We start from the raw sequence: 57449 nt of genomic DNA, 5'->3' as shown, positions 1-57449 counted from the left end.
CTGCAACGCCTGGCCACCACCGACGTGCTGACCCAGAGCAGCAACCGTCGGCACTTCTTCGAATGCGCCAACCGCGAGTTTGAAGAAGCCCGCCGGCAGGGTGCGCCACTGGCGTTTCTGCTGCTGGACATCGATGACTTCAAAGTGATCAACGATACCTACGGCCACCCGGAAGGCGACAACGTGCTGCAACGAATCGCCGAAAGTGGCCGCGCCTCGTTGCGTCGGGGAGACCTGTTCGGACGGATTGGCGGTGAGGAATTTGCTGCGGTTTTTCCGGGCTGCGCACCGGACATGGCCATGCAAGTGGCCGAACGGTTGCAGCAGGAAATCCAGCGCCTGAGCTTCAGCCATGGTGAACAGACGTTCGGCATCACCGTCAGCCAGGGCCTGACCAGCCTCACCCCGGAAGACGAAAGCCTCGACAACCTGTTCGCCCGGGCCGATGCGGCGATGTACGAGGCCAAGCGTCAGGGCAAGAACCGGATCATTTCCGCCTGAGCACCGCGCTGATGCGGGGCAAGCGCTATTTGCGCATCCGCATCAGCTCCGGCAAGCCGATCTTGAGCAAACGCGCCGTGCGGCTCTTCGCCAGCTCCTCGATGCCCTCGTGCTCGGTCAGCCGCGCCATCTGCGCCGCCATGTTCATCACCAGCGCTTCGCGGGAATACACTCCACCTCCGAGCTGATAGGCCGAGGCAATCAACTCGCGCAACTCCAGCGGCAGGCGCCAGCGGGTCCGCAACGCCGAGCCGTAGGCCGCGCCGAATTCCGCCAGCGCATCGCCGACTTCCTCCAGTTCATCCAGCTCGCCGCCGGCCTGCTTCCACTCTTGCAAACAACGCAGTAACGCCAGATCGCCAAGACGATGGAGCATCCCGGCGCAGTAGCAGCGCTCCTGATCCAGATCGAGCAGGCGCGCCAGGGTTCGCGCGTATTCGGCGGTGTGCAGTGACAGGCCCCAATAGCGCTCCGCGTAGTCCGCCAGGCATGGATCGCTGAGTCTGGCGCTGCGCTTGAGGGCCAGGCCGAGGATCAGGTTCATGCTTTGCCCGGTGCCCAACCGGTGTAGCGCCTGAGCCAAGGTCTGCACCGCTGCACCGTGATGCTGAGCGGCGCTGTTGGCTGCGGCGATCAACACGGCGGTGATCTGCGGATCGGTGCGGATTTCCTCTTCCAGCAGCTTCAGATCAAGCCCGTTGGGATTAAGGCTGCGTTTGACCGCCACTTGCACGTCGGTCATCAACGGCGCGCCGTCGGCCTGCTCGCGGCGACGCTCGAGGAACACCGACAGGGTCATGCCCGGCGCCAGTGCAGGCACTTCGCAGAACACTTCCTCGCCGGCATTGAGCAGCAACCCCTGCAAACGCTCGGTCAGGCTTTCCATGTTCAGGGGTTTGGTCAGATAGGCCGTCGGCGCCAGCGGCAGCGCTTCGCGCACGCTGGCGCTGTCATTGCGGCTGCTCATCAGAATGAACGGCAACGGCGGGTTGCGTTTGCGCTGGCGGACACTGCGCAATACGTTCAAGCCATCAACGCCAGGCAGTTCCCAGTCGACAATCGCCAGGTCATAGGGGACTTCGCTGAGCAGAGACATCGCCTCTTGGCCATCGGCGCACAGATCCAGCCGTGCATCGCAGCGCACGTTGAGCAAAACCTGTTTGAGCAGGTCACGAGACCATGGGTCAGCCTCGGCAATCAGAACTCGGGGTACAGCGGGTAAATCGACGGCAGTCATGCTCGCCCTCCCTTGCAATGCTTGAACCTTAGCCAATGCTGGCGTTTCGATACAGCTCGAATGCGTGGTATGTGTTTCAGCAAGCGTAAAAAAACCCGCCGAAGCGGGTTTTTTTGTCGATCCGATCACACAGTGCCCGGGCTTACAGCCCCGAGAAGCACTCTTCGATGATCGCCAGGCCTTTGTCCAGTTGCTCGTCCGGCGAGGTCAGCGGTACCAGGACGCGCAGAACGTTGCCGTAGGTGCCGCAGGACAGCAGGATCAGGCCCTTGTCACGCGCCTTGGCCACGACAGCAGCGACTGCGGTCGGGTTTGGCTTGTGGCTGTCGCCGTTTTCGAACAGTTCGACCGCGATCATTGCGCCCAGGGCACGGACTTCGCCGATCACCGGGTACTTGGCCTGGATGGCTTTCAGGCCGGTTACCAGACGCTCGCCAACAGCCTTGCAGCGATCCAGCAGTTTTTCTTCTTCAAACACTTCCATCACGGCCAGGGCCGCGGCGCAAGCGATCGGGCTACCGGCGTAGGTGCCGCCCAGGCCGCCTGGAGCGATGGCGTCCATATATTCGGCCTTGCCGCAGACACCGGCCAGCGGGAAGCCGCCAGCGATGGATTTGGCGAAAGTGGTCAGGTCAGCAGCAACGCCCATCTGTTCCATGGCGAAGAACGTACCGGTACGGCCAGCGCCGGTCTGCACTTCGTCAGCGATCAGCAGGATGCCGTGCTGGTCGCACAGGGCACGCAGACGCTTCATGAATTCTTTCGGCGCGACGTAGAAACCACCTTCACCCTGTACAGGCTCGATGATGATCGCGGCGATGTCTTTCGGCTCGGCATCGTTCTTGAAGATGCGTTCGATGGAAGCGATCGAGTCGTCGATGCTCACGCCGTGCAGTTCGTTCGGGTACAGCGCGCGGAAGATGCCGCCTGGCATCAGGCCCATGCCGGCCGAGTAAGGCACGACTTTACCGGTCAGGCCCAGGGTCATCATGGTGCGACCGTGGTAAGCGCCGGTGAAAGCGATCACGCCAGCACGGCCGGTAGCGGCGCGAGCGATTTTCACGGCGTTTTCAACGGCTTCGGAACCGGTGGTCACCAGCAGGGTTTTCTTGGCGAAGTCGCCCGGTACGCGAGCGTTGATTTTTTCGCACAGCTCGACGTACGGCTCGTAGGCCAGAACCTGGAAGCAGGTGTGGGTCAGCTTGTTCAACTGCTCGGTCACGGCGGCGATGATTTTCGGGTGCACGTGGCCGGTGTTCAGCACGGCGATACCGCCGGCGAAGTCGATGAATTCGCGACCTTCAACGTCGGTCACGGTCGCGTTCTTCGCGGACTCGGCGAAAATCGGGTGGATCTGGCCAACACCACGTGGAACAGCTGCGGTACGACGGGCCATCAGTTCAGCGTTAGTCTTGCTCATTACAGTCCTCATTCACCGCTCATCGGGCGGCGTGGTTCAAGGATTAAGCGGGAGGAATCGGCGGTGGCAGCATGCGATGATCGACTGCCACGGCGTTCCCGGCCGCAGAGAAAATTCCGGTTTGAAACGACGCAAAGGGACAGCGCTCTCGTGCCCTTTGCGTTTGCAGCGATCCTTGTCCGAGCTTAGATGCCCAGGCAGAGGTATTTGATTTCCAGGTAATCTTCGATGCCGTACTTGGAGCCTTCACGGCCCAGGCCCGAGGCCTTGATGCCGCCGAACGGCGCGACTTCGTTGGAGATCAGCCCGGTGTTGACGCCGACCATGCCGTACTCCAGGGCTTCAGCCACACGGAACACACGGCCCAGGTCGCGAGCGTAGAAGTAGGAAGCCAGACCGAACTCGGTGTCGTTCGACATCGCGATCACTTCAGCTTCGTCTTTGAAGCGGAACAGTGGCGCCAGCGGACCGAAGGTTTCTTCCTTGGCCACTGCAGCGTTTTTCGGCACGTTGGTCAGAATGGTCGGCTCGAAGAAGTTGCCTTCCATCTGCTTGCCACCGGCCAGCACGGTTGCTCCTTTGGCAACGGCGTCAGCGATGTGCTCTTGCACCTTGGCTACAGCTTTCTCGTCGATCAGCGGGCCAGTGGTGGTGCCGTCTTCCAGACCGTTACCGATCTTCAGTTTGGCGACAGCCACTTTCAGCTTCTCGGCGAAGGCGTCGTAGACCGAATCCTGAATGTACAGGCGGTTGGCGCAGACGCAGGTCTGGCCGTTGTTGCGGTACTTGGAAATGATCGCGCCTTCGACGGCCTTATCCAGGTCCGCGTCGTCGAACACGATGAACGGCGCATTGCCGCCCAGTTCCAACGAGACTTTTTTGATGTCCTTGGCGCATTCCGACATCAGCTGACGACCGATTTCAGTCGAGCCGGTGAAGGACAGTTTGCGCACGATCGGGTTGCTGGTCAGCTCGCTGCCGATGTCGCCGGCGCTGCCGGACACCACGCTGAACACACCTTTAGGGATGCCGGCGCGCTGTGCCAGTTCGGCCAGGGCGAAAGCGGAGAACGGGGTTTGCGAAGCCGGCTTGAGCACCATGGTGCAACCGGCGGCCAGCGCAGGGCCGGCTTTACGGGTGATCATCGCCGCCGGGAAGTTCCACGGGGTGATGGCGGCGGTCACGCCGATCGGCTGCTTGATCACGATCAGGCGCTTGTCAGGCTGGTGGCCCGGAATCACGTCGCCGTAGATGCGCTTGGCTTCTTCGGCGAACCACTCGATGAACGAAGCGGCGTAGACGATCTCGCCCTTGGCTTCGGCCAATGGCTTGCCCTGCTCGAGGGTCATCAGGCGAGCCAGGTCTTCCTGGTTCTCGATGATCAGCTCGAACCAGCGACGCAATTTGCCTGCACGCTCCTTGGCGGTCAGCGCACGCCAGGCCGGCAGCGCCTTGTCGGCGGCTTCGATGGCACGGCGGGTTTCGGCAGCGCCCATCTTCGGCACGGTGCCCAGGATTTCGCCGGTGGCCGGGTTGTTGACCTTGATCGTCTGACCGTTGTCCGCGTCGACCCAAGCGCCATCGATAAAGGCTTGCTGGCGGAACAACTGGGTGTCTTTAAGCTGCATGTCGGCTTTCCTTAACAGCACCGCGGCCAGCGCGGAGCAAAATTATGATTGTAGAAAGGCGCCTCGCAAGGCTGCCGTCAGGGAAATCATTCACCGGGCTGAAGCACCTGAACAGTGCACGGTCGTAAACACGTGCGGCTCGGCACCCGATCAAAGAGCGTTTGAAATCTCAAACGGATCCTAGGATCAAAGGGGGTAAAGGACAATAGGTCGTTCGAAAAAAAGAACAAAAACGCCGCTTTTGCCGGATTTTTCAGATCAACGAGCAACAAGCCTGCGCCGCAACGAAACCTTAGTTCAGTCCCGCCAAAGCGCCAAGCGAGCCTTTTGCAGGACGTTACAGCTTTATGGAATACAGCGTTTTCAACCGACACGCGCACTGACAATAAGGGCCAAAACCCGGCATGGACGCCCCGAGCCGACCTAGGTATGATGTCGCCCGCTGCACCAGTAGCTCAGCTGGATAGAGTACTGCCCTCCGAAGGCAGGGGTCGTGGGTTCGAATCCCGCCTGGTGCGCCATGAACAGAAACGAAAAAGCCTCAGGCCGTAAGGTCTGGGGCTTTTTTGTGGGTGCTGTCTGACGACTCACTCCGTCGTCCAGTCAAACTCGTCATATTCATCATCGTCTTCTTCGTCCTCGATCAACTCATCATCAAGAACGTCTTCCTCCAGATCTTCTTCTGCCTGCTTGGCCAGAAGAAACTCCTTGCGACTCTCGGTCACAGCTCGCCGCAGTTCTTCACCCTTCACCGGGCAGTTGAGCATTTGGGCGATGCGGTCGATTTTTTGGGCCACGGCATCCTCCAGCGCATCGGCAATGCCCCGATAGTGCGCGTTTTTGCGGGGCAATGCCAAATGGCTGAAAGATCATTCGGTCAGTTCTGACGGATTTGTTCGAGGCGCAGGTCCAGATTCACGCTCGGGTAACGCTTGTGCAGATTGTTGTACAGGGTATCGGCAGCCTGTGATTGACCGGATTCGCGCAGGCGCAGGACTTCGCGCAGTTGCTCGTCGAGGCCATTGGCAGGAGCGGCGGCGCGCTTGCTGACTTTGGCTTCGTCCGCTCTGTCGGCACTGATCGCTTCGCTTTGCATCGGCGCAGCCATTTCCGCCATCGGCGCAGGCGCAGGCGCAGGCGCAGGAGCGGATAGTGCGCCAGCGGGTGCTGATAATGTCCGGGATTCGATGGCCTCTTTACGAACCAGTGGCGCAGCAGGTTTGGCGGCTGGGGCGAAATCGTAATGGGCCACGGGCTCCGGGGCGCGATGCACCAGCGACAGCATCAGCGCAATGCCGACCAGACTGGCGAAAGCCACCTGATAGCGCGGTGTCTGGCAGGCCTTGAGCCAGCGTTGCCACAGGCTCGGTTTCGGTGCCGATATCTGGCGATGCGCGGCGTTGATAATCAGTGCGTCGAGATTTGCGGGCGGTTCGCCGTGCTGTTGCTCGCGGTAATGCTTGAGCAGTTGCTCTTCGGGTGTCTGGCGGGCGTCCGTCATGTCAGTACCTCCTCGGCCAGCAGCCGACGCAGTTTTTGCTGGGCGTAGCGCAAGCGGCTCTTGACGGTTTCCAGCGGTGTTTCGGTGAGGCTGGCGATTTGCGCCAGGTCGAGATCGCCGTGGGCGCGCAGCAGGAACACTTCGCGCTGATCGGCAGGCAGGGCTTGCAACGCGCTGTCCAGGCGTTGGCTGTCGCGGCTGAGGCTCAGCAGTTGTTCGGGGTCGCTCGCTTCGTCACTGACAGCATGGGTCTGTTCGTCGTAACTGTCATGCAGCGGTTGATGGGCGCCATGCTTGCGCCAGTGATCGATCAGACGATTGCGGGCAATCTGGAACAGCCAGGTACGAAAAATCGCCCGGCCTTGTGGCTGACTGTTGCTGCGGATCAGGCTCAGCCACGTTTCCTGATACACCTCTTCGGCCAGTTCCGGTTTGCCGCTCAACCCGAGCAGAAACCGGTAAAGGCTCTGGCGATGACGGGCGTACAGGATCTCGAACGCCTTGCCATCGCCCTCGCGATAACGGGCCAGCAGCGATTCGTCGCTGCTGGCCTCCAGGCTGTCGGCGGTGGCAAACAGCTGGCTGATAAACCCCGTCAGGCGGCTCATTTATTCAATCCGTCGCTCAGTCGGCATCGCGTTGGAGGCGGTCGAAGTTCGCAGGCTCTGCGCCAGTTCCACCAGTTGCACGAACTCGTTGCGCAGGCCGAAGCGGTCATCGCCACGGGCGCCTCGGGCCAACGCTTCGGTGTCCTTGAGGCTGAAATCACCGGTGTAGCGACCGTCCTTGAGTTGCTGGGAAAACGCCGCGACGGCAGCGGCAAAACGCAGGTCTTCACCGGCGGGCGCAACCTGACTGGCAATCGGCCGCTCGATCAGCAGACTTTTCCCACCTTCAGGCTTTTGATATCGCACACGCAGCATCGCCAATTCTCCTTTCTTCTCGGAAACCACCGCATCGGTTTTTCCGTAACGCAGCGGTTCCAACCAGCCCTTCTCGCCTGTCGGGACAATTTCATACAGCGCCGTCACCGTATGACCTGCACCGATTTCACCGGCATCGACCTTGTCATTGCTGAAATCCTCACGCTTGAGCGCGCGATTTTCGTAGCCGAGCAACCGATATTCGCTGACCTGTGCCGGATTGAATTCCACCTGCAATTTGACGTTTTTCGCCACCACGGCGAGGGTCGAACCGAGCTGATCCACCAACACCTTGCGCGCCTCGCGCAGGTTATCGATATAGGCGTAATTACCATCACCGGCATCCGCGAGTTGTTCCATCAGGTGTTCATTGTAGTTATCCACACCGAAACCCAGGGTGGTCAGGGAAATCCCGGTCTTGCGCTTATCCACAGCCATTTGCTTGAGGCTGTCGAAGTCGCTGACGCCGACGTTGAAGTCACCGTCGGTGGCCAACAGGATGCGGTTGATACCTTTGGGGATGAAGGCCTGTTGCGCCATTTGGTAGGCCAGTTCGATGCCAGAGGCGCCGGCGGTCGAGCCGCCAGCGGTCAATTGCTCGATGGCTGTGCGGATTTTCGCTTTTTCCCGTCCGGAAGTAGGCTCCAGTACGACTCGCGATTCGCCGGCATACACCACCAGCGACACGCGATCCTGCTCGCGCAGCTGATCGACCAGGAGTTTCAGGGTGCTTTTGACCAGCGGCAGCCCTTCACGACGATCCATCGAGCCGGACACGTCCACCAGAAACACCAGATTGGCCGGGGCCAGTTCTGCGACCGCACGGTCGGAAGCCTTGATGCCGATGCGCAGCAGGCGGGTATGCGGGTTCCACGGCGAAGCGGCCAGTTCGGTGGTCACGCCGAACGGCGATCCGTCAGTGGGCAACGCATAGTCGTAGGGAAAGTAATTGACCATCTCCTCCAGGCGTACCGCGCCTTCCGGCGGCAGGCGTCCCTGATTGAGCAGACGGCGGACGTTGGCGTAGGCGCCGGTATCCACGTCGGCACTGAAAGTCGAGACCGGCGTCTCGGCAACGCTGCGGATCGGATTATCCGCCAGGGTTTCGTATTGCTCACGCGGCTCGGCGCGATAGTCCTGTGGATAACTTTCCCCGGCCGGCATCGATGCAAAACTGGCCATCGGCGCCGCCAGCGCGCTGCGCTTGGCCAAAGAGTGATCGGCCATGACCACTTCTTGTTGCGCCACCGGTTTTGAGGGGGGCTGTGCCGGTGGCGGCACGACGGCGGATTCCGGACTGGAGGAAATGCCGCACCCGGCGACGGCCAACAGCACACCGGCAGCGAGGGGTCGCAGAAGCGTCGATGGAAGAGACATGGGGGCTGACCTCGAGGAAGAATTGATCCATTCAACCTCTGAGACGGACAGCCCTTTCAGTTCGGGTTAAACGCCGCCGAAAATTTTTTCAGCGGTGATAACGCCGCACTGCACTGCTGTTGCGCAGCACATGGCCTTTGATTTTTTCCAGCAGTTGGGCGCGGGTCAGACCGGCCGGCAAGGCGTCGGGGGCCAGGTCCAGGGCATAGATCTGAATAATGTAGTGGTGCGCGCTGTCGCCGGTCGGCGGGCACGGGCCGACATAGGTAGTCGTGCCTTTGCTGTTGGTGCCGCCCAGGCCTTCGAAAGTCGGTTTGGTGCCAATGCCGGCGGGGATCTGCCGGGTCGTGGCCTTGATGCCGTAGTGAACCCAGTGATCGACGCCCAGCCCCTTCTGGCCGTCCGGATCATGCATCACGATGGCGTAGCTCTGGGTCGCGGCCGGGCCGGCGTTCCAGCTCAGCGCCGGCGACTGGTTCTTGCCGCCGCAACCGGCGGCGTCACTGGCTGCCGCCGCGGTGAACAGACGGTTGTCCGAAACACCGGGAATGCTGAGGGTGAAGCGCTCCTGGGCCTGCGCCGGAAACTGCACGCAAAGGGCGACGGCAACGGCCGCCAGCCAAGGGTTGAGAGAGGTCAATCGGGTCATTCCGGGAGCACCTTGTGCAGTTGGGCCTTCGTCGGCCTGCAGACTATAGCTGTACCGTTCGTGCCGTGGCAGTGCCAATTGATGCCCTTTGGTACCGCCGCGCTTACAGACGGTTCACCGGCTCACGGTTATCGTCGTCCTCGGCATGCAGAAAGATCACCCGCGGATGCTCCAGCGGCGCCAGCGGTGGCGGCAGTTCGGCCGGTTCGACTGGCCACAGGTGCGGCACCACATGGCTGACATCGCCGTCCTGATTGTTGTGGATGGTGATGACCCCAAGACTGCGAAGCTTCTGCAAGCGGTCATCGCACAGCTTGAAACTTTTGCTCAGGCCATCATCGTCGACCACAGGAGCCGCCAGACGACGCTGGGCGAAACTGCGACTTTTGCGCTGTTGATAACGAGCCCAGGAAATCAGGATGACGGCGTTGACCAGTGCCACCCACAGGTAGACCTGCAAGGTCCCTAGGGCTTCGAACGCCGAGTTGTCGATGCGCGGCCCGCCGGCGTGGGTTTCGATCAGCGGCCACAGCCCTCGCACCAGCAGATACAGCAGGCCAACCCAGGCCAGCACCGTGAGGATCACGTCGATCACCACCAGGAATGGTCGCTGGCGGGTCCGGATGATTTTCATTTGATGACCTCCTCTTCGTCGTCCCCGACCGGTTTGATACCCCGGTCAGGGCTGACCCAACGCGCACGCTTCTGATGCTGGCCGAACAGCACCTTGGGAAAACTGACCAGCGTGGTCAGCAGGCTGATGAACCAGAACACCAACGGATACCAGACCACCCAGAACATGGTTCTGCCCAGACCAGGCTCGTAACGCCGGTCGATGATGATGCTGACCGCGAACTGCACCAGGCAGACAAAGGCCAGCAGCAGCCCGGTAAACGCCGGCGGCATCAGGTGATGCACGGCGATGGCCTCGGGCATGACCATGAATTTGCCCATGCCCCAGAAAATCACCGACAGCAGGAAAGTGAAGGCCCAACCGGTCGATAGGCAGTATTCGAACAGCAACGGCCACAGATAACGGTGACGGTACTGCCAGATCCCGCGAATGTTCTTGAACAGCACTTCAGCACCACCCTGGGCCCAGCGCAGGCGCTGCTTCCAGAGCCCGCCCAGGGTTTCCGGCATCAGGATCCAGCACAGGGCACGGGGCTCGTAGAAGATGCTCCAGTGGTCCAGTTGCAGTTTCCAGCTGATGTCGATGTCTTCAGTGATCATGTCCGGGCTCCAGTAGCCGACCCGGTTCAGCGCCGTGCGACGGAACGCGACGATCACACCCGATACAGTGAAGATTCGCCCGAACACCCGCTGGGTGCGCTTGATCAGCCCGATGATCGACGAGAACTCGCCGACCTGAACCCGCCCGACCAACGTCGAACGCGTACGAATCCGCGGGTTACCGGTCACCGCGCCAAGTCGCGCGTTGTCGAGCATCGGCGCCACGAGATAGGCGGCAGTGTTCGGCGCCAGCAGCGCATCACCGTCGATGCACACCAGATATTCACTGCGTGCAGCGATGGCGCCCATGCGCAAGGCCACGGCCTTGCCCTGGTTTTCCGCCAGGTGCAGCACGCGCAGCCGTGGGTCTTCCTTGGCCAAAGCGTCGAGCACCTGCGCGGTGTTGTCCTTGGAACCGTCGTTGATCGCGATGACTTCGATGTTCGGGTAATGCTGGGCCAGCGCCGCGTGGATGGTGTCGGCGGCGTTGTCGCCTTCGTTGTAGCAAGGGATCAGGATCGAAATCAGCGGTTCGCCTGCCAGTGGTGGCGGCAGCGTGTCGTCCTTCCACGGCCAGTGCCGCTCCCAGTGCAGCCAGAAATACAGGCCTCCAGCAATCCACAGCCCGGACATGAACAGAGGGTAGAAGAACACGAAGTCCATCAGGAATTGCCCGGTGACCAGGAAGATCAGCCCCAGCGGTACACCGAGGACAATCGCCAGAACAAGCAGGGCCAGCAGTCTATCCAGCATGTCATGGGTTCCATTTATTGGAGAGCGCAGGTCGCACCGTTTTCAGGTCCGGCAGGTTCTCGAGAAAGTTGTCCGGGTAGTAGCCGAAACTCGTCGCGCCCTGACGCTTGAGGCGGCCCATCCAGTCGGCCAGTTGTGCACCGTCGATGTCGGCCTGATCCTTTTTCGTCCAGTCCCGGGCCTGCAATTCGAACACCGTGCGATCCAGCGCACCGGGGCGCTGTTTGATTTTCGCCACCAGTTCTTCCAGCCACGGTCCTGATTGCGCCTGGGTCTGTTTTTCCATGAACGGCATGGCCATCGGCGCCGTCCAGTCGTAGCTCACGAGGAAGTCGTCGAGGTTCTGCGCAAACCACGCTTCGCTTTGCGGATTGAGTACCGGCTCGGCAAAGATGTTGCGTGCAGTGAGCACTTGCGGGCCACGAATCGCGCGCACCTTGGCGGTCAGCTGGTTGGTGAAGTCGATCAGGTAGCGGCTCTTGAATCGCGTCCAGCGCTGCATGGCCGCTGGATCATCGCGCAGAGCGGCAATCGAACCCGGCAGGCCGTGGGCGGCATAGGCCTTGAGGGCCTCGGGGCCGGCGTCCTCGAAATCCGACAGTACGGCGTCGTCGTGATAGAGGATGCCGTCGACCGAGGTCAGGCGCGCCACGTCTTCGTAGATTTCACCGATGATCCGCCGTACCTCGGGGTCGAACGGCGACAACCGCTTGTACTGATCCGGGTCGACCGACGTGGTACCGGTCTTCGGATCCCAGCGCGTGACACGCGGCAATTTCGAATCCAGCGCAAAACTCAGCACCGGCATCCAGGCGAACACTTTCACGTGAGCCCGGGTACGCAACTGCCAGGCGACACGGTCAAAAATATCGGCACGCACCGGCAAGTGGCGGTTGGGGAAGTACAGCGAATGCACCAGGCCATCGCCTTTCGGATCGGCGAAGGCTTGCAGGAATACGGTGTTGGCGCCCATGTCGGCCATGCGCTGGATCAGCTTGCCGAGGTTGACTTCCTGTTGCGCCGGGTCCGGGTCGTAGACGTTGTCCAGATCCACGTGCACCACGCGCATGGCGAAGTCGGACTGCACCGCCACGATGCTGTTGGCGAAATGCTCGCCGTCCGGGTCGGACGCGACGAGGAATCGTGGGCTGCTCATCAGGTTGTCCAAGGCATCGAGACCATCGTCGAGGGTCAGGGCCATCTCGTAGCCCTGCTCGCTCACCACGGTCAGCGAAGTGCCGTCCGCCGTTCCGTATGGCCAGACCCAGATGCGCGGTTTCTTGCCGGTGGCCTTGCGGATTTTCTCCGAAATGGTCGCCACGTCGGTGCGGATCCGCGCCTGGAAATCCGCCTCGGATTCATAGCGTTTGGTCACTGGATCGTAACGACGGGTCGCGGCAGCGGGCTGCATGTTGCCTTGCGGGTTGGCGAGGATGCCTTTGTGGCTGGCGTCGGTGTGAGCGGCAATTTCCACCAGGCCGGATTGTGAGATTTCCCGCACCTGATCCCAGGTCAGAAAGTCGGAACGCTGACGCGGAGTACCGGCGAAATCCACCGGCTGATTCAGCGGTGTGTCGATCCAGACGCCGACCGGTGCCAGCAGCGCATGCCAGTTATAGGCGCGCAGCACCGGCAGCACGCGGGTGTAGAAGCTCGCATAACCGTCGTCGAAGCTGAGCAGGATTGCTTTGGGCGGCAGTTCCGGCCCGCCCTTGCGCGCGGCCATGATCTGATCGACCGTCACCGGCTTGTAGTTGTTTTCCCGCAGCCACGCCAGTTGCTCGATCATGCGCTCGGTGCGCACCGCCACCACGGCCTGATCGGGATCACGGTCTTCGATGTCGTGGTAGGCGATGCCCAGCACGTGGTTTTTCGGCCATGGTTTTTCATTGGCCGCCACCGGGCGCTCGGACGGCGGCGCGAAGGCCGGAGCTTGCTGGGCGCAGGCGCTGACCAGCAGCACTCCCAGCAGAAGGATGAAACGCGAAATAAAAGGCATCTTCAAACTCTTCTAGAAGCGGAAAGTGAGGTCGACGAGCAGACGCAGATCGGTTTCCCGATCACCGTCGTAGGGCCGGTTGATCACACTGAACAAGCCGCCCACCTCGAACACGTCGTTCCAGGCATAACGCTGGCCGTAGCCCAGCATCGCCATACCGCCGGTGCCGTGGTCACGCTGGCTGTACGTACCCGCACCAGCCTGGAACTGCTGGCTCCAGGAGGTTTCGTAGCGGTGGTAAAGCACGTGGTTGACGTTGACCGTCGGCATCACGCTGAGGTCCGCCTTCGGGTTGAAGTACGGCACGTCTTCGGAATTGGAGTTGTGGCTGGTGGCGACTTCCAGACCGGCGTCGACCTGCACATGGGTGGTGCTGTAGACGCCTTCGCGCCCGGTCAGCAAGGCTTCGACGCGGTTGTTGCCGTCGCTGAAGTGCGACGGGCTGACCGACAGTTTCCACTCGCGGCTTTCATTCGCGCGCCAGCGGATGAAACCGCTGCCGCCGTTGGCCTTGATATCGCTGTTCAACGCGCGCAACGGGGTGTCGGCCGACAGGTATTCAAGGCTGCCGCCGTACTGCCAGTTGTCATTGATGTCCCGGGCAATCGCCAGACGGGCGCCCTGCTTGTCGCCGTAACCGTAGGAATGGTTGGAGACTTCCGCTTCAAGGGTCATGTCGCGGGTGCGACGCTCCAGACCGACACGCTGGAACCGGTGGTTGCCGGTGCCTTCGGCGAAGTCGCCGGTGGCATAACCGACCCCGGCGAACACGCGCCAGTCTTCATCGATTGGCGGGCTGTACAGCGTGCTCTGGATGCCGAAGTCTCGGCTGCCGCTGACCGCGCCGGCGTTGCCACCGCTGCCGCCATTGGCCTTGCCGCCGTAGGCTTCAACGCGCAACTCGGACATGTCATGCACTTCCCGCTCGCGTGCGGCTCGCTGCACCTGGCGGTTGTCCGGGAAGCGCTCGACGACATCATCGGTCAGCGCATCCATCTGCCGCCATTCCTGCAGCGTCATGGCCGTGCGGGCCTGAGCGACCTCCAGGCCCATGTCCCGCGGCACCATGCTCTCGACTTCCTTGAGCTGACTCTCGGCGCGGCGCGGCCACTGGCGGGCCAGGTACAGATCGGCCTGAGACAGACGCAAGCCGACGTTACCCGGCGCCTGATCGACCAGCGTCTGCAAGCGATCCTCGCCGTGAGGCAAGTCCGCTCCGTAAGTACCGGCGGCCTGTGCCGAGAGCAATTGGGCGTCCATCCAGTCGTCGCTGGGATTGCCTATCGGCAAGCCCTTGAGTTCGACTCGCGGCTTCTCGTTTTTGGCCAGGTCTTCGGCGACTTTGCGTGCATCCTCGGCCCGGTCGCTTTCCAGCAACGAGTAATACAGCGCGGTGGTGTCTTCGAGGCGATCGCCGGCATCGGCGTCCGGCGCCGAGAGCACCTGACGATAGAGATCGGTGGAGACTTCCGGTTGCCGCTGATCCAGATAGGACGCCGCTACCCAGCGCAGGGAGTAGGTCGGAATCTTCACGCCTTCGGCTTGCAGCTTCTGGTATTCGGTGATGACGTCGGCGGTGCGCGCCCGGGCCTTGAGGGCGCCCATGCGGTCGATGCGCCAGCGGGTCACGTCATCGTGGGCGCTGGCATCGGGGGTCCAGGTGGCGAGCAATTTGTCGTAGTCGGCCAGTGCGCGGTCGGCGATCACGTAGCGTTCTTTTTCGCTGCGGGTGGCGAATTCGGCGAGGCGCACGCGTTCGGCAGCCAGATCACCTTCGAGGCGCCGCAGGGTCACCGGATCGATCAGCCCCGGACGCTGGTTGGCCAGGCGCAGTGCAGGCTCAGGCAGACGGGCCTTTTGCAGGGCGACCACGTATTCACGGGCAACTTCCGGTTTGTTGCCGGCGCGAACGAAGGCCTGATCGTATTCGAACAGTGCGTCGTATTGTTTACCGGCGCGGGTCAGGGCATAGCCCAGGGCGAGGCGGCGGGAAGGATCGTCAGGCTTGGCTGCCACCAGCGCCTTGGCGCGAGTGACTGCCTCGTCGGGTTTACCGGAGTCGGCCTGGGTCAACGCCAGACCGAGTTGCAGGTCGGCATTGTTCGGTTCCAGCGCCAGGGCCTTGTTGTAGACCTCGGTGGCCTGATCCCAGCGTTTGAGATTGCGATAGGCACGTGCGGTGGCGGTCAGTGCCTGGATCGGCAATGCACGGCCGCGCCCCTGGGTCTCGTAGACCTGCACCACTTCGGCATCGAGCCCGGCCCAACTGGCGATTTGCAGGTGATCACTGATCTGCCCGGTTGAAGCCTGGGCCGGCGGCACTTGACGCAAAGCGGTGAGCGCAGGGGTGTAATGCCCTGCCCGGGCATCGAGCACCATTTGATCGTAGGCCGTATCGGCCAACGCAAGCATCGGCCAGAGCAACTGGCTGCACAGCGCGACTCGAAACAAAGGGCGTAAACCACGATGTAATACAGGACCATCAATACGCGGCATTCGTCAGCATCCTTACATGGCCAGCCGGGTAGCAATGCCCCCCCTTGCCCAATTCGTAACGGAGGCCAAGTCGGAATCACTTGGCCAAGCTTATCCAAGCAGTCTTGCACGCAAGCGTAGATCAATATTCAGAACACAATATTTGTTCAGATTCGTGACCGGAAACGCTGGCGCGCGCCGCAAACGCAGAGTCCAGACAGCAAAACGCCCGGCGTCTGCAAGAAGCAAAGGCCGGGCGCCGAGGGTGTTGCGCGGGGTTTTACTGTTCCTGGCTCACGCTGACACCAGCAAACTTGCTCATCAGGAAACCGACGAACTGCTCGACGGTCATCTTCTGGCCGTTGAACTCCACCTGATTGGCAGCGTAATGCAACTTGGTCGTCACATTGGTGCCATCCAGCGTTGCCAACTGCGAACCCACGGCCATGCCGGAGAACATGTCAGCGGCGGCGCTGGCCTGATCGACAATGGCTTTGGCATCGGTCTGGCCATCGACTTGCGCCTGCACGCTGAGCAGGTCCACCAGCATCGGCTTGGACACCAGCACGTTGAGGTCGAGCAGGGCGATCAGCTGTTTGCCCAGCTGGTCCGGCGGCAGATCCATCGAGGCCGGTTTGGTCAGGTCGAGCACCAGATTGGCACGGCTTTCACCGTTGGCGGTTTTCAGCGACAGATCTTCCAGCGCCAGTTGCGGGCCGGCCGCCAGCAGTTTCTGCAGGTCAGCCTTGACCTGGGCGGACTCGGCTTCGGTCAGGTTCAGCTCGGGCGCCGGCAGGCCGGCGGCAGAGGCTTCGGCGGCGGCTTTTTCGTACGGCTGCAGCTTGGTCTGATAGATCTGCATCAGCGACAGGGCCGACGGGATGTCGAGGTTTTTCAGACTCATGGCCAGATTGGCCGAGCCGATTTTCTTGTCGTTGAGGGTCACTTCACCGATTTTGTAGTCGGCGCGACCGGAAGCATTGGTGCCGTTTTCTTCGGTGAGGTTCTTCATTTCGAAGTTCTTCACGCCCAGCACGGATTGCTTGGCGCCGAAGGTGGTCTTGCTGCTGGTCAGTTCCAGGGTGTTCTCGCCGGTGTAGTAGCCGTAGCTGCTCTTGGCGAGGTTGCTGGCCAGGGTCAGGCCGTTGAGCTCGACCTGCACTGGCGCCTGGTCTTCAGCTACGGTGGTCAGGTGCAGACTGTCCATGTAGCCGTTGGCCTTGACCTTCTGCGCCTGGGCGCTGGCGGAGATGTCCATGTTCAGGCCGGAGAACTTCAGGCTCGACTGCTCGTCCAGCGCGGTTTCCAGTGGCAACAGTTCGATATTGCCGGTGGTGGACTGGTCGTAACCGATGTTGACCACACCCTTCAGTGGCGCGGCGCCCTTGGTGGCGGCGAACCATTTTTCGGTGATCGGGGTCTTTTCCAGCTCGTAGTGACTGGTGGCCATGACCGGCAGCCATTTCAGCGAGACCAGACGCGAGAACGGCAGCGGGCCGTGTTCGATGTGGTCGACGAACAGCAGCTCGACCGGCGCTTCGCCGAACATCTCGCCTTCGCCCTTGAGGCGATAGTGCGCGGTGCTGCTGAAGGTGTGGCGTTCCAGCGACACCAGCTCCAGCGACGCACTGCCATTGGAGCCGGCCATGGCGGTCTGCAACTCTTTGTTGGCGTCGACGACGGCGTTGTTGAGCACGCCTTCGATCTTGGTGCCGGTGTACCAGGCCCCGCCGACGCTGATGGCGCCGATGGCAACAACAATTCCGAGAAGCACGCCTGCTGATTTATTCATGAATGACCTGATCGATTTCCGTGGCTGAAGGTGTGGTCGTCTTCCGTGAACCCGTGACCGGGCCGTGGCACGACTCCGCTGAATTTAGCGGTGGAGATTAGCACTGGCAGCACGGAGCGGCCCAATGTTTAAAGGTTAAAGAGTGTCCATGGGGCATGGACAAACAAAAAGATCGCCGGGTTCGGCGATCTTTCGGGTGGTCAGGAATACTGGACCTCGATCTCATCGAGCTGATGATCGAAGCTTTTCAGCCGCGCGGTCCAGGTGTACACGAGCACCTCGAAATCCCGGTCGATCACCGCCCCGCCCGGCCCGTCGCCGCGCGGGTCGCAGAAATCCAGCTGATAGCGTTCGCGGGCCATGGCCGTGGCGACGTCGGACAATTCACGGGCATTGTTCAACCAGTGCCAGCCGTCATCGGCGACTTGTCTGTCGAGTGCCAGGCATTGTTTTTTCAGGGCTTCGAGGCTTTTTTCCAGCGGGGTGCCGGTGAGTTCGCCCATGACTTCGGCGAAGGTGCGCCCCGGTTGCCAGTAGCTGCCCCAGAAGTAGCGGTCGAACACGGTTTCGACTTTGCGCAGCGCGACTTTGGTGTCCCAGATCAGCAGCAGCGTCTTGCTTTGCTCAAGCTGTCTTTTCTTGAGCTTTTGCACTTGCACCAGCGACCAGGCCACCACCACGATCGCCATCACTGCGATCAACGCGGTCGCGCTGTCGAGGAAGACCATCGCCTTGTCGATCTGATGGGCCAGCATGATGCCGTAGAAATAGGTGGCGGACAGCAGCACCAGTGCGACCAGGGCGCACCAGAAGCCGAGAGCGTAAGGGTTTTTCATTATTGGTTTCCCCTAGACCTGCGCTAGCAATGTGCACTGAAAAGGCGCCTTGCTCAGGGCGCCCTTCCAACACTTCAAAGCATAGCAACGGCCTCAGGGTTTGCTGGCGCTCGAGGCTTGCGTTCGTCCGCTTTCCCAACCGCCACCGAGGGCGAGGAACAAATCGATCTGGCTCATGGCAACCTGGGTGTTGGCGGCGGCCAGTTGCGCGGTGACATCGGTGTAGGTGCGAGTGGCTTGCAGATCGGCAAGGAACGACTCGCGGCCCGCCTGGAAGAAGCGGTGAGTCTGGTCAGCGGCCAGCTTCGCCGACTGCTCGGCATCGGCCAGCGCATCGCGGCGTTGCAGCAGCGCGGTGTACTGGGCCAGACCGGTCTGGGTTTCGCGGATGGCGTTCAGCACCACGCCGTCGAAATGCGCCAGAGCGCCCTGGGTCGAGGCCTCGGCTTCACGAATCCGCGCCCGTGCGCCGTTGGTCGGCACCTTCCAGCTCAGCGACGGGCCAAAGCCCCAGCGGTTGGTCGACGGGTCGCCGAGGTCGGAGACAATGCCGACGGTGCCGATGGTCGCGCCGATGCTGATGTCCGGGTACAACTCGCCGGTGGCAATGCCTATACCGGCGGTCGCGGCTGCCAGTCGACGTTCGGCCTGGCGGATGTCAGGACGACGCTTGAGCAGCGCAGCACCATCGCCGACCGGCACCAGTTGAGCGATTTTCGGCAGTTCGGCGCAAGTCGCGGTGCCAGCCGGCAATTGCTCGACCGGTTTGGCCAGCAGCATCGACAGACGGAACAACCCGGCCTGACGCGCCGCTTCATAGCGCGGCATGTCGGCGCGCAAGGACTTGAATTGGGTCTGCGAGCGGGTGACCTGGGTTTCGTCCCCGCGCCCGGCATCGCGCAGACGCTGGATCAGCGTGGTGCTCTGGGATTGCAGGTCGAGGGAGTGCTGGGCGATTTCCCGCTCTTCGTTGGCCGCGCAGACCTGGGTGTAGGCCCGAACCACGTCGGCCACCAAAGTGATGCGTGCGGTGTCGGCAGCTGCCTGGGTAGCGTCGGCATTGGCTTTCGCCGCTTCGATCCCGCGCTGCAGGACACCCCACAGGTCGAACTGGTAGGACGCGCTGATGCCGATGTCGGCGACGTTGGCCACCGGGACTTTCTCCGGCAGCAAAAACGCCTGACCGGATTCCTGCAAGCGCTGCGCACCCATTTTCACGCCGCCGCTCCAGCCGCCGGCCGCCTCGGCCTCATCGACCTGAGCGCGGGCCCGCGACAGGTTCGCCGCCGCCACCCGCAGATCGGTGTTGGACGCCATGGCCTGCTGCACCAGTTGATCCAGTCGCGGATCGCGATACAACCGCCACCAGTCCGCCGGCACCGGCGACGAGACAACCGGCTTGCCGGCCACCGCCAGATCGCCCTGAAAATCCTTGCGCTGAATGGCCGCGTCACCCGGCAGGTGATAGTCCGGCCCGACCATGGAACACGCCGACAACATCACGCCCAGCCCGGCGATCATCAGGGCCCTGCTCATTTCGCGGGCTCCTGCGGCTGATCGTCGATGATCGACACCGTGGCGGTACGCCCGGCGATCATGCGGAAGTCGTCCGGCACGTCGTCGAAGGCGATCCGCACCGGAATCCGCTGCGCCAGCCGCACCCAGCTGAAGGCCGGGTTGACGTTGGGCAACAGGTTGCTGCCGCTCGAACGGTCACGGTCTTCGATGCCGGCGACGATGCTTTCTACATGCCCGCGCAAGCGTGCGCGATCGCCGATCACGCGGATATCCACCGACTGACCGACGTGGATGCCGTCGAGTTTGGTTTCTTCGAAATAGCCGTCGATGTGGAACGAATTGCTGTCCACAACCGAGAGCACTGGACGCCCGGCGGTGACGAATTCCTGCGCGCGCGGCGCACGGTCGTTGACGTAGCCGTCGACCGGGCTGCGGATCACCGAGCGGTCGAGGTTAAGCTGGGCACTGTCCACCGTCACCAGTGCTTCGGCCAGCGCCGATTGCGCACGGGCGACTTTTGACTGGCTCTCTTCCAGCTGTTCGGCTGGCACCAGATTACCCAGACCACGATTACGCTTGGCTTCACGCTGGGCCTGGGCCAGGGTTTCTTCGCGGTCGGCAACCGCTGCCTTGGCCTGACGCAACGCCAGTTTGAAACGGTCCTGATCGATGCTGAACAGCACCTGGCCACGTTTCACCAACTGGTTGTCCTTGACCTCGACCTGCTGGATCAGCCCGGACACGTCCGGGGCGATCTGCACGATGTCGGCGCGAATGTGGCCGTCACGGGTCCAGGGCGCGAACATGTAATACATCACCATGCGCCAGACCACGACGACGGCGAAAGTCACGATCAGCAAGGTCAGCATTACGCGACCGATGGTCAAAAACGGTTTTTTCATGTCATCAGGTATCGACTGAGTGAGTCCACGCCGTACAGCATCACGGCGTAGAGGGCCACGTTGAACAATGCCCGGTGCCAGACCAGACGGTAAAAATGCAGGCGTACGAGTACGCCATGTACCAGTACAAACAACACATACGTGATGCCCATCAGCACCAGCAGGGTCGGCAGGAAAATGCCGCTGATGTCCAGATCACCGATCATAGGGGCGCTCCTTCGGGCAGCGGTTCTTCGGGCTCGACGCTGGAAACGAATTCAACGCCGGGCAACAGCGCCAGACGCAAACCGCTCAAGGCGTGCAACAGGTGTAGTCGCGTTTCTTCATCGCCGTGGCCGTTGAGCGCGCGCCGGGTGCGGTCCATGGTCATCAGCAACGGGCTCGGTGCCGGCAAGCGTTCGCCGGCCTTGAGGCAGGCGCGGAAATATTCGCCGACCTCGGCCACCACCTGCTGCAACAGCGCATTCGGTACGCCGGTCACACGCGGTGTGTAGGCCAGCAGGTCGAGCAGGTTCAGGCCCACGCGCACTTCGCGCATGGCGATGCCGGTGTCCTGCCCAGTCAGCGCAAGCCTCGGCAGGTGCTGCATCAGGCGGTCGAGCAGTTGTACGCCCAATTGCCGGTGTTCGGCGAGGTTCGCCGGTTCAGTCATGTTGACGATGTCTTTCCAGCTGAAACGGGTCAGGCGCTTGGCTGCCAGTTCGGCGCCGAACGGCCGCGCAATCAACGTCCAGATGAAGGCGAACAACAAGCCCAGCGGACCCGCCAGGTTGGAGTTCGCGAAGGCGAAGAAGTCCGCGTCGTAGGCACCCTGAATACTGATGAACGACGAGGTGTTCACCAACGTCAGCAGCATGCCGAGGTAAAAGCGCGGCTGTACCGTCAGGGTGCCGACGCAGATGAACGGGATCGCAAACGCCAGCACCAGCATCGGGAAGTCATGCAGGTTCGGCAACACCAGAAACAGATACAGGCTGGCGAACAGTACCGACATCCCGGTCCAGAAAAAGAACCGGTAAATCTGCGGCGCCGGGTCGTCCATCGAAGCGAAGAAGCTGCACGACACCGCCGCCAGAATCACCGCGCTGCCGCCGTCGGTCCAGCCCAGCAGAATCCACAGTGTCGAGGCGACGATGATTGCCAGAATGGTCGAGGCCACCGAATACAGCATCAGCCCACGGTCGAGAAACGGCGTCAGGCGACCGAGGCGCCAGTGACGATAGACCGCGCGCCAGCTGTCCTGGCGTTCACACAGAATCGCGTCCTGCAGACTGCGACAGTCCTGCCACAGATCGATGAATTCACCGAGGCGGTACAGCGCGTTGGAAAACAGCAACTGTTTGCGATCTTCCAGGGCTTCGGCGCTGGGTTGCAAGGCTTCAAGCTGATCCCGCAGGGCTTGCCAGCGGTCGAGATCCGCGTCTTTGTACCCAAGCCATTCACGGGTGGCGATGAGCAGCGGCGCGAATTTTTCCACCAGTTCAGGCGTACGCCGCTCGAGGGCGTAAAGCGAGTCTTCCAGGGCGTCGATCACCGGCAGCAGGTGGATCATCCGCCCGCGCAGCTCCTTGGTGTTACGCACCGTCTGCGGCCGCGCGCCTTCGTGGGGTAGCTGGCCAATCATCAATTCGAGGCTGTTGAAACTGCCGACCATGGCCATGCGCAGGGCAGTGACTTCTTCGGGCTGCACGTCGCGGCTGAGGAATTTCAGGCTGTAGCTCGTCGCATCGGCGAACCACTTGCCCACGGCATCGTTGAACACGGGTGCCAGGCGCCGTGGCCAGAACATCGCGCCGACCACCGCCGCCACCGCGATGCCGAGGAAGATCTCTTCGGTACGCGCTTCCGCAACGTCCCACACTGCCAGCGGGTTATCCACTACCGGCAGGGCGATCAGCGGCAAGGTGTAGCCGGCGAGCATCAACGCGTAGTTGTTGGCGGTACGCAGATGCAGGGACAAAAACAGCAGAATCCCGGTCCACAGCGCAATGACCACAACCAGCACATACGGGCTCTGGACGAACATCGGCACGAACAACACCGCTGCGGCGGCCCCCAGAAAGGTTCCGATCGCCCGGTACAACGCCTTGGAACTGGTCGGCCCGAGGAACGGGCTGGAAACGATGTACACCGTGGCCATCGCCCAGTACGGACGCGGCATCTGCATCAGCAAGGCGATGTACAGCGCAATCATCGAGGCTGCAAACGTACGGATCCCGTAGAACCAGTCCCGGGCCGGAGGAATGCCGGAAAAAAAGCCGTTCACGGATAGATCACCGCTGGCGGGCTGGCCGCCTCAAAAGCTCTCAGTACTCGAAGCGTAGCCTCCAGATCACTCTGGTCGATGCCTTCGAGCACCTCATTACGCAGACGCACCAGCTCGACTTCCACCGCCTGCACCAGCTCACGGCCGGTATCGGTCAGGCTCAGGCATTTGGCCCGGCGATCCTGCGGGTCTTCAGTGCGGCAGACATAGCCGGCGTGACACAACTGATCGAGCAGCCGCACCAGCGAAGGGCTCTCGATCCCTGCTGCCTGCGCCACCTGAACCTGATGCACGCTCTCCCCCAGACGCCCGATCATCAAGAGCGGGACGGCGCAGGCTTCGGAGATTCCATAGTTGACCAGCGTGGTCTGGCAGATCTTCCGCCAATGCCTGGCGGCCACCACCATGGCACTGCTGATGTTCATCTGGAGGGCGTCGAGGGTATTCGGCACGAGGGAATGCACACACTGTTAGTTTGCTAACTATCAATATGGCATTGGAGGGGAAATTCAGTCAAGTTTTGAAACAAATTGGCAGACACGCCTTAACTCAACGTCGCTTGGCGCTCTCGTAAACATCTCCACGCTCACGCTTACCGACCGCGACTACCGAGACAACCACCCGCTCGTCGATCACTTGGTAAACCAGACGATAACCGGATGCCTTGAGCTTGATCTTGTAGCAATCAGGCATCCCATGCAGAGAGTCAGCTGGAATGCGAGGACGCTCCAGGCGCTCAGCCAGTTTCTTTTTGAATTGATCGCGCAGCGTATGACCCAATTTGTTCCACTCTTTGTGAGCGGAAGGCAGGAACTCGAGCTTATAGGTCATCCAGGCTTACCGGTATGGGAGCCTCATGACTGCGAGAACGAACAATTTCGGCCAGCTCGAGATCATCGAGCCGCTCCATCATCGCTTCGTAAACGTCAGCCGGCACCATGTAGCCCATGACCCGGTTGTGATTCAGGACAGCTACCGCTCCTCCGTGCGCGCCGTTGAGCACCGCAGAAGGATTCTTTTTCAGTTCAGAAACACTGACGGCCATATCGGCCAGCACACTTTGCATAATAAAAGACCTCAATTGAGGTCGTGATTCTGGTCTAAATTGTCATCACAGGCAACCGCATGAGTCGACCCAAGTTACGAACGGCAGACGGACCATTACCCCGCCCGCCCCTTCCTCAACATCACATCCAACTGATCCACCACCTCCGCCCAATCCGCATCATCGAGAATCTCGTCCCGCAGGAAATCCGCCTGGCTCTTGGTCCAGAAAAACGCATCGCACAGGTGCAGTTCGGGTTTGAGCGGGGAATGGGTGGCGATGAACTGGTCGATGCTGACCGGGTCGTTGGGCAAGCCAAGTTGTTTGAACAGGGATGGGAGGCTGTGTGTCGGATTTTCCATTGTTCTACTCCTTCGAAGACTCAGTGGATGAAAACATTTCGCGAGCAAGCCACATTGCCACAGGTTCATTGCAGAACCTGTGGGAGCGGGCCTGCTCGCGATTGGCGTCGGCACAGACGCCGCAAATCTACTGACTCAACTCCCGCACCTGGGCATGCGGCACCATTTTCAGGAACTCGGGCATGCTCATGTGCAGCAGGTTGTTGTGGTTGCCGGCCTCCAGGTAAATATCTTTTTGCCGGGTTACCAAGGGGTCGATGACCATGTCCAGCCCATACGAATCGCCCAGCGGCGGCACCGCGCCGCGTTCGCAGTCATCGAACAGGTGTGCCAGGGTACTTTCGCGGGTGATCTGCCACTCGCCACTGGCGCGCACTTTGCTCAGGTCCAGATGGCGGCTGGCGGGCAGCACGGCCATCAGGTAATGCCCGTGGTGGTCGTCGAGGATCACCGATTTGGCCACCCTGTCCGCCGGAATCCCCGAAACCCGCGCCGTTTCCAGGCTGCTGCTCGAGTGCGGATGGGAGAGGACGTCATATTCGCATTGCGCCCGGGTCAGGCTGCTTTGCACTTTTCTTGCCATACGCATGATGCACCTCGGTGCTCGCCGACGCTGCGCGGCGGGCGATGATGAACGTTGTTCCTGTCCTTGAAAGTCTAGTCGGGCACGCTGCGAGCGAAGGGAATTCCGCCCACTGGCGGCACGGGCAAGTTGATCAAAATTCATCCAGCCCCAGGCTCAACTAGACTGTAAAGAGAACCCCTGACTCTCCCGGAGGGTCGCGTGAACACCCGTCGCTGTGCGTTTGTCCTGTTGATGCTGCTGAGCGGATCGGCCGTGGCTGCGGAAACCCCGTTGCACGCCGTCGACCCCATCGGCCTGTGGCTGATCACCCTGGGTATCGCGTTCCTGATCGCCGAAGCCGCGCTGCCCAACTATGGCGTGATCGGCCTGGGCGGGATCGTCATGTTCGTGATCGGTGCGCTGATCCTGAGCAACGCCGAGCTGCCGGTGCCGATGATGATCGGCCTCGGGTTGGTCAGCGCCCTGCTGTTGATTGCGCTGCTGATCCGCGCCTTGAAGACTCGACCGCGCCGTCCAGTCAGCGGCGACGCCGGCCTGCTCGGCAGCGTGACGGCCGTGACGGTGGTGCAGCCACAGGATGCCCGCAACGGCTGGGTGCAATTGCAAGGAGAACGCTGGCAAGTTTTGAGCGCCACACCGCTGCATGCCGGGCAACCGGTGCGGGTAGTCGGGCGCAAGGGCTTGTTGCTGCAAGTGGCCGCGGCTGACGCGGCACCGCTCGGAGAGTGATCATGGGTCTGCAAATCGGTTTTGTCGCGCTGCTGCTGTTGCTCATTGCCCTGGCCGGCTCGACGTTCCGCATCCTGCGTGAATACGAACGTGGCGTGGTGTTCCAGCTCGGGCGCTTCTGGCAGGTCAAGGGACCGGGGCTGATCCTGTTGATTCCGGTGGTGCAGCAAATGGTCCGGGTCGATCTGCGCACCATCGTCCTCGATGTGCCGCCGCAGGATGTGATCACCCGCGACAACGTCTCGGTCAAGGTCAACGCGGTGCTGTACTTCCGGGTGCTCGACCCGCAAAAAGCGATCATCCAGGTCGAGGACTTCCTCATGGCCACCAGCCAATTGGCCCAGACCACCCTGCGTGCGGTGCTCGGTAAACATGAGCTGGACGAACTGCTGGCCGAACGCGAACGCCTGAATATCGACATCCAGCAAGTGCTCGATGCCCAGACCGACGTCTGGGGCATCAAGGTCGCCAACGTCGAGATCAAACACGTCGACCTCAACGAATCGATGGTGCGCGCCATCGCCAAACAGGCCGAAGCCGAACGGGAACGGCGAGCCAAAGTGATCCACGCCGAAGGCGAATTGCAGGCTTCGGAGAAACTCATGCAGGCCGCCGAAATGCTCGGCCGCCAACCGGGCGCCATGCAGCTGCGCTACATGCAGACTTTGAGCTCGATTGCCGGCGACAAGAGTTCGACCATCGTCTTTCCGTTACCGATCGAATTGCTCAAGGGGATGGCGGATCTGTCGGCCAAGTCGTAAAAGCTCCAGCTCTTCGTAAGGTGCTCGCGCACAACGTTCCACTTGTGTCTGCAACAGCGTGGAAGCCTCACGGCGTTTGCTTTCGCCATCGGCGACAAACGCCTGTGAGGGCTGTTTCGCATGCTGCGCCGAGCCTGCCAGCGCTTGTTCAAACTGCTCGGGGCTCAATTGAAAAAACCTCGCCAACCGCCCCGCCATCGCCCCAGGCAACTCGCTGTAATTCACCGCCAGCCCATCGAAATCAGCGCAGTGCAAGCGCCCCGCTTCCAGCAGACGTCCCAGCCTCCGGGCGATGAAATCCTCACGCCCTTCAAATGGCAGGTCGTCATCCAGCACACATTCGCCGAGCATCCCCGGCACCATGTGCATGCCCGGACGACGCAGATGCGAAACGGCGATTTCCAGCGGATCGCGATAGACAAACAACCATGGTGTATCGGGGAAGCAGTCGCGCAGCACGGGCCATTCGCCGATGTTCCACGCGTCGAGCTTGATCACCAGTCGTTGCTCCATCCCGCGTCGGCGCTGACCGTAGGCCGAGAGCAAACCCATGATCGCCGCACGACGCTCGTCGGCCGGCAGATCGCTGCGCAGCAAGGCATCGAGGGGCGGCGGTTCGGAGATCACGATGTGATCGTCGAGTCGGGCGAGCATCTGGCTGATCAGCGTCGAACCGCAACGAGAGGCGTGGAGAATGAAAGCGCTCGGCGCCAGGCCAGGACTGAGCGCCTGCCAATCCGCGAGCGCCGACAAGGGTGTTTGCCGGCGAAACGCCTGATTGAACGGCAGCCTCAGCGCTTCTTCCACCGCATCGCGGAAAAAAGGCTGATGCAGTGGCGTATCGCCAAACCAGCACCAGTCCACCTGCCATTGGCCGGCGCTTTTCCAGATCCGGATCGGCAGCCAGCCGTCGAAATTCAGGCTCGCCATTGTTCATTCCATGACCGGCGCCCGTTGCGCATCGCCGCGTGCAGTTCTTCCCGGGAGAATGACAAGCCGCGCTCGGCGGCCAGCGCCAGTGTCTGGCTGATGAACGATTCGGGATCGCGCAGTCCCTGCAAAGCAGCCGACAACGAAGGATCCCCGGCCAGCAGACGCTGAAAGCGCTGCAACGCCGAATCCTCGGCGTCAGGCTGCGGCGTACTCGACAAACCGTCGGCAATCATCTGCTCCAGCCAGGCGCCGGGACGGCAATCGAGAACCAGATGAATGCGTGCTGTACTGTCGCGATTGTCGACCCGATGCGGCCGAGCGAGGTCGAGAAACCAGCACTCGCCCGCTGACATCGGCATGCGCAGACCGTCGAGCCAGAAGTCCACGGCGGGCGGGCTGAGCAGCGGGATATGCAGGCGCAAGTCGGCGTTCTCACCGTCGAGATCGTAGTCACGATGTTCGTGAATCTGTCCGCCGGGGCCAAGTCGCAGCAGTCGCGCACTGACGATTTCCAGCGGCAGATCCTGCAGCGCTTGCTGCCAGCGAGGGTCATTCAACCAAGGAGCGCGTTGCACGGGATCGGCGGTGCCGGGCGACAGTTCGGTCAGCGCATCGGATGCGGAAATCAGCGCGACGCCGCTCCAGTCGCCCGCGAAATAGGCCGTGTTGAAATGGCCGCGCCAGGCATCGTGTTCAATCGCCGCCAACGCCTGCAACAGCAGCGGCAGATCCACCGCTATCGGCAACCGAGAAAACGCCGGACGGCTCATGTCCTGGGCAACACCGCGGATTCGCCGAGCCAGGTCAGCAAACGATCAAGGCAAGCCTCGACCGTCAGTGTTCCGGTATCGAGCACCAATGAAGCCTGAGCCGGAGGCTCGTAAGGTGCCGACACACCGGTAAACCCGGCCAGCTCGCCCCGTCGCGCCCGAGCGTAATGCCCTTTCGGGTCGCGCTGTTCGCACACCGCCAGCGCCGCACTGCACCAGACTTCGCGATAGTCATAACCCAGGCGCTGCGCGAACACTTCGCGCAACTCCACCAGCGGCGCGATCATCGCCAGAATCACGATCTGCCCGTTCTCCACCAGCAGCGCTGCCAGCTCACTGGCCCGGCGGATGTTTTCCAGCCGGTCGGCATCGGTGAATCCCAGATCGCGATTGAGTCCGACGCGCAGGCCATCGCCGTCGAGCACCAGACTTTGCAGGCCTCGCTCGAAGAGTTCGGCATGCAGCGCCTGAGCCAGGGTCGATTTGCCCGCCGCCGGCAAACCGGTCAGCAACACGGCCGTGCCGCGATGGCCATTGCGGGCCTCGCGCTGTGCACGGCTGATGCTGGCGGTCGGCGCCAGCACATCACTTCGCGGAGGCATGGGCCACCGGCACCGAAATATCCCCCGACGCCCACGCTGCTTCACGGTTGGCCAGCGCCGTGGCGATCGACTGCACTTCGGTCGACTGCACCTGATCCGGCAACGGATCGAGCCCGGCACTGGCAAAGATCTGACCATAGGCATTACGCAGATCGGCGTAGGACAGGTCGCGACGCAAGTCCGCTTGCAGGTTGTTCAGTTCGCCCTGGATCAGATCCAGTTCGCCGATGCCCGCCGCCTGATGGCGATTGCGCAACTGACCGACGATTTGCCCGTCGATGTCCGACAGTTGCTGGTTGGTCTTGAACTGACGCAGCGCCTCCTGATAGTTGGCGTTGGCCACGTACAACTGCGCCAGTACCGCAATCGACATGGCCTGACGGCGCGCGGTGGCAACTTCTTCACCGGCCTTGGCTACGTCGATGGCCGCCGGGGCGGAGATCACGTTGAACAGGTTCCAGGTCACTTTCACGCCATAGTCGGCCCAGCGGTCGTTCACCAGGAACGAGTTGCTGTCGTAGTGCCCGCCGGCGGAAAACTCCAGGCCCGGCAGCATTCGCAACATGGCCTTGCGGGTTTCGGCGGCGCTGATTCGGGTCTGATAATCCTGCTCACGCAGTTCCGGACGGCTGGTCAGGGCTTCCTGTTCCAGTTTGGCGATATCGACTTTGAGTTCCGGGATCTGATAACCGTCGTCGGTGGCCAGCGTCAGGTTGGTGCCCATCGGCAGGTTGATCAGGGTCGCCAGTTCGGTTTTCGCCAGCGACAACGCGCGGCGCTGCTCTTCCAGCTGCCGGGTGGCTTCGATCAGCGAACGCTGGTAACCGAGGGACTGCACCGGATCACCGATGCGCTGCTCGCTCATGCTTTCGCTGTTGCGTCGGGCAGCGTCGACCCGCGCCATCAGGCTGTCGATCTGCTTGAGCAGACGTTCGGCCGCCATCGCTCGCCAATAGGCCGAGCGCACGTCCTGAACGATGGTGTTGATCACCTTGCGCCGGCGCTCCTGAACGATCAGACGCTGGTCGCCCTGTTGTTTGGCGTTGATGTAGCTGACACCGAAGTCGAGGACGTTCCAGACCATGGTCAGGTCGGCGACGTTGCGGTCGCGGTCCTGGGAAGTCGACGGTTCCAGGGACTGGGTGCCGGTGCGCACGCTCTGGCTGCTGGAGGCGCTGACGTTGTTGCGCCCGACGTAACCGGCGTCCAGCGCCATGCGCGGCAGCATGTCGAAACTGGCGAGGTCGAGCTGCCGCTTGGCCAGCGCTTCCTCCATGATCTTCAAGCGACCTTCGAGGTTGTATTTCACGGCACGGGCCATGGCCTGGTGCAGCGTCAGCGGACCGCGCAGCGGTTCCTGGCCCTTGTACATGGTTTGCAGGTCGGCTCGGGCCCGTTGCTCACTGACGCTGCGTTCGATCGGTTCACTGGTGACTGCACATCCGCTGATCGCCAGCGCCAGCAGGCTGGCGCCGAACAACTTCTGACTTTTCTTCATCCCTGGATCGCCCCTAGGTCCCGCACATTGTTGAATTGTTATGGTTTATCAGGCCGATATTTCGCTGATGCCGACCTGTTGCAGAGCTGCGGCCAGGTTGTCGACCCGGTGCTGCTCGCTGTCCTTGATCTGTTGCAGTTGCTGACCGAGGGTCGGCGCACCGAAGACACCGCGCAGGCCTTGGGACACATCCCCACCCCGGATCGAGTGGCTGTCGAAAGCGTTCAGCGAATCCCGCTCGGCGCCGCTGTCCTGATTGAACAGGCTCGACAGCGTACTGGTACCGAACACTCCGCCATCGCCGCCGCCGAATCCGAGGAAGCCATGGCCGGAACCGTCACCGCCGCTGTCGCTGCTGGTGAAGACCTGGGCAATGAAACTCGGGCTCAACGCACCGTGGTTGATGAAAATGTCGCCCAGTGGACGGATGCCGTTGCCGATCACCCGTTGTTCGAACAACGGCGCAAAAGTCAGCGGTGAGCCGAGATCGCCGGTGGGCGGTGTGAAGACGATGGGTTGCAGAGGGACGTTCGGCAGTGGCGGCGCCACAACCGGATCGCTACTGCGGAACTCCGGATCCGGCGTCACCACGACTGACGGTGAAGTCGGTGGCACTGCCGGCACCGTATTGATCACGTAATTGCCGGAACTGCTGACACCGCTGCCGCTGTTCCCGGACAGATCGCTGACCCCGGCGCTGTTCACGCTGATCGCATTGCTGGTGCTGTTGACGTTGGCATTCGGCGTCAGGGTCGCGGTCCAGGTCTTGCCGCCGTCGCTGCTGCTCAGGTTGGACAAGGTGCCGTTTGCCACGCTGAGGTCCGACAGATCGAAACCGGTCACCGCTTCGTTGAAGGTGATGATCACCTGCGAGGTCTGGCCGACGCCCAGGTTCGGATTGGCGACCACAACAGTGGCGGTCGGCAGTTCACTGTCGAGGGCATAGTTGTTCGACACGGCCACCGTGCTGCCGGCGTTGCCCGCCAGGTCGGTGACGTTGCTGGTGTCCAGGGCAATGAAATTGCTTGGGTCGGTGACATTCGCGGTCGGTGTGAAGGTCGCAGTCCAGGTCTTGCCGCCATCGCTGCTGGTCAGGTTGCTCAGGTCACCGTTGGTCACGCTCAGGTCCGACAGGTCGAAATTGCTCACCGCCTCGCTGAAGGTGAAGGTCACCGTGGTGCTCTGACCGATGCCCAGATGCGGGTTGGCGACCACGATGCTCACCGTCGGCCGGGAAGCGTCGAGGATGTAGTTGTTGGAGATCGCGATGCTCGCCCCGGCGTTGCCGGCCAGATCCTGGACACCTGCGGTGTCGATCAGAATCAGGTTGGTCGCGTCGTTGACACCGGCTGTCGGGGTGAAAGTCGCCGTCCACGTCACGCCGCCGTCACTGCTGGTCAGGTTCGACAGTGCTCCGTTGGCCACGCTGATGTCCGACAGATCGAACCCGCTCACCGCTTCACTGAAGGTGATGGTCACGGTGGTGGTTTCACCGATGCCCAGGCGATTGTCGGCGACCACGATAGTCGCGGTCGGCAGCGCGGTGTCGATGGCGAAATTGTTGGAATCGGTGGTGCCGATGCCACTGTTGCCCGACAGGTTGGCCACCCCGGCGTTATTCAGGCTGACCAGGTTGGTGGCGTCGGTGACATTGGCCGTCGGGGTGAAGGTCGCCGTCCAGGTGATACCACCGTCGCTGCTGCTGACATTGCTCAACGTACCGTTGGCAATGGTCAGGTCGCTGTTGTCGAAGCCACTGACCGCCTCGCTGAAGGTGATGGTCACCAGCGAGGTTTCTCCGGCCTTGAGCGAAGTGTCAGCCACCACGATGGTGGCGGTCGGCACTTGGGTATGGATCTGATAGTTGGCCGAACTGGTGGTGCCGGTACCGGTGTTGCCGGCCAAGTCGGTGATGCCGGTGTTGTTCAGGACAATCAGGTTGGTGAGGTCGGTGATGCCGATATTCGGCGTGAACGTGGCCGTCCATGTAATGCCGCCGTCGCTCGACGAAACGTTGCTCAGTGTGCCGTTGGCAACGCTCAGGTCGGAATTGTCGAATCCGGTCACGGCCTCGCTGAAGGTGATAGTCACCAGTGCGGTTTCGCCGGGACGCAGGTCACTGTCGGTCATGACAATAGTCGCCGTCGGACGCTGACTGTCGACCGCATAGTTGTTGGAGTCGGTGGTGCCGCTGCCGGCGTTGCCCGCCAGATCGGCGATGCCGGTATTGTCCAGCGTGATCAGGTTGGTAGTGTCGGTGATGCCTGCCGCCGGGGTGAAAGTCGCCGTCCAGGTAATGCCGCCATCGCTGCTGCTCACCGCGCTCAGCGTACCGTTGGCGATGGTCAGGTCGGCGTTGGTGAAACCGGTGACCGCTTCGCTGAAGGTGATGGTCACCAGCGAAGTCTGGCCGACGCCGAGCGCGGTGTCGGCGACCACAATGGTGGCGGTCGGACGCTGAGTGTCGATCGAGTAATTGTTCGAGTCGGTGGTGCCGCTACCGGCATTGCCTGACAGGTTTTGAACACCGGAATTGTCCAGCGTGATCAGGTTGGTGGCGTCGGTGATGTTGGTGGTCGGTGTGAACGTTGCCGTCCAGGTAATGCCGCCGTCGCTGCTGCTCACCGCCGATAACGTGCCGTTGGCAATCGTCAGGTCGGCGTTGGTGAAACCGGTCACCGCTTCGCTGAAGGTAATGGTCACCAGCGAGGTCTCGCCGATCTTCAGACTGGGGTCGGACACGATGATGGTCGCGGTCGGCACTACGGTGTCGATGGTGTAGTTGTTGGAGTTGGTCGTGCCGCTGCCGGCATTGCCCGCCAGGTCGGCGATGCCGGTATTGGCCAGCGCGATCAGGTTGGTCGCGTCGTTGACGCCCACGTTCGGTGTAAAGGTCGCGGTCCAGGTGATACCGCCGTCGCTGCTGCTCACCGCCGTCAGAGTGCCGTTAGCCACCACCAGGTCGGCGTTGGTGAAGCCGGTCACCGCTTCGCTGAAGGTGAAGGTCACCAGTGTCGTCTCGCCGGCCGTCAGGTTGCTGTCGGCGACCACGATGGTCGCGGTCGGGCGCTGGGTGTCGATGGCGTAGTTGCCGGAATCGACGGTGCCGCTGCCGGCGTTGCCGGCCAGGTCAGCGACGCCGGTATTGTCCAGTGTGATCAGGTTGGTGGCATCGGTGATGTTGGCGCTCGGGGTGAACGTCGCGGTCCAGGTAATGCCGCCGTCGCTGCTGCTGACCGCGCTCAACGTGCCGTTGGCGATGGTCAGGTCGGCGTTGGTGAAGCCTGTTACCGCTTCGCTGAAGGTGATGGTCACCAGCGAGGTTTCGCCGATTTTCAGGTTGTTATCGGCTACCACGATCGTCGCGGTCGGACGCTGGGTGTCGATGGCGTAATTGTTCGAATCGGTGGTACCGGTGCCGGCGTTGCCGTTCAGGTCAGCGATGCCGGTATTGTTCAGCGTGATCAGGTTGGTCGCGTCGGTGATGCTGGCGGTCGGCGTGAACGTCGCCGTCCAGGTGATGCCGCCGTCGCTGCTGCTGACCGCTGTCAGCGTGCCATTGGCGATGGTCAGGTCGGCATTGGTGAAACCGGTGACCGCTTCGCTGAAGGTGATGGTCACCAGCGAGGTTTCGCCGATTTTCAGCGCGGTGTCTGCGACCACGATGGTCGCGGTCGGCCGTGCGGTGTCTATGGCGTAGTTGTTGGAGTTGGTGGTGCCGCTGCCGGCGTTGCCGGCCAGATCGACGACCCCGGTGTTGTCCAGGGTGACCAGGTTGGTGGTGTCGGTGATGTTGGTGGTCGGCGTGAGCGTGGCGGTCCAGGTGATGCCGCCGTCGCTGCTGCTCAGGCCGGTCAGGGTGCCGTTGGCCACTGTCATGTCGGCGGTGGTGAAACCGCTGACCGCTTCGCTGAAGGTGATGGTCACCAGCGAGGTTTCGCCCGCCGCCAGATTGCTGTCGGCCACGACAATGGTCGCGGTCGGCCGCACTGTGTCGATCACGTAATTGGCCGAATCCGTCGTGCCGCTGCCGGCGTTGCCGGCCAGGTCAGCGATACCGGTGTTGTCCAGGGAGATCAGGTTGGTGGTATCGGTGATGCTGGCGGTCGGGGTGAAGGTCCCGGTCCAGGTGATACCACCGTCGCTGCTGCTCACCGCGCTCAGCGTGCCGTTGGCGATGGTCAGGTCGGCGTTGGTGAAACCGGTCACTGCTTCGCTGAACGTGAAGGTTACCAGCGAGGTATCGCCGATCTTCAACGCCGTGTCGGACATCACGATGGTCACGGTCGGGCGTGCAGTATCGATCGCGTAGTTGCTGGAACTGGTGGTGCCGACGCCCGCCACGCCGTCGCTGATCGCATTCACTCCGGTGTTGTCGAGGGTAATCAGGTTGGTGCTGTCGGTAATGTTGTTGGTCGGGGTGAAGGTCGCTGTCCAGGTCAGGCCGCCGTCGCTGCTGCTGACCGCTGTCAGCGTGCCGTTGGCAATCGTCAGGTCGGCGTTGGTGAAACCGCTCACTGCCCGGCTGAAAGTAATGGTCACCAGCGAGGTTTCGCCGATTTTCAGCGCTGTGTCCGACATCACGATGGTCGCGGTCGGTGGTTCCACATAGGCGGTGTTGAGCGTGCCGCCGTTGTTGTAGATCGCCGCGAAGGCCAGCGGTACAGAGCCCGTCACACCGCCGCCCAGTTCGGCGCCACCGGCACCGCTGCCGGCCGCGTTGCCAGTGATGGAGCTGAAGTTGGAGGCCGTGATCAGCACCGTGCCGCCCTGGTTCCAGATCGCGCCGACACCTCGTCCGCCGTCACCGCCGTTCAGATTGTTGCTGCCCTGACCGCTACCGCCACCGCCACCACCACCCGCACCGATGTTGTTGCTGATGACAGACGTGCCGACGATTTTCAGGGTGCCGGTGGAGGCGTTGTAAATGCCGCCAGCCGCGTTGCCGCCTGCGCCGCCGACCTTGTCCCAGCCGGAACCGCCACCGCCACCGCCAATGGAAATGGTGCCGTTGTTGGCTGTGCCGCCGTTGCCGCCATTACTGTAATAGGACACGCCGACACCGCCGGCGCCGCCCGTGGTGGAGCCGCCGCGCCCGCCCATGTGCGTCGCGTCGTAACCGCCACCGTAACCGCCGACACCTCCGCTGCCGGCCTGGCCGCCCAGCGTACCGGTGCCCGGCCCGGCAGTACCGCCATGGCCGCCGCCCTGACCGCCAAGACCACCGCCACCACCACCGCCGCCGCCGTAGTTGGCGCCCGTGACGCCACCACCGCCGCCGCCACCCGCTGCCGCGTTGCCGGTGACCGAAACGTTGTTCAGGGTCAGGATGCCAGCGTTGAAAATCCCGCCGCCCATAGCGCCGGTTGCGCCGTAGCCGCCATTGCCGCCGTTGCCCGAGACCAGGCCCCGGGTGATCACCAGACCATCGAGCGTCACCGTACTGCCGGAGGTGACTTCAACCACCCGGGTCTTGTACTGGCCATCGAGCGTAACGTCGGCGACACCGTCGTTGTTCAGGTCACCATCGACCGTGATGCTCTTGTTGATCAGCAATTCCGAAGTGAGCTGCACCGTCATGCCGGTGCTGAAGGTCACGATGTCGCCGTTCTGCGCAGACGCCAGGGCTGCGCGCAGCGAGCCGACGCCGGTGTTCGCATTGTTGGTGGCAGTCCAGGTGGCGAGGCCCCACTGGTATTCGCTCATCGACAGGGTCGACAACACGTTGGCGCTCTCGATCTTGCCCGTGGCGATTTCCAGATCCCAGTCGCCACCCACGCCGGTGCGGTTGTTCGAAGCCGCCACGTCGCGGCCGGTCAGTTGCGCCAGGGAATCGACGAAACTAAGACCGCGGTCACCCTCGGCGGTGTAGCAGCCGTAGATCAGGATGTCGCCGCCGACGTTCATGTCCTTGCCGATTTCCGCCAGCACCGCGCTGCGTTGCGCGACGTTGTCCGCCGACAGATAGCTGTTGCCCAGCCACAGGTCACCGGCATTGCCGTGGGCAATGATCTGCACCGAGCTGACGCCCGAATGCTGGTCGAGATAATCAGCGATCTGCTGCAAGCCGTCCTTGCTCGCGTCGAGCTTGACCACCTGCGTGCCAGGAGCGACGCCTTTGAGCAGGCTGTCGGCATCCTTGACCCGAGAATCGACGAACACCACGCTCTGGCCCGGCACGGCGACCGGACTGGCGGCAGGCGTGGCATCGGCCTGGCCGTGGGTGTCCTTGCTCGCCACCGGATGATCGGCCGTCGGCGCCTTGGCCGCATCGGCAGTGGGATGGCTATCAGCCTGGGCGGCTGTGTCAGCGACAGTGGCCGCGACGGCGCCGTCGAACAGCATGCGCGGTTCCAGCGACATGATCAGCGGCGCAGCCAGCGTCCGTTGGCCTTCGGTTACCCGCGACTTTTGCTTGCTCCACCACATGTTGCTCACCCGGACTCGAACAGTTGTAAACGCATCAATGAAAAACGCCGCGATCAACTGATCGCGGCGTCGGACTTCATACGAATCACATTGGCAGCGCTGGCTGAGCCATCGAGCCAAAAGGACAAATCGGCGTATTGCTTGAACAGGTCCGGCGGCAGAATCGTGCGCCGGGACTGCAGGGCGACCTTGGGTTTGACCTTGTGCAGACCGGCCACGCCAAGGGCCTGGTCGAACTCTGGCGCGTCATAGGCCAGGTGCTCGAAATCGTGCTCGAACCAGGGCTCGCCGATGAAGTCGTAGACCAGCCGCAGCACGCGCTCCGGGGCCTGGGTCAACAAGTCGTAATCGACGATCAGCAGCGAGTCGGCGTGTTCGCCGTAATAGGCTTCCTTGAGCGCTGCCCAGGCAAATCCCACCAGGCGATTGCGCTGGGCCAGGGTTTCGCAGCGGCTGTAGACCGTATTGCGCTCGACGGCATCGCCGAACAGCTTGGTGTTTTCATAGGGATTGGCGCGGTACAACCGTTCCAGGCTGTCCATCACCCACGCGACGTTGCGCACGCAGGCGATGACTTTGGCTTTCGGGAACAGGTCGTTGATGGCCGGCAGGCGCGAGCTCCACTGCCGATTGGTGTCGAACACCACCGGTTTGTCGGCCTTGTCGGCGTAGTAGGAGTCGAACAGCCCGCGCAGCAGACGACGGCGCATCTCGGTGTCGATCACCGCGCCGAATTCGCTGCCGGCGCTGCATTGTTCAAGGACACCGGAGAACAGGGCGCCGACCGGGCTGGTCATGCCGGCATGAAAGCGCGGGTTCTGCAGAAGGATCGCAGAAAGCAGGGTAGAACCTGAGCGCGGCAAGCCGGAGATAAAGTGGAACTGCTGCATCCCTTCACCGTATTTGTAAGTCCTTTTGTCCGGTGAGCGTAGTCCAACAATACCCTTTCGACTAGTAGTGTTTTGATATCAAAATAGAGCAAAACGGACTTGTACGACCATTTTTTATCGCGAACAGTTAGGTGAAGCGTTTAAGTCATTTGCCGTTGGTACGATCGTCCTTTTCCAGAACGAAAAGTCGCGCTTTCGCGCCGCCGGCCTGGGTCTGATCACGCAACTGCCAGGTCGGCGGCAAGGGCACGAAAGGATCCGGTACTTCCACGTCCAGATCGCCGATCAACCAGACCCGGGCACTGTCCTTGGGCAGATCCCCCAACCGATCCAGATAGACATCATCGGATACCAGCGTGCCGAAACCGTAGTGGTTCGGACGCGTCGAGCGACCATCGGCGGCGGGCGGTGTATACAGCCGCACTTGAGCGTCAGTGCGGTTGTAGTAGACGTAACTCAAGTACCAGAGCATGTCGCTGGTGATGATCCGGTCACCGCTGACGAAGTGGCGGTTGATGTGATCGACCATGACGTTGAACTGGTCGTGTGGGTCAACCGTGGCATTGGTGTTCACACCCACCATTTCGACACCGACGAACGACACCAGCACCGCCACCGCCAGCACGCGAGCGCGGCTGTACAAACGGTCGATGGCCAGCGCCAACAGCATCGGCAACCCCAGTGCGTAGGCGGTCAGGTAGCGCTCGATGAACACCGGGCTGATGAATGACACGCCGAACACCAGAAACAACGGCACACCGGTGTAGAGCGCCAGCAACACACTGCCATGATTGACGCTGCGGTCGCGGGCGATTGCCAGGCCGGCCAGCACCAGCAAGGCCAACGGTACGCCGCAGAACAGCAGCAAGGGCAGGTGATCACCCTCGTTCTGGATCAGCCACAACCAGATCATCGACGGCAGCGAAGAGAGGGTCACCGGGTCTTCCCAGCCGACATCGCCACCGGCCTTGAGCTCTTCCATGTGTTGCGTCAGATCGAGCAGGTTCGGCAGCCACGGCAGGTAAAGCGCGACGATCGCCAGATTGGCCAGCCACCAGTCCTTGCGCTGGATATGCCGCAGGCGATAACCCGGCAGCAGGCGGATCAGCCCCAGGTACAGCCAGTGGCTCAGTGCCGCCAGCACCGCGAAATAATGGGTGTACAACGCGGCGCTCATCAGCAGCGCATAGATCACCAGATACCGGCGACGCTGCGGGCGCCTGACCCAGCAGATCAACGCCAGGGTGGTGGCGATCAGCAGCAACCCGAGCAGCGAGTACATGCGCACTTCCTGGCTGTAGCGCACCGCAGTCGGCAGCAGCGCCAGCAGCACCCCGGCGATGATCGCGGCACGACGGGTGGCCAGCCGATCGACCAGGCACACCCCCAGCCCGACCGTGGCAATGCCAGCCAGGGCGCTGAGGCTGCGGATCGACAGGATGCCGTCGCCGAACAACCCGATCCAGCCATGCAGCAGCATGAAGTAAAACGGCGGATGCACGTCGAACGCAGCGTGTTCCCAGATGCCGCCCAGTGAATAGTTCGCCAGCAGCAGGCTTGAGCCTTCATCGCCCCAGATCGCAGCGGCGGTCAGGTCATAAAAACGCACGACCGTCGCCAACAGCAAAATCGGTATCAGCCACTGCTGGCGAGCCCAGCGCAGCAAACGCCGGACACCTGCATTCGGTGCGGCAAACGGGTCCTGGGTATCCCCCAGCGGAGTCTCGCGACGCGCTTCCATCAACCTTCCCTTACGGTATTCCAAGTAAAAAACAGGGCCATTCGTTGCGCACACTGTAGGCCAGAGCCGAAGCCGACGCGCGGCCACGACGACGTCCGGCAAGTCCGTCGATCCGGGTCTACGCTACGGCTTGGCGTGACCTGCCCGCGCAAATGGAAGGAGTCAGTAAAGCGTTTCGACCTGCCCGGCAGTAAAGGCTACCGCGCGGCGCGCCGACCACATAACAGAAGGATGAGGAACCATGGAAGTCTTTATGGGTACGATTCAACCGTTCGCCTTCAACTTCGCTCCCAATGGCTGGGCCTTGTGTAATGGGCAGACGCTTTCCATTGCGCAATACAACGCGCTGTTCGCGTTGCTGGGCACTTTCTACGGCGGCAACGGCACGACCAACTTTCAGTTGCCCAACCTGCAAGGTCGCACGATGATCGCTCAGGGCGCCGGACTGGGGCTGACGCCACGTGTCATCGGTGAAGTGTCCGGCACCGAAAGTGTGACCGCCACCATTGCCAACATGCCCAATCATACGCACGCCATGACCGGTCTCACCGCCAACACAGCCTTGAAACTGGCCGTGCCCGCGAGCAATCCGGCGACAACGCCAACCGCTACCAACTCGTACATCGGCGCCTCCGGTGGCGGCCCAGGTTCGGCGAACATCTATTCGGACGCCCAAGGTGCCACGCCGGTTCCCATCAAAGGCCTGACCACCACCGTCACCGGGGACATTTCCTCCACAGGTGGCAGCCAGCCACTGGGCATCATGAACCCTTATCTGGTCCTCAACTTCAGCATTGCCCTGAACGGCCTCTTCCCTTCGCGCAACTGAACAACCGCCGGGGGCTTCGGGCCCCCGGCCGTTTCTCTCGTCACTGGAGTCAGACCATGCTGCAAGCGGTTCAAATCCAACACGCCCAGGCATTGCTGGGACAACAACACACGCTGCACCTGCCGGATGGCACAGCGCTGCCGATTCAAATCGAATACCTCGAAGAAGTCCCTGCGGCAAAAACCCGCTACAGCGAACGCATGCCCTTCTGCCTCGAATTCAACAGCCTGGTGCCGACCGAGTTCGTCGACGGTCTGTGCGCATTGGAGCTGCCGGAGCTCGGGCGAGTGGAGGACATCTTCGTGTCGCGGGTGCCTGCGATGGGGCGGGATCCGCAGTTGGGCTATTTCTGTATTTCCTTCAACTGATGCGCCACCGTCCCCCTACAAAATCTGCGCGAAACAACGTAGGAGAAAGATGTAGGAACAGCACTAGAGCCTTGTAATCCGGGCACTTAAACCGACTTTATTGGGAAACGTCCGACATCATTTCCCGGATGACCTTGTTAGCGTTGTTCCGAATCCGTCACAGGACAAGGAACAACGGATGTTCAATGCCAATGCTCGTTTTCGCCTCACGACCGACGATTTTAAACACGACTTTCAGGTGCTTTCCTTCACCGGCACCGAATCCATCAGCGAACCTTTTTCCTTCAAGGTCGAACTGGTCAGCACCAGACCGGATGCCGATCTTCCAGGCCTGATGCACCAACGGGCCTTTCTGGCTTTCGATGATCAAGGCCACGGCATCCACGGGCAGATCCAGCACATCGCCCGGGGTGGCATCGGCAAGCGATTGACGCGATACAGCCTGACCCTGGCCCCTCGGCTGGCCAATCTGCGTCATCGCATCAATCAACGGATTTTCCAGAACCTGAGCGTGCCACGAATACTCGCGCAGATTCTCGAAGAACATGGCATTCACGCTGACCTCTACCAGTTCAAGCTCGGCGAACCGTTGCCGGATCGTGAATATTGCGTGCAGTACAACGAATCGGACCTGCACTTTATCCAGCGCCTGTGCCAGGAGGACGGCCTGCACTACCACTTCCGGCACAGCCGCGACAGGCACCTGCTGGTCTTTGGCGACGACCAGACTATGTTTCCCCGCCTCTCTCGGCCAACTCGCTTTAAACCGCACAACGCCATGGTCGCCGACAGGCCGGTGATCCAGCGCTTCGACTACCGTCTCGAAACCCGACCCAACCATGCCTCCAGCCGCGCCTATGACTTTAAAAAGGCGCGGATAGCACTTGAGGCGGGCAGCAGGGCATCTGACGAACACCCCCAGCCTGATCTTGAGGTCTTCGAATATCCGGGACGATACCTTGACCGTGAGCATGGCAGGCAGCTCGCCCGGCGGGCCCTGGAGCGCTACCGCAGCGATGGCCGCCTTTGCGAAGGCGACAGCAACGAACCGGCACTGGTGTCGGGGCATTTTCTGTCGCTGGCCGAACATCCCGATCCGGCATTGAATGAACTGTGGCTGCTGACCGAAATCCGGCACGAAGGCAAACAGCCTCAGGTACTCGAAGAACACGGCGACGACATCGCCGACGATGATAAAAGCGACTTTCCACAGGGTTATCGCAACCATTTCCAGGCCTCCCCGTGGGACGCAATCCATCGCCCGCCGTTGCGTTACAGGAAACCGAACATCGGGTGTGTCCAGACCGCCGTGGTCACCGGCCCGGAAGGCGAGGAAATCCATTGCGACCGGTACGGCCGGGTCAAGGTGCAGTTCTTCTGGGATCGCGAGGCTCGCCATAACGACAAAAGCAGTTGCTGGCTGCGAGTGGCCTCGGGCTGGGCCGGCAATGCCCATGGCAGCGTGGTCGTCCCGCGCGTGGGCATGGAAGTGCTGGTGACCTTTCTCCACGGCGATCCCGACCATCCGGTAATCAGCGGCTGCCTGGCGAACAGCGCCAACCCGGTGCCCTACGAGTTGCCGGCGCACAAGACCCGCAGCGTGTTTCGCTCCCGCAGCTCGCCGGACAGTACGGGCTTCAACGAGCTGATGATCGAAGACCGCGCAGGCCAGGAACAGATTTACCTGCGTGCCCAGCGCGATCTTCAGCTGAAAGTCGAGAACGACAGTCACCTGGAGGTCGGCCATGAACGCCGGGAAACCATCAAGGGCAACAGCATCAGCGTATTCGATGCCGAAGAACACCGCACCGTTGCCGGTGATCGCAAGACCCGGCTCAAGGCCAACGACTACCTGCATGTCGGCGAAAGCAGCCACATCAAGGCCGGTCAATCGCTGACGGCCGAAGCCGCCGGGCAAGTGTGCTTCAGCGCCGGCGAACATCTGGTGCTGGAAGCCGGAAAAAGCATCAGCCTGAAGGTCGGTGGCGAGCATTTTGTCCTCGACCACAGCGGTCTTTACGGCAGCAGCGACCTGCTGATCGGCGGCGCACCAGTGCCCTTGTTACGAGCCCCGCTGTTGCAGCCCGACGCTATTGAAGACCTGTCGGCTCCCGCACCTTTGCCGCCATTGGTCGCACCCTCGCAACAGGCATTGATGGCCGCCAGCAAAACCCTGAGCGCGGATTTCTGCCCGATCTGCGAAGCCTGCCGTGCGGGTGAGTGCGCGATCCAGGGGGCTGCCGCATGACCGACTCCCTTGTGCTGCAATGGCTGACCGAGCAACACCGTGCCGATCGCCTCCTGTGCCTGGTGTTCGACTCGCAGAACGAGCGCGACATGCGCCAGCGCTGGTTGAAAAGCAGCCGATACGACCAGTACGTCGGCGTCTACAGTGAAACCGTAATCGCCGAACTCACGGACACTGGCCCCTTCATCTTCATCTTCGACCAGCCCGACGACCGTCGCCTCGACGCCTTGCTCGAAAGGCCCCACAGCCACTGGGGCTGGCTGGCCAGCCTGGGCAAGGGCGAGTTGAAGACATGGGTCAGGCACTGGCAGGACCGGCTGATCGTCGGCGCCCGTCCGCATCAGGCGCTGTACCGCTTTCACGACAACCGGGTGCTGACCCGGGCGCTGGAGCATCTGCCGGTGGATGCTTTGCCGGCGTATCTCGGACCGGCAATCAGCGTGTGTTATTGGCAGGGTTCGCACTGGCAGATGACCGACAACCCTGCGCCGGGCAGCTACCCCGTGCCGGACGCACCACCGTGGCTGCAACTGCCGATGCCTGACGAGCAAGCCATGGCGATTCGCCTGGCCAATGCCCACCGCTTTTTGCTGGCCGGGCATGTGCAGGCGTATTCCGCGTTGGCGTGCGTTCAGGATCCGCACATCTGGCTGCGTGAACGACTGGAACTGGCCGAAACCTGGGGCTGGCTGGCGCCGGAGCGGCTGGAGTTTCTGCTGATCCACAGCCTGCAAACGCCGAATCCCACGCCCCATTGGCAAGCCCGACCCGACGAAACGCCGGATGAACACTTTGATCGGGTTTACCAGCTTTCGAAGCACTGGAACGGGGAGACGCCTTCGTGAAGGTTCAGCTCAAAAGCCTGGGTCTGATCGGCTGTTTCGCGGTACTGGGAGGGTGCAGTACCGAACCGCCCAACACCTTCAAATTCACTGCCGATTTGCCACCGGGATTTGCCTACGTCGCGGCGGTTTATTACGTACCCGAGAAAGGCCAGACCTGTACCGTCGACAGACGCGACAACCTTGCACCCGTGTTCAACAGCAAGTGGCGCACGGACTACAAGCCGGATGCCGAAATCACGATTCGCAAGACGGTTAAAGGGTGCCCGTTGGTCGTGAGGCGAATCGAGCTGGAGATTAATTCGAGCTATGGCAAAACACGGGGCGATTTCGGTGGTGACGAAGCCAGGGTTTTCATTCGCGATGATCTGGAGGAGCGGTTCAAAGGTGTTTTCAACGAAGCCGGTGAAAGCACTTTCCATGGTCAGTGTGAGTGGTGGTTTCGCACCTCGGGTAAACCCCGAATTCTCAGAAAGATCCTTGATTGCAGAACAGTCGATGCCTTGGGATCACGAGCTTATGGCAAGACCTTCGGGGCTTTTAGCCCTGATCAACTGCCGGGCAAAACAGTGAGGATGAAAATCAAGCTGGCGAGGGAAGAACAGCCTTACTTCAGAGACACATGGGTCAAGTTTCCAAATGGCTGGAAACGATGTTTGGGCGACAACTTTGAGGATCAGTACGCCTTTTGTTACGGCAACTACACCGACTTCAGCACTTTCACCATGCCCGATGGCCGAGTCTGCACCATTTATCCAAGTTGCACGGAATAAGGAGTTTTCGCCATGACATCACTTGAAAAGGATCTGCAATCGCCGTTGGGTAGCCGCATGCTGACTTGTCCTGCTGGTGGCAAATGGACAAGTTTCCAACTCATCGACGAGTTCTGCTCGGGTGAGCCCTACGCCGGGCTGGCTTATATCGCCACCGATTCGGAAGGCCATAAATACACGGGCAGATTGGACGCTGCGGGCAAGGGCAGAGTGGATAATCACTTTGCGGGGCCTATATCGTTGCTGTTTGATCAAGTGTACGAAGGAAAGGAAAAGCTCTACTCAAGTTTGCAAGGCAGGCAACATTACCCCCTGAAAATTACCGAACTTCAGGTACGAGCCGAGGCAACCCGCTACCTGAACCCAAATGCCACCCGCAGGCGCGAACGCACCGAAATCGCAGACGGTGCGGACTACTTTCAAGTCGAAGTCCGTCATCTTGTCAGGCATGCCTCGCACCTGCCACCCGAAGTCTATCGCGATTACCCCCTCGATTCCGGGTGCGCTGTAATCATGCGCGAACACGGAAAACTTGGCGTAGCGCTGATGCCGCAACGTCACACTGTTCTTGAAGTGCGTCCGCTACGCGCGTTGCGGCCAATGTTATCCACAGCTCCGGCATTCTGTGCACTCAACCTGTACCAGCTCGCATTGATGGCAACCCTGAGTTACTGCCCATTCGGCCAGGAACCCAAAACCCCTTCCGCCGAAACCAGATCCGTTAAATTTCCGCTGCAACCCAGCGTCGGCAACTGGTTCGGCGATGCACTGGCCAAGGGAGAGGAATTGTGGAAAGTCGACAGCGCTCAGACCAAAGCCTATTACCCGCTATACGAGGATGTTCCGTACTCAAGAAGGCTAGAGATCATCCCGTTTGACCCGAACCTCTATGCAGCTAACAGGCACACGCCTGAACGGGATCCGGAACACCCGGCCAGCGTTCACTTCCTCGACGACATCGGTAATAAAGAAAGTACAGACACCCAAGCCTTCATCACCCACAACGACGAACTGATCCTGATCGCGGTTCGCGGCACCGCCGAGAAAATCGCCGATGGTTTGCGCGATGCCGATGCCCTTCAAGTACCGTTTGAGGAAGGAAACGGCCAGGTACATCGGGGCTTCTATGAAGCAGCGCAGAAAGCCTATGACTTCGCCGTCAAATACCTCGAAAAGTTCTACACCGGCCAAACCCTCCTGATCTGCGGCCACAGCCTCGGAGGCGCTATCACATTGCTGCTGTCCGAAATGCTCCGGCGCCGGCCCGAGGGCTACAACATCCAGCTCTACACCTACGGCGCCCCCCGCGCCGGTGACGCGGATTTCGTGAAGGCCGCAGCCGATCTCGTGCATCACCGCATGGTCAATCACAACGACCCGGTGCCCAGCGTGCCCGGCAGCTGGATGAACACCAAGGCCGACCTCTACGGCACCGGGGCGGCGCTGACGTTCGTCAATGTGCCGGTGGGTCTGTCGGTGTTCGTCGCCGGTATCACCAACTGGACCGGGGAAGCCTACGATCACCATGGCAGTCTGCGGCACGCCATGCCGGTGGAGTTCGGGCGTCAGCAGGTGTCTTCGATCCTGTGGGAGCCAGGTTGCGACACCATTACCCAGCACGCCGCGTGCGACGTGGCGATCCGGCAGCAGCACGGGCTGCCGGATCGGCCGACGTTGCTCAAGCAGATCTTCGACGCCGGGCACCACTCGATGACCGGGGCGTACATTCCGGCGTGCTGGGCGGTGTTGCGGCGTTGGCAGGAGGCGCTGGAGACAAGGCGTTCGCTGGTCACCGAACGGGAGTTTGCTGTCGTGGAGTCAGCCCTGGAACGCATCACTCACCAACTGCGCACCCGGCGCAACAACCTGCCGGGACGCCCGGACAGTTACGTACGCACTCAATCCAGCATCCTTGATGCGCTTAACCGTGAGGTGGAGAGAATCCGCGTGACACGCGAGCGTCTGGCAATCCTTCGCCATCGGCGCATCACGACGCAGGACGTTTATGGGGGACTGGCAGAACAACCGGAACGATTGGCCGAAAGCCTGCCGCGCTGGCAGCTACACCCGGAAAACACTGCAACCGAACAGTTAGCCATGGCGCCGGACACCGCCGAAGATGACCCGCTGCTGGCGACGCTCTACGGCCACAAAATCGGCGCGCGGCACACCTTCGATATCAATTCGATCATCTGACTCAACCCTGTGGATACCACACCAACCGCTCCGCTGCCGGATTGCGCTCTTCCACCGCAAACCCCAGCGCCAGGTAATGCTGGCGCGCATGGGGATTGTTGGCCCAGACCACCGTCGCCACCGGACATCGGACTTGCTGCGCGGCCTTCTGCACACCTTGCAGCACCGCACGACCGTAACCCTTGCCCCGGGCCTGAGGGATGAAGGCGATGTACAACACGCGGATTTCATGGGGGCCAAAGTCGGTGCTCAACGCGCCGATGGCCGTGCCGAGTTTTTCCACCACGTAGTGCATGGCGTTGGGATGGTTTTCCCCCATGCCCTGCTCCTGCACCTGAAACTGCTGGGCGACGATTTGCTGCACCTGTTCCTGCTCGCCGTCGATCCATTGCAGATCCGGGCGCGCCGATTGATAAAGGCTTTGCAGAAACGGCCCGTCCGTCGCCCGCGAAGGTCGCACCACCAGTCCGTCCGCCGTCACGTTGTCCGTCATCTCCATGCTCCCTAGAAACCGCTTTCCCTGACCCCCAGCGCCGCCATCCGACGCCAGGCCACGCCGAGCACCGACTCGCCGCTGCCCTGCAGCACCACCACACCGCGTAACGGCTGTACCGGCGTCGGTGGCTGATCCAGCGTAGTCAATCGTGCGCCGTATTGCGCCTGCACCGGCTCCGCCCTTTGCTGTTGATCGCGGCGCACGGCAATCGGTCCGTGGTGATCGGACGTCAGGGCTTCCTGATCGACATAGGCCACGCCATTGGTATCGATTTCATCGAGTTTCACGGAGATCGCCGGGTGCATCGGGTCATCGGCGATGAACCGCCCGGTCGCACCCGGTTTGACCCGCCACAACTCGGCCTCGGCCACATACCCGCGCAGGCGTGAGCCGTCCTCGACCACACGCGCCAACGCATCCTTGCTCGACAGCCATCGGCCCGGCGTCAGGTTCGGCAACAGATCACGCACGGTGCCGGCATGGGGCGCACGCAGCAGCAGGCGTTCGCGGCGGGCGCTCAGGCCACGGTATTCCGCCACGGCTTCGGCGAGACGTTGTTCGACGATGCCGGCGTCGGCGGCGGTTTCGCTGCGACCGGCCTGACGACGCATCAGCAACTGCTGGATCTGGATTTCCCGGCGGACGATGGCCTGACGCGAGTCGAGATCCGGCGATTCCAGTTCAATCAGCACGTCGCCCTGAGCGACCTTCTGGCCATCCGCGACTTTCACGGTTTTGACCCGCGCCGCCACCGGCGCGTGCAACACACTGGCCCGACCGCCCTCGAGCATCGTCGGCAATTCAACTGCACTGCGCCACGGCACGATCAGCACCAGCAACAGACCGAGTACCGCCAGGCTGCTGAGCAGCACACGGGGGCCATGAGCCTGCTCGCGGCGGCTCCACCACTGGCGCCACTCACTCATGATCGGCAGAAAGATGAACCACACCAGTTCCACCAGCATCAGGAAGATCCCCAACACCTTGAAGAACAGGTGATAGACCGCCAGCGCGATCCCGAAAAACAACGCCGCACGCCATAACCACGAGCCATACCCCCAGATCAGCAAACGCCGCTGCATCGCCGGCGACCAAGGCTCCGGCGCCGGTGCGCCATAGCCGAACAAGAACTCACGCAGGCGCCAGCGACAAAAGGCAAAGGCCCGGCCCTGAAGGTTGTCGACTTCCCACAGATCACTGAGCAGAAAGTAGCCATCGAAACGCATGAACGGGTTGAGATTGACCACCAGCGTGGTGATCCAGGTCGCACTGGCGAGCATAAACGCCGCCGTTCGGGCCGGGCCGTCGGGCAGCAGTGACCAGACCAGCAACGCGATGCACGCCAGCAGCAATTCCGCCAGCACCCCACCGGCACCAATCAGCAACCGCGCACGCCGGTCGTTGACCCGCCAGGCATCGCTGACGTCGGTGTAGAACATCGGCAGCAATACCATGAACGCCACGCCCATGCTTTGCACCCGACACCCGGCGCGCTTGGCCATGAACGCGTGGCCGAACTCGTGGCAGAGCTTGGCGAAGAACAACGCCACACCGAACGAAATCGCCCCGCCGAGGCTGAACAGGTGCGGAAAGGTGCTGACAAATCGCTGCCAGTCCCGCGAGACCAGAAACACCCCGAGCGCCAGCGTCGCCGGCAAACCGAAGCGCAGTATCCTTGGCCCGAAGCGCTCCAGCCACGGCCAGACCCGATTGAGAAACGCGTCCGGCCGCCACAATGGAATGCGGAAAAACAAATATTGATGGAGCAGGATTTTCCACAGGCTCTGACGTTGCGCGAGAGCCTTGAGCTGATAACTGGCGCGCTGCTGATCGTCGAGGGCGCTGATCAGGTCATGCCCGCGCAGAAACGTCAGCAATTGCTCCAGCTCGACGCCGTCCAGCGGCAAGCCCGGTTCGCGGTTGGCGGCGCGCAGCACTTGCTCGGGATCACCCAGCGACCAGTGGCGCAACAGGCGCATCGCCGCCGTGCCGAGTTTGAAATAGCGCCCGCGCACCGGGTCGGCCAGGGTCCAGCGCGGCGAGCCGTCCAGTGCCGGCGCCGCGGGCGACAGTTGCAGGTCGGCACGCAGGCTCGGCAGGTTCATTTACAGGCCTACGCTCTGACGCAAACCGGCCAGCGGACGGCGCAGCAGATACAACGCCAGCGGCGCGCGGTCGCCGAAGATTTTGGCTGTGCCGCGCAAGCCGATACGCGGCGGTGCGTCGGTAAAGTTCGCATCCAGCCGATAGGCCAGTTGGCCGCCGGCAGTGGGCTGCGCCTCATAAGCCGAACGTTCGAGTCTGGCGACATGGCGTTGCAGCGGATCGCTGTCGAGGAACAGCGCGATGTCGGCGCCCGGCTCCAGCGAAATCGCGTCGCCTACCGCCAGTTCGATGCGCAGTTCGGCCTGGTTCGGGTCGGCGATTTCCATCAAGCGCTCGCCGGTCTGCACCGGTTTGCCGGTCCAGCGCTCGGCGTCGGCGAATACCGCAATGCCGTCGCGCTCGGCACGCACTTCGCTGCGGTTGAGCAGTTCACGGGCGTAGTCCCGTTCGGCGCGTTTCTGCTCGACGCGGGCGGCCAGCAGATCCACTCGTGAACTGGATTCGGCGTCGGCGAATGCACGTTGGGAATTGGCTTTGAGTTCGGCTTCGGCGACGCCAAGCGCACGCTCGGCGACATCGGCCTGGGCTTTGAGGGTGGTGCTTTCGAAGCGCAGCAACAGATCGCCGGTCTTCACGTTCTGATTGGGTTTGACCAGAAACTCGGCGATCACCCCGTCCAGCGGAGCCGCCACCACACGCCCACCCAAGGGCACCACTTCGGCCGGAGCCAGCACTGACTGACGCACCGGGATCAACAAACCGAGCAGCAGCACAGCGACCAGCGCCACCTGACGTTTGCGGGTCCAGCGCAGCCGCCACGGCTTGCGCGGTTGCAACGCCAGCCAGGCGTGGCTGTAGGTGTCGCCCAGTTGCGACAACAGCACTTGTTCGGAAGGGTTCCACGGCACGTCACGGGCCAGCCACAAACCGCCAAACACCTCGCCCTCGCGGTCGATCAGCGGCAGCCAGAACACCTGAGCGGCGGACAGGCTGCGCCAGTCAGCCTGGATCGAGTCGCCCACCAGCTCAGGGGCGATCACCCGCGCAACTTTCAATACATCCTGCTTGAACAACTGCGCCACCGCCTGCTCGACGAACGCCACGAACGGCGCATTCGGCTCCACCGCACTGACGCCGGTCACCGCCTGCACCTTGCCGGCGATCAACAGCGCTGCATGTCGATAGCCGAACAGCGACTGTCCGTCATTGACCAGACTGTAGGCCAACTGCGCAGCATCGCGGGCGGCGCGGGTCTGCCGTTCGAGATCGAGAAACCGCGCGAACACCTGCTCGGCGCCGCCGCTCACCGGGGCGTTCACTTGAGCTCCGGAAAACGCGCGGTGCCGCTCATGCCGGCGAGCAGGCCTTTGGCTTCGGGAAGTGTGGCGACCAACAACAGGGTCTGGCTGCCTTCATCAATCCGCGCGCCAAGGCGTTTGACCGTGGCATCGATCGGCTGGCCGGTTTCATCGGGGACGAAGCTGAAGGTCTGGCCGGGCTTTAGCTTGGCCATCCAGCGCGAGGGCACCAGCAGATGGATTTCCAGGGTGCGGTTGTCGACCACATCGAGCAGCGGAGCCCCGGCCGACACGCTTTCGTAGCGTTGGACCTTGCGCTCGACCACTTGCCCGTCGAACGGCGCGACCACGTTGCAGCGTTTGACCTGAACTTGATAAACCTGAGATTGCGCCTGGGTTTCGCTGACCTTGGCCTCGGCCCGGGCCACCTCGAAACGCCCGACGGAATTGAGCGCCGCCAGTTGCCGGTTGTGCGCCAGCTCTTCGCCGGCACCACGGCTGGCGGCTTGCGCGGCATTCAACTGGGCCTGATAGGCCGAACAGTCGAACTTTGCCAGGGTATCGCCCTTCTTGAACGACTCGCCCTCGCTGAACGGCAACTCGACGATCCGCCCGGACAACTCGCTGGCCAGCGTCGCCTGATCCCGCGCCCGCAACACACCGCGCGCCTCACTGCTGGCCGACGCATTCGCCGCCCCGCCGTTATCCAGCAGCGGATCGTCTGGTGCGGGCGTTTGAGCCTGAACTGCACACGTTACAAAGGTCAATCCGACAACCCAACCACGAAAACGCCGCATAACCGTTACTCCCTGACGGATGCTCGGAGTCTACGACAGCGGCGATTAGCGTCAAGCGAAAGGCCATCATTCATCCGAGGGGCTGGCGAAATTCTGTGTAACGACTACGATCAACTCATCGAAAATATAACCTTGAAGGAATATTCCATAACGCTCATATTTGCCCCCCATGAATTGGGATATCGAATACACCGACGAGTTCGGCAACTGGTGGGAAGATCTGACTGAAAACGAGCAGAGTTCCGTGGCTGCGAGCGTCAAATTGCTAGGCCAATTCGGACCAGGCCTGCGCTTTCCACACAGCAGCGCGATCAATGGTGCGCGACATGGCCATCTGCGGGAACTGAGGGTTCAACATGCCGGACGACCGTACCGAATACTTTATGCATTTGATCCGAGGCGATGTGCGCTGCTATTGATCGGCGGAGACAAAACCGGTCAGGATCGCTGGTATGAAGTCAATGTCCCGCTCGCCGATCAACTGTACGATGAGCACCTCGATACATTGCGCAAAGAGGGTTATAAAGATGGCTAAGAAATTTGCCGAACTCGAAGCGCGTATGACACCCGAAGCCCGGGCACATGCCGATTCGATCTACGAACAACACATTAAGGAAATGCCGCTAAACGAACTGCGACAGGCCAAGGCTTTGAGTCAGGCGACACTTGCCGAGACCCTGCACATCAATCAGGCGGCGATCTCGAAGATGGAGCGACGCACCGACATGTATATCAGCACGCTGCGCAATTACATCCGCGCGATGGGCGGCGAGCTTGAAATCATCGCTACATTTCCTGATGGGCAAATCAAAATCGAAAACTTTGCAGGTTGAGCAGCCAAAACGCTGCACAACCTGCTTTTTTGTTTTCCGCGCGAAAATCAACGCCGCGCCATCTCCCCCACCGGATATACCGACTCCCATCCCCCGCCCAACGCCCGGTACAAACCGACCATCGCCAGTGAAACGCCGGTGGAGCTTTCCACCCATTGTTCCTGGGTGGCGAGCAGTGCGCCTTGCACGGTGAGGACGTTGACGAAGTCGGCCACGCCTTCGACGTATTGCTGTTGCGCGGTGCGCAGGGCGATCTGGTTCTGGCGCACGGCTTCGGCGAGGCTGTCGCGGCGGCGCTGGCTGGCGTTGTAGGCGGTCAGTTGGTCGTCGATTTCGTGCCAGGCGCGCAGAACGGTCTGTTGATAACCGATAGCCGCTTCCTGTTGCTGGGCTTCGCGCAGTTGCAACACGCCGCGCAGACGGCCGCCGTCGAACAGCGGCAGGCTGAATTGCGGGCCGATGCCGAAGGCGCGAGAGCCCCAGGAGCCGAAATCGCTGAGCTGCATGGCTTGGGAGCCGAGATTGCCGGACAGGGTGATGCGCGGATAGAAATCACCCTTGGCCACGCCGATATTGGCGGTGGCGGCGTGCAACCGGGCTTCGGCCTGGCGGATGTCCGGACGGCGTTCGGCCAGTTGCGACGGCAGGCCGATGGCGACTTCAAGCGGCGACTGTGGCACCGGCGCGTCTGTGAATAACTCTTTACTCAAGGCTTGCGGCGGTTCGCCCATCAACAGGCTGATGGCGTTGATCAGTTGCGCCTGACGTTGCTCCAGCGCCGGCAGGCGCGATTCGATGGCCGCCACTTGCGCGGCCGCTTCGGCGACGTCGAGATCGGTGGCCACGCCGTCGTTCAGGCGCAGTTGCGAGAGTTTCAGGCTGTGCCGTGCGACATCGAGGTTTTGCTCGGTGACCGCGCGGGTGTTCTGCACGCCGCGCAACTGGATGTAGTTCTGTGCGGTGTCCGCGAGCACCGCCAGCAACACGCCGCGACGATCGTTTTCCGCGACTTCGAGATTGGCATCCGCCGCTTCAGTTTCCCGGCGCACACGGCCCCAGAAATCCAGCTCCCAGGAGGCGGAGAAACCGGCGTCCCACAGGTTGAAGGCGGAATCACCGTTGTGCCCGGACGGATCGCTCAAGCCTTCGCCGCTGTTGCGTTTGCGAGCATAACTGCCAGTGGCAGCGGTGGTCGGATAGCGGTCGGCGGTAATCACCTGTCGAGCAGCGCGGCTCTGTTGCAGGCGACTGCTGGCCAGTTGCAGGTCGAGGTTGCTGCTCACGGCGCGCTGGGTCAGGGCAGAAAGTTGCGCGTCGTGGAAGACTTCCCACCAGCGCTCGTTCAGGGGTTCGCTGACAGCCTGGCTGGGTGCGGATTTGCCGGGTTTGGCCCAGTCGGCGATCTGCGTGGCTTCGGGCTTCTGAAAGTCCGGGCCGACGGTGCAAGCCGCCAAAGCCGAGAGACTCAGGGCAATGGTTATGGACTGAACGCGCTTCATCGCTGCGTCACCTCACGCACCGACGTCGCCGAGCTTTTGGTATCAATGCTCGCCTCCACCGACATGCCCACGCGCAGGCGCTCGGCCAGTGGCTGGCCCGGCTCCAGCAGGATTTTCACCGGAATCCGCTGCACGACTTTGGTGAAGTTGCCGGTGGCATTGTCCGGTTTCACGGCGGCGAACGTTACGCCGGTAGCCGGGGCGATGCTTTCGACGCGACCGCTCAAAGCTTCACCACCAAGACTGTCGACCCGAACGACAACATCCTGTCCGGGCTGCACGTCGGTGAGTTGGGTTTCCTGGAAGTTGGCGACCACATAGGCCTGCTTCAGCGGCACCACCGCCAGCAGTTTGCTGCCCGGCGTCACATAGGCGCCGACCCGCACGGCACGCTCGCCGATCATGCCGTCCTGGGGCGCAGTGATGCGCGTGTAGGACAGCTCGAAACTGGCGATTTCCAGTGCCGCCTGAGCCTGTTTCAAGCTGCCTTCGGCGGCATCGCGCTGCGCCGTCAGAATCTCGACCTGTTTGCGTTCCGCGGCCAGTTTTGCCGTGGCGGTGTCCAGTCGGGCGGAGGCCTGATCGATCCGGGTGCGTGCCTGTTGCGCGTTCTGCACGGTGCCGGCACCGACGCCGGCCAGGTGGTTGTAGCGGTTCAATTCCTGCTGGGCGAAAGCCATTTCAGCCTTGGCCGAGACCACCGACGCCTGCGCCTGGGCGATCACCGAGGTCTGCCGCTCCAGGGTGGCTTTGGCGTTTTGCAATTGAGCGCGGGCGACCACGGTGTGTGCATCGGCGGCCTCGGCAGCGGCGCGCAGGTCGCGATCATCGATCAGCGCCAGCAACTGCCCGGCCTTGACCTGCTGGTTGTCTTCCACCAGCACTTCCTTGATGAACCCCGCCACGCGTGGCACGACCAAGGTGAAGTCAGCAGAGACGAACGCATCGTTGGTGTTCTGCTGAGTACGCTTGCCGAACAGGCCCGGCATCGCCAGATACACCAGCACACCGACCGCCAGCGCGGCCGCCACGGCCACTGCGAGTTTTTGCTTTGCTTGAGTCGTCATAAAAACCTTCTGTTCCAGTCAGGTCGGCGCGCGGGGCGGAAAGATCCGCGTCGGCAGCCAGAAAATCAGCAGGATCAGCGCCACTGCGACGCCAGCCATGCACAGGTAAAGATCCGAAGAAGTCAGCACCACCGCCTGTTCATGCAGGCGATGGGCGAGCGCCGGGTCATTGCTTTCAGCCAGCGGCGAGTTGCCGAGGCGATCGACCAGCATCGTCGAATGAAAATGCAGACGCGCCGTGGTCAATGCCTCGATGGCCCCGGTGGCTACCACCGCCGCCAGGCCTTTCACGGTGTTGAACCACGCCGACGCGAACGGTCCGTCCTGCGGCTGGATGCTGCCGGTCGACAGCATCAGCAACGGCAGCACGGCCATTGGCTGGCCGAAAATCTGCAGCCATTGCAGGACATAGAAATCGTCGCGAATCCATTCCGAGGTCAGCTGCGATCCGCCCAGGCACGACAGCGCCAACATGCTCAGACCAATGCCGAGCACCCAGCGGCAATCCACCCAACGCAGGTTGCACAGCGCCGCCACCAGCGGCAGCGCAATCACTTGCGGCAATGCCGCCAGCAGCATGATCGGCGCGGTCTGCACCGGTCGGTAACCCTGCACCTGAGCCAGATAACTCGATGGAATCAGCACCACCGCCAGCAGCACCACCAGCACGCCAGCCAACGTCATCAGGGCGAACGACAGGTTGCGAATGCCGAGCATCTGCAACTTGAAAAACGGAATCGGCTGCGACCATTCATTGATCAGAAACGCCACCAGCAACAGCGAACCGGCGCTGAGCAAACCGCAGATCAGGTTCGACTCGAACCAATCCAGGCGATTGCCCTGCAACAGACCGATCACCAGCATGCAGATCGCCGGAAAGCCCAGCAGCAAACCTTTCCAGTTGAACGACTTGAGGCGTTCCAGACGCAGCGGATCTTGTGGAATGCCCCAGGCAACCATCGCCATGGCAATCAGGCACGGCACGATGATTTGCCAGAACGTCCACTGCCAGCCGACGTATTCGGTCCACAACCCGGCCAGCGGCGTGCCGAGACCAGGGCCGAAAGTCGCGGTCAGGGCATAACCGGCCAGACCGTAAAGCTTGATGTTGGCCGGCAGAAACCGCAGCGCGACGGTCATCAGCATCGGCGGCAACGCGCCGCCGGCCAGGCCTTGCAGGATGCGCATCAGCAGCAGGCTTTCGTAGTTCGGGGCGAACGGGCAGAGCACCCCGAGCAGGGTGAACACGCCGATGGCACAGAGGGTGAAGCGACGTAGGGAAAAGGTCACCGAGCACCACGGCGCAAACGCCATGGCCGCCACCGAGGTCGCGGTGTAGCTGGCGACCAGCCAGGTGCCTTCGTCGTAGCCGATGCTCAAGGCGCCGCGAATGTCGGCCAGGGCAACCTTGGTCACCATCTCGTTGAGGCCCGACACCAGCACCGCCAGCAGCACGCCGACCAGGCCAATGATGATCCGCGCCCCGAACACCGGGGGCGCGGCGACCATCGGAGCGGCAGCGGCAATCGGCGCCGTGACCGTCAGGGATGTCATGCAGGCAAACTCCGGAGGGAAAAATACCGGAGCATCTTAGTAAGGCTTAGTGCTGACGAAAATTGACTTGTTGGCAGCTTATAAGTGCGTCAGACGCAATCATCAGGGTTGGGCTGCCAGCCAGGTTTCGTCGCAGCAGGTCTTGAGGGTTTCGCGCAACCAGCGGTGGGCCGGATCCTTGTCGAAACGCGGGTGCCAGGCCTGGGTCAGCATCAGCGTCGGCAACGAGATCGGCAGGTCGAACGAGCGCAGCTTCAACCCCAGTCGCCGCACGCTGAGCAGCGCTTCCTTGGGTACCGGCAGAATCAGGTCGGAGTCCGGCAGAGCGAACATCGCCGCGTGGAAACTCGGCGCGATCACTGCCACCCGCCGCTCCAGGCCCAAGGCATTCAGCGCCGTGTCGATAGGGCCACGGGCAATACCTCGGCGGGACATACTGATATGGGAAAACCCGGCATAGCGTTCGGCGGTGATCTCGCCATCCAGCAGCGGATGATCTTCACGTACGAGACCAACGAAGTGGGTGGAAAACAGGTTCTGCACTTTGACTTCCGGCGTCACCGGGCGCGTATTGCTGACACTCAAGTCGATCCGCCCTTCGCGCAGCGCTTCATCGTCGCCGTCACCTTCAGGGACGAAACGCAATTCGCAGTGCGGTGCCTGCTGATCGAGGGTGTCGAACAGCTTGCCGCCGTATACGCCGACGAAAAAGTCGTTGGCGCGAATGCTGAAGCGCCGGCGCAACGTGCCCAGCTCCACCGCATCGGCCGAGCGAAACAGCAGCGCCGCCTGCTCGACCACATCGCGCACCTGCTCGCGCAACGCCAGCGCCTTGGGCGTCGGCACCAAACCGCGACCGGCACGTACCAGAATCGGATCGCCAATGGCTTCGCGGATCCGCGTCAGCGTGCGACTCATGGCCGCCGGGCTGAGGTTCATCCGCCGGGCGGCGCCGACCACACTACCCTCGTCGAGCAAGGCGTCGAGAGCGACCAACAGGTTCATGTCCGGGAGTTGCATGCTGAGCACTCGTGACCGATCAGGATTGATCCGGGTGCAATGCTAGCAAACATACTTGAAATCGGTGGCGCATGAACCGACGTCTTCGCGAGCAAGCCCGCTCCCACAGGGGAAATGCATTTCAAATGTGGGAGCGGGCTTGCTCGCGAAAGGGCCAGCCGCTTCCG

At 61.9% G+C, this 57449-nt stretch carries 49 protein-coding genes and 1 tRNA gene (1 of these 50 running past the window's edge); 12 read left to right on the top strand and 38 right to left on the bottom strand.

The annotated features are described in order from the left end of the window. On the top strand, positions 1–501 hold the 3' portion of the coding sequence (locus ACW9HX_RS19040) for a GGDEF domain-containing protein (RefSeq protein WP_457381785.1). 489 nt of this gene lie to the left of the window's left edge; the window shows 501 of its 990 coding nt (coding positions 490–990); the start codon falls outside the window, past its left edge; the stop codon is at positions 499–501. 25 nt (positions 502–526) lie between these two features. Here the strand turns inward: ACW9HX_RS19040 and ACW9HX_RS19035 are convergent, their stop codons facing one another. The 3 genes from ACW9HX_RS19035 to gabD all read right to left on the bottom strand — a co-directional run bounded on the left by ACW9HX_RS19035 (position 527) and on the right by gabD (position 4786). Next, complete coding sequence (locus ACW9HX_RS19035) at positions 527–1738, bottom strand: HDOD domain-containing protein (protein WP_457381784.1); 1212 nt, start codon at positions 1736–1738, stop codon at positions 527–529. Positions 1739–1880: 142 nt separating this feature from the next. After that, on the bottom strand, positions 1881–3158 hold the full coding sequence (gene gabT / locus ACW9HX_RS19030; RefSeq protein WP_457381783.1) for a 4-aminobutyrate--2-oxoglutarate transaminase: 1278 nt from the start codon (positions 3156–3158) through the stop codon (positions 1881–1883). Between the two features lie 185 nt (positions 3159–3343). Then, positions 3344–4786, bottom strand: a complete 1443-nt coding sequence (gabD, locus tag ACW9HX_RS19025) for an NADP-dependent succinate-semialdehyde dehydrogenase (protein WP_085733392.1) — start codon at positions 4784–4786, stop codon at positions 3344–3346. Between the two features lie 444 nt (positions 4787–5230). On the opposite strand from gabD, the gene ACW9HX_RS19020 reads away from it, so the two are divergent. Then, positions 5231–5307, top strand: a tRNA-Arg gene (locus ACW9HX_RS19020). Positions 5308–5373: 66 nt separating this feature from the next. Here ACW9HX_RS19020 and ACW9HX_RS19015 read toward each other — a convergent pair. From ACW9HX_RS19015 to ACW9HX_RS18920, 20 genes are all read right to left on the bottom strand, one after another. Continuing rightward, positions 5374–5643, bottom strand: coding sequence for a hypothetical protein (locus ACW9HX_RS19015; protein WP_457381782.1), 270 nt, complete (start codon positions 5641–5643; stop codon positions 5374–5376). Positions 5644–5663: 20 nt separating this feature from the next. Next, positions 5664–6287, bottom strand: coding sequence for a hypothetical protein (locus ACW9HX_RS19010; RefSeq protein WP_457381781.1), 624 nt, complete (start codon positions 6285–6287; stop codon positions 5664–5666). After that, positions 6284–6895, bottom strand: coding sequence for an RNA polymerase sigma factor (locus tag ACW9HX_RS19005; protein WP_457381780.1), 612 nt, complete (start codon positions 6893–6895; stop codon positions 6284–6286). The genes ACW9HX_RS19010 and ACW9HX_RS19005 overlap by 4 nt, the downstream gene beginning before the upstream one ends. Beyond that, positions 6896–8587, bottom strand: a complete 1692-nt coding sequence (locus ACW9HX_RS19000) for a vWA domain-containing protein (protein WP_457381779.1) — start codon at positions 8585–8587, stop codon at positions 6896–6898. 88 nt (positions 8588–8675) lie between these two features. Next, a complete protein-coding gene (locus tag ACW9HX_RS18995) occupies positions 8676–9236 on the bottom strand; it encodes a YbhB/YbcL family Raf kinase inhibitor-like protein (RefSeq protein ID WP_085733396.1) in 561 nt (186 codons plus the stop codon). 103 nt (positions 9237–9339) lie between these two features. Further along, complete coding sequence (pgaD, locus tag ACW9HX_RS18990; RefSeq protein WP_457381778.1) at positions 9340–9870, bottom strand: poly-beta-1,6-N-acetyl-D-glucosamine biosynthesis protein PgaD; 531 nt, start codon at positions 9868–9870, stop codon at positions 9340–9342. Then, on the bottom strand, positions 9867–11222 hold the full coding sequence (pgaC, locus tag ACW9HX_RS18985; RefSeq protein ID WP_457381777.1) for a poly-beta-1,6-N-acetyl-D-glucosamine synthase: 1356 nt from the start codon (positions 11220–11222) through the stop codon (positions 9867–9869). The genes pgaD and pgaC overlap by 4 nt, the downstream gene beginning before the upstream one ends. Position 11223: 1 nt before the next feature. Further along, positions 11224–13221, bottom strand: coding sequence for a poly-beta-1,6-N-acetyl-D-glucosamine N-deacetylase PgaB (gene pgaB / locus ACW9HX_RS18980; protein ID WP_457381776.1), 1998 nt, complete (start codon positions 13219–13221; stop codon positions 11224–11226). Between the two features lie 12 nt (positions 13222–13233). Then, positions 13234–15717: a poly-beta-1,6 N-acetyl-D-glucosamine export porin PgaA gene (pgaA, locus tag ACW9HX_RS18975; RefSeq protein WP_457381775.1), complete on the bottom strand. Its 2484-nt coding sequence runs from the start codon at positions 15715–15717 to the stop codon at positions 13234–13236. Between the two features lie 259 nt (positions 15718–15976). Next, on the bottom strand, positions 15977–17488 hold the full coding sequence (locus ACW9HX_RS18970; protein WP_457381774.1) for a YdgA family protein: 1512 nt from the start codon (positions 17486–17488) through the stop codon (positions 15977–15979). A 200-nt stretch (positions 17489–17688) separates the two neighbouring features. Continuing rightward, a complete protein-coding gene (locus tag ACW9HX_RS18965; protein ID WP_457381773.1) occupies positions 17689–18324 on the bottom strand; it encodes an NADH:ubiquinone oxidoreductase subunit N in 636 nt (211 codons plus the stop codon). Between the two features lie 93 nt (positions 18325–18417). Next, positions 18418–19860, bottom strand: coding sequence for an efflux transporter outer membrane subunit (locus tag ACW9HX_RS18960; protein ID WP_457381772.1), 1443 nt, complete (start codon positions 19858–19860; stop codon positions 18418–18420). Next, positions 19857–20744 (bottom strand): efflux RND transporter periplasmic adaptor subunit, encoded by an 888-nt coding sequence (locus tag ACW9HX_RS18955; protein ID WP_457381771.1) that lies wholly within the window; start codon positions 20742–20744, stop codon positions 19857–19859. The genes ACW9HX_RS18960 and ACW9HX_RS18955 overlap by 4 nt, the downstream gene beginning before the upstream one ends. Then, positions 20741–20950, bottom strand: a complete 210-nt coding sequence (locus ACW9HX_RS18950; protein ID WP_457381770.1) for a DUF1656 domain-containing protein — start codon at positions 20948–20950, stop codon at positions 20741–20743. Before ACW9HX_RS18950 ends, ACW9HX_RS18955 begins: the two co-directional genes overlap by 4 nt. Continuing rightward, positions 20947–23010: an FUSC family protein gene (locus tag ACW9HX_RS18945; RefSeq protein WP_457381769.1), complete on the bottom strand. Its 2064-nt coding sequence runs from the start codon at positions 23008–23010 to the stop codon at positions 20947–20949. The genes ACW9HX_RS18950 and ACW9HX_RS18945 overlap by 4 nt, the downstream gene beginning before the upstream one ends. Further along, positions 23007–23435 carry a MarR family winged helix-turn-helix transcriptional regulator gene (locus tag ACW9HX_RS18940; RefSeq protein ID WP_457381768.1) on the bottom strand — a complete coding sequence of 143 codons (429 nt, stop codon included), beginning with the start codon at positions 23433–23435 and terminating at the stop codon, positions 23007–23009. Before ACW9HX_RS18940 ends, ACW9HX_RS18945 begins: the two co-directional genes overlap by 4 nt. A 124-nt stretch (positions 23436–23559) precedes the next feature. Beyond that, a complete protein-coding gene (locus ACW9HX_RS18935; protein WP_457381767.1) occupies positions 23560–23841 on the bottom strand; it encodes a type II toxin-antitoxin system RelE family toxin in 282 nt (93 codons plus the stop codon). Further along, positions 23831–24076: a type II toxin-antitoxin system Phd/YefM family antitoxin gene (locus tag ACW9HX_RS18930; RefSeq protein ID WP_457381766.1), complete on the bottom strand. Its 246-nt coding sequence runs from the start codon at positions 24074–24076 to the stop codon at positions 23831–23833. The genes ACW9HX_RS18935 and ACW9HX_RS18930 overlap by 11 nt, the downstream gene beginning before the upstream one ends. A 95-nt stretch (positions 24077–24171) precedes the next feature. Next, positions 24172–24417, bottom strand: a complete 246-nt coding sequence (locus ACW9HX_RS18925; protein WP_085712632.1) for a DUF2789 domain-containing protein — start codon at positions 24415–24417, stop codon at positions 24172–24174. Positions 24418–24544: 127 nt separating this feature from the next. Further along, positions 24545–25006 (bottom strand): aminoacyl-tRNA deacylase, encoded by a 462-nt coding sequence (locus tag ACW9HX_RS18920; protein ID WP_457381765.1) that lies wholly within the window; start codon positions 25004–25006, stop codon positions 24545–24547. Positions 25007–25201: 195 nt separating this feature from the next. Between ACW9HX_RS18920 and ACW9HX_RS18915 the strand changes: the two genes are divergently transcribed. Continuing rightward, positions 25202–25732, top strand: a complete 531-nt coding sequence (locus ACW9HX_RS18915; protein WP_457381764.1) for an NfeD family protein — start codon at positions 25202–25204, stop codon at positions 25730–25732. Positions 25733–25734: 2 nt separating this feature from the next. Further along, the gene (locus ACW9HX_RS18910) at positions 25735–26493 is read left to right on the top strand and encodes a slipin family protein (RefSeq protein WP_457381763.1); all 759 of its coding nucleotides are present in this window, start codon (positions 25735–25737) and stop codon (positions 26491–26493) included. On the opposite strand, the gene ACW9HX_RS18905 is transcribed toward ACW9HX_RS18910, so the two are convergent. The 7 genes from ACW9HX_RS18905 to ACW9HX_RS18875 all read right to left on the bottom strand — a co-directional run bounded on the left by ACW9HX_RS18905 (position 26443) and on the right by ACW9HX_RS18875 (position 39356). Next, the gene (locus ACW9HX_RS18905; protein WP_457381762.1) at positions 26443–27423 is read right to left on the bottom strand and encodes a sulfotransferase family protein; all 981 of its coding nucleotides are present in this window, start codon (positions 27421–27423) and stop codon (positions 26443–26445) included. The two genes, ACW9HX_RS18910 and ACW9HX_RS18905, sit on opposite strands and share 51 nt — an antisense overlap. Then, the gene (locus tag ACW9HX_RS18900) at positions 27411–28196 is read right to left on the bottom strand and encodes an aspartyl/asparaginyl beta-hydroxylase domain-containing protein (RefSeq protein ID WP_457381761.1); all 786 of its coding nucleotides are present in this window, start codon (positions 28194–28196) and stop codon (positions 27411–27413) included. The genes ACW9HX_RS18905 and ACW9HX_RS18900 overlap by 13 nt, the downstream gene beginning before the upstream one ends. After that, positions 28193–28798 carry an adenylyl-sulfate kinase gene (cysC, locus tag ACW9HX_RS18895; protein ID WP_457381760.1) on the bottom strand — a complete coding sequence of 202 codons (606 nt, stop codon included), beginning with the start codon at positions 28796–28798 and terminating at the stop codon, positions 28193–28195. The genes ACW9HX_RS18900 and cysC overlap by 4 nt, the downstream gene beginning before the upstream one ends. Then, positions 28782–30296, bottom strand: a complete 1515-nt coding sequence (locus ACW9HX_RS18890) for a TolC family protein (protein ID WP_457381759.1) — start codon at positions 30294–30296, stop codon at positions 28782–28784. The genes cysC and ACW9HX_RS18890 overlap by 17 nt, the downstream gene beginning before the upstream one ends. A 48-nt stretch (positions 30297–30344) precedes the next feature. Further along, entirely contained in the window at positions 30345–36725 is a 6381-nt protein-coding gene (locus ACW9HX_RS18885) for an Ig-like domain-containing protein (RefSeq protein WP_457381758.1), read from the bottom strand. 53 nt (positions 36726–36778) lie between these two features. After that, entirely contained in the window at positions 36779–37615 is an 837-nt protein-coding gene (locus ACW9HX_RS18880; protein WP_457381757.1) for a sulfotransferase family protein, read from the bottom strand. Positions 37616–37760: 145 nt separating this feature from the next. Then, positions 37761–39356, bottom strand: a complete 1596-nt coding sequence (locus ACW9HX_RS18875; protein WP_457381756.1) for a glycosyltransferase family 39 protein — start codon at positions 39354–39356, stop codon at positions 37761–37763. Between the two features lie 241 nt (positions 39357–39597). Between ACW9HX_RS18875 and ACW9HX_RS18870 the strand changes: the two genes are divergently transcribed. The 6 genes from ACW9HX_RS18870 to ACW9HX_RS18845 all read left to right on the top strand — a co-directional run bounded on the left by ACW9HX_RS18870 (position 39598) and on the right by ACW9HX_RS18845 (position 46612). Then, entirely contained in the window at positions 39598–40185 is a 588-nt protein-coding gene (locus ACW9HX_RS18870; RefSeq protein WP_457381755.1) for a phage tail protein, read from the top strand. A 56-nt stretch (positions 40186–40241) separates the two neighbouring features. Beyond that, on the top strand, positions 40242–40553 hold the full coding sequence (locus tag ACW9HX_RS18865; RefSeq protein ID WP_457381754.1) for a DUF6916 family protein: 312 nt from the start codon (positions 40242–40244) through the stop codon (positions 40551–40553). A gap of 178 nt (positions 40554–40731) precedes the next feature. Further along, positions 40732–42801, top strand: coding sequence for a type VI secretion system Vgr family protein (locus tag ACW9HX_RS18860; protein WP_457381753.1), 2070 nt, complete (start codon positions 40732–40734; stop codon positions 42799–42801). Further along, positions 42798–43646: a DUF4123 domain-containing protein gene (locus tag ACW9HX_RS18855; protein WP_457381752.1), complete on the top strand. Its 849-nt coding sequence runs from the start codon at positions 42798–42800 to the stop codon at positions 43644–43646. Before ACW9HX_RS18860 ends, ACW9HX_RS18855 begins: the two co-directional genes overlap by 4 nt. Next, entirely contained in the window at positions 43643–44416 is a 774-nt protein-coding gene (locus ACW9HX_RS18850) for a hypothetical protein (RefSeq protein ID WP_457381751.1), read from the top strand. Before ACW9HX_RS18855 ends, ACW9HX_RS18850 begins: the two co-directional genes overlap by 4 nt. A gap of 12 nt (positions 44417–44428) precedes the next feature. After that, the gene (locus ACW9HX_RS18845; protein WP_457381750.1) at positions 44429–46612 is read left to right on the top strand and encodes a lipase family protein; all 2184 of its coding nucleotides are present in this window, start codon (positions 44429–44431) and stop codon (positions 46610–46612) included. 1 nt (position 46613) lies between these two features. Here ACW9HX_RS18845 and ACW9HX_RS18840 read toward each other — a convergent pair whose 3' ends face one another. The 4 genes from ACW9HX_RS18840 to ACW9HX_RS18825 are packed head-to-tail and all read right to left on the bottom strand — an operon-like array spanning position 46614 to position 51309. Next, a complete protein-coding gene (locus tag ACW9HX_RS18840; protein WP_457381749.1) occupies positions 46614–47105 on the bottom strand; it encodes a GNAT family N-acetyltransferase in 492 nt (163 codons plus the stop codon). A gap of 11 nt (positions 47106–47116) precedes the next feature. Beyond that, positions 47117–49213, bottom strand: coding sequence for an HlyD family efflux transporter periplasmic adaptor subunit (locus ACW9HX_RS18835; RefSeq protein ID WP_457381748.1), 2097 nt, complete (start codon positions 49211–49213; stop codon positions 47117–47119). Further along, positions 49214–50533 carry an efflux RND transporter periplasmic adaptor subunit gene (locus ACW9HX_RS18830; RefSeq protein ID WP_457381747.1) on the bottom strand — a complete coding sequence of 440 codons (1320 nt, stop codon included), beginning with the start codon at positions 50531–50533 and terminating at the stop codon, positions 49214–49216. Beyond that, on the bottom strand, positions 50530–51309 hold the full coding sequence (locus ACW9HX_RS18825; protein WP_282475448.1) for an efflux RND transporter periplasmic adaptor subunit: 780 nt from the start codon (positions 51307–51309) through the stop codon (positions 50530–50532). Before ACW9HX_RS18825 ends, ACW9HX_RS18830 begins: the two co-directional genes overlap by 4 nt. A gap of 169 nt (positions 51310–51478) precedes the next feature. Here ACW9HX_RS18825 and ACW9HX_RS18820 point away from each other — a divergent pair, with 169 nt between their 5' ends. Together ACW9HX_RS18820 and ACW9HX_RS18815 are read left to right on the top strand one after the other, a co-directional pair. Beyond that, positions 51479–51844, top strand: a complete 366-nt coding sequence (locus ACW9HX_RS18820) for a type II toxin-antitoxin system RelE/ParE family toxin (protein ID WP_064382657.1) — start codon at positions 51479–51481, stop codon at positions 51842–51844. Then, positions 51837–52142 carry an XRE family transcriptional regulator gene (locus ACW9HX_RS18815; protein WP_064382656.1) on the top strand — a complete coding sequence of 102 codons (306 nt, stop codon included), beginning with the start codon at positions 51837–51839 and terminating at the stop codon, positions 52140–52142. The genes ACW9HX_RS18820 and ACW9HX_RS18815 overlap by 8 nt, the downstream gene beginning before the upstream one ends. A gap of 47 nt (positions 52143–52189) precedes the next feature. Here ACW9HX_RS18815 and ACW9HX_RS18810 read toward each other — a convergent pair whose 3' ends face one another. The 4 genes from ACW9HX_RS18810 to ACW9HX_RS18795 form a co-directional block, all read right to left on the bottom strand. After that, entirely contained in the window at positions 52190–53641 is a 1452-nt protein-coding gene (locus tag ACW9HX_RS18810; protein WP_457381746.1) for an efflux transporter outer membrane subunit, read from the bottom strand. Then, a complete protein-coding gene (locus ACW9HX_RS18805; protein ID WP_457381745.1) occupies positions 53638–54708 on the bottom strand; it encodes an HlyD family secretion protein in 1071 nt (356 codons plus the stop codon). Before ACW9HX_RS18805 ends, ACW9HX_RS18810 begins: the two co-directional genes overlap by 4 nt. An 18-nt stretch (positions 54709–54726) precedes the next feature. After that, the gene (locus tag ACW9HX_RS18800; protein WP_457381744.1) at positions 54727–56262 is read right to left on the bottom strand and encodes an MFS transporter; all 1536 of its coding nucleotides are present in this window, start codon (positions 56260–56262) and stop codon (positions 54727–54729) included. Between the two features lie 102 nt (positions 56263–56364). Then, on the bottom strand, positions 56365–57282 hold the full coding sequence (locus tag ACW9HX_RS18795) for a LysR family transcriptional regulator (RefSeq protein ID WP_457381743.1): 918 nt from the start codon (positions 57280–57282) through the stop codon (positions 56365–56367). Between the last annotated feature and the right edge of the window lie 167 nt (positions 57283–57449).

The organism is Pseudomonas sp. SDO52101_S400 (assembly GCF_054071635.1).
Note: the sequence above shows the minus strand (reverse complement) of the source record. Positions and strands in the feature narration are given on the sequence as shown.

Excerpts from the sequence above, each read along its gene's own strand:
- pgaD (WP_457381778.1), bottom strand. The coding sequence starts at position 9,870 with ATGAAAATCATCCGGACCCGCCAGCGACCATTCCTGGTGGTGATCGAC.
- pgaC (WP_457381777.1), bottom strand. The coding sequence starts at position 11,222 with ATGCTGGATAGACTGCTGGCCCTGCTTGTTCTGGCGATTGTCCTCGGT.
- ACW9HX_RS18820 (WP_064382657.1), top strand. The coding sequence starts at position 51,479 with ATGAATTGGGATATCGAATACACCGACGAGTTCGGCAACTGGTGGGAA.
- ACW9HX_RS19000 (WP_457381779.1), bottom strand. The coding sequence starts at position 8,587 with ATGTCTCTTCCATCGACGCTTCTGCGACCCCTCGCTGCCGGTGTGCTG.
- ACW9HX_RS19010 (WP_457381781.1), bottom strand. The coding sequence starts at position 6,287 with ATGACGGACGCCCGCCAGACACCCGAAGAGCAACTGCTCAAGCATTAC.
- ACW9HX_RS18885 (WP_457381758.1), bottom strand. The coding sequence starts at position 36,725 with ATGTGGTGGAGCAAGCAAAAGTCGCGGGTAACCGAAGGCCAACGGACG.
- ACW9HX_RS18795 (WP_457381743.1), bottom strand. The coding sequence starts at position 57,282 with ATGCAACTCCCGGACATGAACCTGTTGGTCGCTCTCGACGCCTTGCTC.
- ACW9HX_RS19005 (WP_457381780.1), bottom strand. The coding sequence starts at position 6,895 with ATGAGCCGCCTGACGGGGTTTATCAGCCAGCTGTTTGCCACCGCCGAC.
- ACW9HX_RS18855 (WP_457381752.1), top strand. The coding sequence starts at position 42,798 with ATGACCGACTCCCTTGTGCTGCAATGGCTGACCGAGCAACACCGTGCC.
- ACW9HX_RS19035 (WP_457381784.1), bottom strand. The coding sequence starts at position 1,738 with ATGACTGCCGTCGATTTACCCGCTGTACCCCGAGTTCTGATTGCCGAG.
- ACW9HX_RS18900 (WP_457381761.1), bottom strand. The coding sequence starts at position 28,196 with ATGAGCCGTCCGGCGTTTTCTCGGTTGCCGATAGCGGTGGATCTGCCG.
- ACW9HX_RS18965 (WP_457381773.1), bottom strand. The coding sequence starts at position 18,324 with ATGAAAAACCCTTACGCTCTCGGCTTCTGGTGCGCCCTGGTCGCACTG.
- ACW9HX_RS18920 (WP_457381765.1), bottom strand. The coding sequence starts at position 25,006 with ATGCGTATGGCAAGAAAAGTGCAAAGCAGCCTGACCCGGGCGCAATGC.
- ACW9HX_RS18925 (WP_085712632.1), bottom strand. The coding sequence starts at position 24,417 with ATGGAAAATCCGACACACAGCCTCCCATCCCTGTTCAAACAACTTGGC.
- ACW9HX_RS18995 (WP_085733396.1), bottom strand. The coding sequence starts at position 9,236 with ATGACCCGATTGACCTCTCTCAACCCTTGGCTGGCGGCCGTTGCCGTC.
- ACW9HX_RS18930 (WP_457381766.1), bottom strand. The coding sequence starts at position 24,076 with ATGCAAAGTGTGCTGGCCGATATGGCCGTCAGTGTTTCTGAACTGAAA.
- cysC (WP_457381760.1), bottom strand. The coding sequence starts at position 28,798 with ATGCCTCCGCGAAGTGATGTGCTGGCGCCGACCGCCAGCATCAGCCGT.
- ACW9HX_RS18905 (WP_457381762.1), bottom strand. The coding sequence starts at position 27,423 with ATGGCGAGCCTGAATTTCGACGGCTGGCTGCCGATCCGGATCTGGAAA.
- gabT (WP_457381783.1), bottom strand. The coding sequence starts at position 3,158 with ATGAGCAAGACTAACGCTGAACTGATGGCCCGTCGTACCGCAGCTGTT.
- ACW9HX_RS18950 (WP_457381770.1), bottom strand. The coding sequence starts at position 20,950 with ATGATCGGTGATCTGGACATCAGCGGCATTTTCCTGCCGACCCTGCTG.
- gabD (WP_085733392.1), bottom strand. The coding sequence starts at position 4,786 with ATGCAGCTTAAAGACACCCAGTTGTTCCGCCAGCAAGCCTTTATCGAT.
- ACW9HX_RS18880 (WP_457381757.1), bottom strand. The coding sequence starts at position 37,615 with ATGCAGCAGTTCCACTTTATCTCCGGCTTGCCGCGCTCAGGTTCTACC.
- pgaB (WP_457381776.1), bottom strand. The coding sequence starts at position 13,221 with ATGCCTTTTATTTCGCGTTTCATCCTTCTGCTGGGAGTGCTGCTGGTC.
- ACW9HX_RS18815 (WP_064382656.1), top strand. The coding sequence starts at position 51,837 with ATGGCTAAGAAATTTGCCGAACTCGAAGCGCGTATGACACCCGAAGCC.
- ACW9HX_RS18870 (WP_457381755.1), top strand. The coding sequence starts at position 39,598 with ATGGAAGTCTTTATGGGTACGATTCAACCGTTCGCCTTCAACTTCGCT.
- ACW9HX_RS18875 (WP_457381756.1), bottom strand. The coding sequence starts at position 39,356 with ATGGAAGCGCGTCGCGAGACTCCGCTGGGGGATACCCAGGACCCGTTT.
- ACW9HX_RS18805 (WP_457381745.1), bottom strand. The coding sequence starts at position 54,708 with ATGACGACTCAAGCAAAGCAAAAACTCGCAGTGGCCGTGGCGGCCGCG.
- ACW9HX_RS18940 (WP_457381768.1), bottom strand. The coding sequence starts at position 23,435 with ATGAACATCAGCAGTGCCATGGTGGTGGCCGCCAGGCATTGGCGGAAG.
- ACW9HX_RS18955 (WP_457381771.1), bottom strand. The coding sequence starts at position 20,744 with ATGAAAAAACCGTTTTTGACCATCGGTCGCGTAATGCTGACCTTGCTG.
- ACW9HX_RS18835 (WP_457381748.1), bottom strand. The coding sequence starts at position 49,213 with ATGAACCTGCCGAGCCTGCGTGCCGACCTGCAACTGTCGCCCGCGGCG.
- ACW9HX_RS18935 (WP_457381767.1), bottom strand. The coding sequence starts at position 23,841 with ATGACCTATAAGCTCGAGTTCCTGCCTTCCGCTCACAAAGAGTGGAAC.
- ACW9HX_RS18845 (WP_457381750.1), top strand. The coding sequence starts at position 44,429 with ATGACATCACTTGAAAAGGATCTGCAATCGCCGTTGGGTAGCCGCATG.
- ACW9HX_RS18860 (WP_457381753.1), top strand. The coding sequence starts at position 40,732 with ATGTTCAATGCCAATGCTCGTTTTCGCCTCACGACCGACGATTTTAAA.
- pgaA (WP_457381775.1), bottom strand. The coding sequence starts at position 15,717 with ATGCCGCGTATTGATGGTCCTGTATTACATCGTGGTTTACGCCCTTTG.
- ACW9HX_RS18810 (WP_457381746.1), bottom strand. The coding sequence starts at position 53,641 with ATGAAGCGCGTTCAGTCCATAACCATTGCCCTGAGTCTCTCGGCTTTG.
- ACW9HX_RS18970 (WP_457381774.1), bottom strand. The coding sequence starts at position 17,488 with ATGAATAAATCAGCAGGCGTGCTTCTCGGAATTGTTGTTGCCATCGGC.
- ACW9HX_RS18840 (WP_457381749.1), bottom strand. The coding sequence starts at position 47,105 with ATGACGGACAACGTGACGGCGGACGGACTGGTGGTGCGACCTTCGCGG.
- ACW9HX_RS18910 (WP_457381763.1), top strand. The coding sequence starts at position 25,735 with ATGGGTCTGCAAATCGGTTTTGTCGCGCTGCTGCTGTTGCTCATTGCC.
- ACW9HX_RS18865 (WP_457381754.1), top strand. The coding sequence starts at position 40,242 with ATGCTGCAAGCGGTTCAAATCCAACACGCCCAGGCATTGCTGGGACAA.
- ACW9HX_RS18825 (WP_282475448.1), bottom strand. The coding sequence starts at position 51,309 with ATGCGGCGTTTTCGTGGTTGGGTTGTCGGATTGACCTTTGTAACGTGT.
- ACW9HX_RS18800 (WP_457381744.1), bottom strand. The coding sequence starts at position 56,262 with ATGACATCCCTGACGGTCACGGCGCCGATTGCCGCTGCCGCTCCGATG.
- ACW9HX_RS18960 (WP_457381772.1), bottom strand. The coding sequence starts at position 19,860 with ATGAGCAGGGCCCTGATGATCGCCGGGCTGGGCGTGATGTTGTCGGCG.
- ACW9HX_RS18890 (WP_457381759.1), bottom strand. The coding sequence starts at position 30,296 with ATGAAGAAAAGTCAGAAGTTGTTCGGCGCCAGCCTGCTGGCGCTGGCG.